This window comes from Halopseudomonas pachastrellae (genome assembly GCF_900114765.1).
Taxonomy (GTDB): domain Bacteria; phylum Pseudomonadota; class Gammaproteobacteria; order Pseudomonadales; family Pseudomonadaceae; genus Halopseudomonas; species Halopseudomonas pachastrellae.
Window position 1 is genome coordinate 112472 of sequence record NZ_FOUD01000007.1, and the last position, 57046, is coordinate 169517.

The 57046-nt window shown below is 60.2% G+C and carries 51 protein-coding genes and 1 riboswitch (1 of these 52 only partly in view); of the genes, 24 read left to right on the forward strand and 27 right to left on the reverse strand.

Annotated features, from left to right (window positions below; all coding sequences use genetic code 11):
• Positions 1 to 112: 112 nt before the first annotated feature.
• Positions 113 to 1030: a GGDEF domain-containing protein gene (locus BM116_RS07220; RefSeq protein WP_083725212.1), complete on the forward strand. Its 918-nt coding sequence runs from the start codon at positions 113 to 115 to the stop codon at positions 1028 to 1030.
• 4 nt (positions 1031 to 1034) lie between these two features.
• Entirely contained in the window at positions 1035 to 2060 is a 1026-nt protein-coding gene (locus BM116_RS07225) for an AraC family transcriptional regulator (protein ID WP_083725210.1), read from the forward strand.
• 23 nt (positions 2061 to 2083) lie between these two features.
• On the opposite strand, the gene ppsR is transcribed toward BM116_RS07225, so the two are convergent.
• Positions 2084 to 2902 (reverse strand): posphoenolpyruvate synthetase regulatory kinase/phosphorylase PpsR, encoded by an 819-nt coding sequence (gene ppsR, locus BM116_RS07230; RefSeq protein WP_083725208.1) that lies wholly within the window; start codon positions 2900 to 2902, stop codon positions 2084 to 2086.
• 155 nt (positions 2903 to 3057) lie between these two features.
• Between ppsR and ppsA the strand changes: the two genes are divergently transcribed.
• The 6 genes from ppsA to BM116_RS07260 all read left to right on the forward strand — a co-directional run bounded on the left by ppsA (position 3058) and on the right by BM116_RS07260 (position 8840).
• Positions 3058 to 5427, forward strand: coding sequence for a phosphoenolpyruvate synthase (ppsA, locus tag BM116_RS07235; RefSeq protein WP_083725297.1), 2370 nt, complete (start codon positions 3058 to 3060; stop codon positions 5425 to 5427).
• 32 nt (positions 5428 to 5459) lie between these two features.
• A complete protein-coding gene (gene rraA, locus BM116_RS07240) occupies positions 5460 to 5945 on the forward strand; it encodes a ribonuclease E activity regulator RraA (protein ID WP_083725206.1) in 486 nt (161 codons plus the stop codon).
• Between the two features lie 101 nt (positions 5946 to 6046).
• Entirely contained in the window at positions 6047 to 6301 is a 255-nt protein-coding gene (locus BM116_RS07245; RefSeq protein WP_083725204.1) for a hypothetical protein, read from the forward strand.
• A gap of 36 nt (positions 6302 to 6337) precedes the next feature.
• Positions 6338 to 7159 (forward strand): mechanosensitive ion channel family protein, encoded by an 822-nt coding sequence (locus BM116_RS07250; protein ID WP_083725202.1) that lies wholly within the window; start codon positions 6338 to 6340, stop codon positions 7157 to 7159.
• A 36-nt stretch (positions 7160 to 7195) separates the two neighbouring features.
• Positions 7196 to 7783, forward strand: coding sequence for an RNA polymerase sigma factor SigX (gene sigX, locus BM116_RS07255; protein ID WP_083725200.1), 588 nt, complete (start codon positions 7196 to 7198; stop codon positions 7781 to 7783).
• Positions 7784 to 7874: 91 nt separating this feature from the next.
• Entirely contained in the window at positions 7875 to 8840 is a 966-nt protein-coding gene (locus tag BM116_RS07260; protein ID WP_083725198.1) for an OmpA family protein, read from the forward strand.
• A gap of 64 nt (positions 8841 to 8904) precedes the next feature.
• On the opposite strand, the gene BM116_RS07265 is transcribed toward BM116_RS07260, so the two are convergent.
• The 10 genes from BM116_RS07265 to BM116_RS07310 all read right to left on the reverse strand — a co-directional run bounded on the left by BM116_RS07265 (position 8905) and on the right by BM116_RS07310 (position 19064).
• Positions 8905 to 9369: an acyl-CoA thioesterase gene (locus BM116_RS07265; protein WP_083725196.1), complete on the reverse strand. Its 465-nt coding sequence runs from the start codon at positions 9367 to 9369 to the stop codon at positions 8905 to 8907.
• A 148-nt stretch (positions 9370 to 9517) separates the two neighbouring features.
• On the reverse strand, positions 9518 to 11113 hold the full coding sequence (locus tag BM116_RS07270; protein ID WP_083725194.1) for an isocitrate lyase: 1596 nt from the start codon (positions 11111 to 11113) through the stop codon (positions 9518 to 9520).
• Positions 11114 to 11531: 418 nt separating this feature from the next.
• Positions 11532 to 12341, reverse strand: a complete 810-nt coding sequence (locus BM116_RS07275; RefSeq protein WP_139056951.1) for a secretin N-terminal domain-containing protein — start codon at positions 12339 to 12341, stop codon at positions 11532 to 11534.
• An 8-nt stretch (positions 12342 to 12349) separates the two neighbouring features.
• On the reverse strand, positions 12350 to 13354 hold the full coding sequence (locus BM116_RS19315; RefSeq protein WP_083725190.1) for a GNAT family N-acetyltransferase: 1005 nt from the start codon (positions 13352 to 13354) through the stop codon (positions 12350 to 12352).
• Positions 13347 to 14519 (reverse strand): ribosomal protein uL16 3-hydroxylase, encoded by a 1173-nt coding sequence (locus BM116_RS07285; RefSeq protein ID WP_083725188.1) that lies wholly within the window; start codon positions 14517 to 14519, stop codon positions 13347 to 13349. The genes BM116_RS19315 and BM116_RS07285 overlap by 8 nt, the downstream gene beginning before the upstream one ends.
• 77 nt (positions 14520 to 14596) lie before the next feature.
• Positions 14597 to 15967, reverse strand: coding sequence for an adenylosuccinate lyase (gene purB / locus BM116_RS07290; protein WP_083725185.1), 1371 nt, complete (start codon positions 15965 to 15967; stop codon positions 14597 to 14599).
• Positions 15968 to 16003: 36 nt separating this feature from the next.
• Positions 16004 to 16894 (reverse strand): DMT family transporter, encoded by an 891-nt coding sequence (locus BM116_RS07295; protein WP_083725183.1) that lies wholly within the window; start codon positions 16892 to 16894, stop codon positions 16004 to 16006.
• Positions 16887 to 17507 (reverse strand): high frequency lysogenization protein HflD, encoded by a 621-nt coding sequence (hflD, locus tag BM116_RS07300; RefSeq protein WP_083725180.1) that lies wholly within the window; start codon positions 17505 to 17507, stop codon positions 16887 to 16889. The genes BM116_RS07295 and hflD overlap by 8 nt, the downstream gene beginning before the upstream one ends.
• On the reverse strand, positions 17504 to 18628 hold the full coding sequence (gene mnmA / locus BM116_RS07305) for a tRNA 2-thiouridine(34) synthase MnmA (protein WP_083725178.1): 1125 nt from the start codon (positions 18626 to 18628) through the stop codon (positions 17504 to 17506). Before mnmA ends, hflD begins: the two co-directional genes overlap by 4 nt.
• Position 18629: 1 nt before the next feature.
• Positions 18630 to 19064 carry an NUDIX hydrolase gene (locus tag BM116_RS07310; protein ID WP_083725176.1) on the reverse strand — a complete coding sequence of 145 codons (435 nt, stop codon included), beginning with the start codon at positions 19062 to 19064 and terminating at the stop codon, positions 18630 to 18632.
• Positions 19065 to 19462: 398 nt separating this feature from the next.
• Here BM116_RS07310 and icd point away from each other — a divergent pair, with 398 nt between their 5' ends.
• Positions 19463 to 20719: an NADP-dependent isocitrate dehydrogenase gene (gene icd, locus BM116_RS07315; protein WP_083725174.1), complete on the forward strand. Its 1257-nt coding sequence runs from the start codon at positions 19463 to 19465 to the stop codon at positions 20717 to 20719.
• A 104-nt stretch (positions 20720 to 20823) separates the two neighbouring features.
• Here icd and cspD read toward each other — a convergent pair whose 3' ends face one another.
• Positions 20824 to 21090 (reverse strand): cold shock domain-containing protein CspD, encoded by a 267-nt coding sequence (gene cspD / locus BM116_RS07320; RefSeq protein ID WP_083725172.1) that lies wholly within the window; start codon positions 21088 to 21090, stop codon positions 20824 to 20826.
• A 232-nt stretch (positions 21091 to 21322) separates the two neighbouring features.
• Between cspD and clpS the strand changes: the two genes are divergently transcribed.
• Complete coding sequence (gene clpS / locus BM116_RS07325) at positions 21323 to 21676, forward strand: ATP-dependent Clp protease adapter ClpS (protein WP_407920307.1); 354 nt, start codon at positions 21323 to 21325, stop codon at positions 21674 to 21676.
• Between the two features lie 33 nt (positions 21677 to 21709).
• A complete protein-coding gene (clpA, locus tag BM116_RS07330; RefSeq protein ID WP_083725167.1) occupies positions 21710 to 23977 on the forward strand; it encodes an ATP-dependent Clp protease ATP-binding subunit ClpA in 2268 nt (755 codons plus the stop codon).
• A gap of 58 nt (positions 23978 to 24035) precedes the next feature.
• Here the strand turns inward: clpA and xthA are convergent, their stop codons facing one another.
• Positions 24036 to 24851, reverse strand: a complete 816-nt coding sequence (xthA, locus tag BM116_RS07335) for an exodeoxyribonuclease III (protein ID WP_083725165.1) — start codon at positions 24849 to 24851, stop codon at positions 24036 to 24038.
• A 133-nt stretch (positions 24852 to 24984) separates the two neighbouring features.
• Here xthA and BM116_RS07340 point away from each other — a divergent pair, with 133 nt between their 5' ends.
• The 3 genes from BM116_RS07340 (at position 24985) to tpx (ending at position 30957) form a co-directional block, all read left to right on the forward strand.
• Entirely contained in the window at positions 24985 to 26691 is a 1707-nt protein-coding gene (locus BM116_RS07340) for an autotransporter assembly complex protein TamA (RefSeq protein ID WP_083725163.1), read from the forward strand.
• Positions 26688 to 30386, forward strand: a complete 3699-nt coding sequence (locus BM116_RS07345; RefSeq protein WP_139056950.1) for a translocation/assembly module TamB domain-containing protein — start codon at positions 26688 to 26690, stop codon at positions 30384 to 30386. The genes BM116_RS07340 and BM116_RS07345 overlap by 4 nt, the downstream gene beginning before the upstream one ends.
• Before the next feature lie 73 nt (positions 30387 to 30459).
• A complete protein-coding gene (gene tpx / locus BM116_RS07350; RefSeq protein WP_083725159.1) occupies positions 30460 to 30957 on the forward strand; it encodes a thiol peroxidase in 498 nt (165 codons plus the stop codon).
• 20 nt (positions 30958 to 30977) lie between these two features.
• On the opposite strand, the gene BM116_RS07355 is transcribed toward tpx, so the two are convergent.
• A complete protein-coding gene (locus BM116_RS07355) occupies positions 30978 to 33560 on the reverse strand; it encodes a hybrid sensor histidine kinase/response regulator (RefSeq protein WP_083725157.1) in 2583 nt (860 codons plus the stop codon).
• A gap of 50 nt (positions 33561 to 33610) precedes the next feature.
• Here BM116_RS07355 and BM116_RS07360 point away from each other — a divergent pair, with 50 nt between their 5' ends.
• Positions 33611 to 34093 (forward strand): EAL domain-containing protein, encoded by a 483-nt coding sequence (locus BM116_RS07360; protein ID WP_083725155.1) that lies wholly within the window; start codon positions 33611 to 33613, stop codon positions 34091 to 34093.
• A gap of 569 nt (positions 34094 to 34662) precedes the next feature.
• Here the strand turns inward: BM116_RS07360 and BM116_RS07365 are convergent.
• Positions 34663 to 35541 carry a LysR family transcriptional regulator gene (locus BM116_RS07365; protein ID WP_083725153.1) on the reverse strand — a complete coding sequence of 293 codons (879 nt, stop codon included), beginning with the start codon at positions 35539 to 35541 and terminating at the stop codon, positions 34663 to 34665.
• 84 nt (positions 35542 to 35625) lie between these two features.
• Between BM116_RS07365 and BM116_RS07370 the strand changes: the two genes are divergently transcribed.
• Positions 35626 to 36084: a PACE efflux transporter gene (locus BM116_RS07370; protein WP_083725151.1), complete on the forward strand. Its 459-nt coding sequence runs from the start codon at positions 35626 to 35628 to the stop codon at positions 36082 to 36084.
• A 240-nt stretch (positions 36085 to 36324) separates the two neighbouring features.
• The gene (locus tag BM116_RS07375) at positions 36325 to 37293 is read left to right on the forward strand and encodes an alpha/beta fold hydrolase (protein WP_083725149.1); all 969 of its coding nucleotides are present in this window, start codon (positions 36325 to 36327) and stop codon (positions 37291 to 37293) included.
• 36 nt (positions 37294 to 37329) lie between these two features.
• Here BM116_RS07375 and cyoE read toward each other — a convergent pair whose 3' ends face one another.
• The 5 genes from cyoE to cyoA are packed head-to-tail and all read right to left on the reverse strand — an operon-like array spanning position 37330 to position 42139.
• Positions 37330 to 38220, reverse strand: a complete 891-nt coding sequence (gene cyoE / locus BM116_RS07380) for a heme o synthase (protein ID WP_083725147.1) — start codon at positions 38218 to 38220, stop codon at positions 37330 to 37332.
• Positions 38217 to 38558 carry a cytochrome o ubiquinol oxidase subunit IV gene (cyoD, locus tag BM116_RS07385; protein ID WP_083725295.1) on the reverse strand — a complete coding sequence of 114 codons (342 nt, stop codon included), beginning with the start codon at positions 38556 to 38558 and terminating at the stop codon, positions 38217 to 38219. The genes cyoE and cyoD overlap by 4 nt, the downstream gene beginning before the upstream one ends.
• A complete protein-coding gene (locus BM116_RS07390; RefSeq protein WP_083725145.1) occupies positions 38555 to 39172 on the reverse strand; it encodes a cytochrome o ubiquinol oxidase subunit III in 618 nt (205 codons plus the stop codon). Before BM116_RS07390 ends, cyoD begins: the two co-directional genes overlap by 4 nt.
• 1 nt (position 39173) lies before the next feature.
• Entirely contained in the window at positions 39174 to 41186 is a 2013-nt protein-coding gene (gene cyoB / locus BM116_RS07395; RefSeq protein WP_083725143.1) for a cytochrome o ubiquinol oxidase subunit I, read from the reverse strand.
• On the reverse strand, positions 41186 to 42139 hold the full coding sequence (gene cyoA / locus BM116_RS07400) for a ubiquinol oxidase subunit II (protein WP_083725141.1): 954 nt from the start codon (positions 42137 to 42139) through the stop codon (positions 41186 to 41188). Before cyoA ends, cyoB begins: the two co-directional genes overlap by 1 nt.
• A gap of 554 nt (positions 42140 to 42693) precedes the next feature.
• On the opposite strand from cyoA, the gene BM116_RS07405 reads away from it, so the two are divergent.
• Positions 42694 to 43125, forward strand: coding sequence for a group II truncated hemoglobin (locus BM116_RS07405; protein ID WP_083725139.1), 432 nt, complete (start codon positions 42694 to 42696; stop codon positions 43123 to 43125).
• A 183-nt stretch (positions 43126 to 43308) separates the two neighbouring features.
• Here BM116_RS07405 and BM116_RS07410 read toward each other — a convergent pair whose 3' ends face one another.
• The 4 genes from BM116_RS07410 to BM116_RS07425 form a co-directional block, all read right to left on the reverse strand.
• Positions 43309 to 43791: a GNAT family N-acetyltransferase gene (locus BM116_RS07410; RefSeq protein WP_083725137.1), complete on the reverse strand. Its 483-nt coding sequence runs from the start codon at positions 43789 to 43791 to the stop codon at positions 43309 to 43311.
• Complete coding sequence (locus BM116_RS07415) at positions 43788 to 46115, reverse strand: ammonia-forming cytochrome c nitrite reductase subunit c552 (protein WP_083725135.1); 2328 nt, start codon at positions 46113 to 46115, stop codon at positions 43788 to 43790. The genes BM116_RS07410 and BM116_RS07415 overlap by 4 nt, the downstream gene beginning before the upstream one ends.
• A 154-nt stretch (positions 46116 to 46269) precedes the next feature.
• On the reverse strand, positions 46270 to 47130 hold the full coding sequence (locus BM116_RS07420) for a D-hexose-6-phosphate mutarotase (RefSeq protein WP_083725133.1): 861 nt from the start codon (positions 47128 to 47130) through the stop codon (positions 46270 to 46272).
• Between the two features lie 2 nt (positions 47131 to 47132).
• Entirely contained in the window at positions 47133 to 48083 is a 951-nt protein-coding gene (locus BM116_RS07425) for a GGDEF domain-containing protein (protein WP_083725131.1), read from the reverse strand.
• A gap of 295 nt (positions 48084 to 48378) precedes the next feature.
• On the opposite strand from BM116_RS07425, the gene BM116_RS07430 reads away from it, so the two are divergent.
• From BM116_RS07430 to BM116_RS07440, 3 genes are all read left to right on the forward strand, one after another.
• Entirely contained in the window at positions 48379 to 49758 is a 1380-nt protein-coding gene (locus tag BM116_RS07430) for a sodium:solute symporter family transporter (RefSeq protein ID WP_083725129.1), read from the forward strand.
• A gap of 180 nt (positions 49759 to 49938) precedes the next feature.
• On the forward strand, positions 49939 to 51447 hold the full coding sequence (locus tag BM116_RS07435; protein ID WP_083725127.1) for a flavin-containing monooxygenase: 1509 nt from the start codon (positions 49939 to 49941) through the stop codon (positions 51445 to 51447).
• Between the two features lie 11 nt (positions 51448 to 51458).
• Positions 51459 to 52415 (forward strand): 3-hydroxyacyl-CoA dehydrogenase, encoded by a 957-nt coding sequence (locus tag BM116_RS07440; protein ID WP_083725125.1) that lies wholly within the window; start codon positions 51459 to 51461, stop codon positions 52413 to 52415.
• Here BM116_RS07440 and BM116_RS07445 read toward each other — a convergent pair.
• Complete coding sequence (locus tag BM116_RS07445) at positions 52412 to 53632, reverse strand: MFS transporter (RefSeq protein WP_090475086.1); 1221 nt, start codon at positions 53630 to 53632, stop codon at positions 52412 to 52414. The two genes, BM116_RS07440 and BM116_RS07445, sit on opposite strands and share 4 nt — an antisense overlap.
• A gap of 102 nt (positions 53633 to 53734) precedes the next feature.
• The gene (locus tag BM116_RS07450) at positions 53735 to 54193 is read right to left on the reverse strand and encodes a hypothetical protein (protein ID WP_139056949.1); all 459 of its coding nucleotides are present in this window, start codon (positions 54191 to 54193) and stop codon (positions 53735 to 53737) included.
• 131 nt (positions 54194 to 54324) lie between these two features.
• A riboswitch (FMN riboswitch) is annotated at positions 54325 to 54483 on the forward strand.
• 91 nt (positions 54484 to 54574) lie between these two features.
• On the opposite strand from BM116_RS07450, the gene BM116_RS07455 reads away from it, so the two are divergent.
• On the forward strand, positions 54575 to 55042 hold the full coding sequence (locus BM116_RS07455; protein ID WP_235846714.1) for a 6,7-dimethyl-8-ribityllumazine synthase: 468 nt from the start codon (positions 54575 to 54577) through the stop codon (positions 55040 to 55042).
• Between the two features lie 71 nt (positions 55043 to 55113).
• Here BM116_RS07455 and BM116_RS07460 read toward each other — a convergent pair whose 3' ends face one another.
• Positions 55114 to 55329 (reverse strand): dodecin, encoded by a 216-nt coding sequence (locus tag BM116_RS07460; RefSeq protein ID WP_083725117.1) that lies wholly within the window; start codon positions 55327 to 55329, stop codon positions 55114 to 55116.
• 155 nt (positions 55330 to 55484) lie between these two features.
• On the opposite strand from BM116_RS07460, the gene BM116_RS07465 reads away from it, so the two are divergent.
• Positions 55485 to 56858 (forward strand): imelysin family protein, encoded by a 1374-nt coding sequence (locus BM116_RS07465; RefSeq protein ID WP_083725115.1) that lies wholly within the window; start codon positions 55485 to 55487, stop codon positions 56856 to 56858.
• 111 nt (positions 56859 to 56969) lie between these two features.
• Positions 56970 to 57046, forward strand: the start of a protein-coding gene (locus BM116_RS07470) for a di-heme oxidoreductase family protein (RefSeq protein ID WP_083725113.1). Its footprint extends 1336 nt past the window's final position; the window shows 77 of its 1413 coding nt (coding positions 1-77); its start codon is at positions 56970 to 56972; the stop codon falls past the right edge of the window.

Genomic DNA, 57046 nt, shown 5'->3' on the forward strand with positions numbered 1-57046 from the left:
CTTTTTTCAGTGCTTGGGCAAAGTCGCTTGAGCCAATTTGACCCGCGGCGCTGACATCGAACCGTCATATTGCTCTGGTCTGCTTGCGCCATTGCCCACGCGCGAGGTCCCGATGAGTTCAATGTTCTTCCTTCACCGCATCAAATGGATTGGTCTGCTGTTGCTTGCCAACGCGGGGATGGTCCTCTATCTGAGCCTGGGGGAGATAAAGCCGACCGCCATATGGGACTGGACCGATATCGCCGGTGAGGGTGGCTCGGCGCTTCTGGTGCTGCTGTGGACGGCGCTGATGTTGAAGAGTCGCCCCGCCGGGCGGGTGACCAACCTGCTGTTTGTCGGGCTGGCGTGTCTGTTTCTGTCGCTGTGGATGGACACGCTGGATGAGTTTGTCGCGCTGCCTGAGGCGTGGGTCTGGGACCACTGGCTTGAGTCCGCGCCCATGCCCATTGGCTTCGTGCTGCTGACTATCGGTATCTATCACTGGCACCGTGAGCAGTTGGCCATCAACGCGCAGATGGTTAACCGGGAGCGGTATTTTCGGGAGCATCGTCACTTCGACAAGGTGACGCCACTGGCCGATGCCGGATATCTGCGCAGCCAGTTGGCCCAGGCCTTGCCGCGATCGGCGGCCGCTCAGGAGCCATTGTCGATGCTCACCATTGATCTGGACGACTTCAATCGGGTTAACGCTCGCTATGGTCATCAGGAGGGCGATCGGGTGCTGCAACTGGTCTGTCAGCTGCTGCTGATGAGCTTGCGCCGGCATGATCTGTTGTGCCGACTGGCGGGCGACCGCTTTGCGGTGGTGCTGCCCAACACGCTGGAGGAGCAAGCCCAGACCATGGCCCGCGAATTAAGCCAGTCGATTGCCCATCTGGCCTGCAGAAGCGCACAGCAGGGCGAGCGTATCGTGTTGAGCGCGACGGTTGTGGCGGTCATGGCACGACAGGACGATGCCGAATCATTGCTGCAACGCAGCAACCTTGCCATGGCGCACGCCAAGCAGGCGTTGCAGTTGAAGAGAGCCTGACGGCATGACGGACTGGTTTGATGCCGATGCAAGGGTAATCAGCGCGGGTTATCAGCCGGCCTGTCTGATCGATCTGGCGCTTTGCCGTGGTCTGGACAGCCACCGACTGATGCGCGGCAGCGGGCTGTTCTACGAAGACCTGCTACTGCCGGATGCGGTGATCAGCGCGCGACAGTATCTGAAGTTGGTCGATAACGCCCGCCAACTGCTGGGCGCTGACGACAGCAGCTTTTTGCTGGGCCAGCGCCTGTTGCCGGGGCACTTCGGTCCATGCAGTAATCTGCTGCTGCTTGCCGACTCCGGTTTGCAGGCCCTGCAGGACCTTGTGCAGTTCCGCGCGATATTGTGTCCGCTGCTGTCCCCAAGATTGGTATTGGACGAACATCACGCCTATCTCTACTGGGTGGATGCGGTCGGGCTGGGGCGAAATCGGCAGTTTCTGTTTGAGGCCAGCATGACAGCGGTTACCGCGCTGCTGCGTACCTTGATGGGCGCCAGCTTGCCCTGGGAATATCGCCTGGCGTGGGGTGAGCCAAGGCACGTGGAGCAGTACTGGGTGCACCTGGGCGAGCGCTTGCGCTTTGATGCGCCGGTCACCTGCATGCGCTTGCCGCGTGAGCTGCTGGTTACTGCGCCGCAGTCGGCCTCGCCGATGCTCGCGCGTATCACCCGGCAGCAGGCTGAGCTGGCGCTGGCGGCTATGCCAGGGCAGGGGACCTTGTCAGAAGTGGTGTTCGCAGCGCTCTATCAGCAGATTCGCAAGCGGGTGGGGCTGGAGCAGTTGGCCGAGCAGCTGGGCATGAGCCCGGCTACCTTCAAGCGTCGCTTGCAGCGCGATGGCGCGGGGTTTCAGGAGTTGCTGGATCGGGCCCACACCCAGCTGGCGATGGAGCTGTATCAGGGGCGTGGCTACAGCCACGAACAAGTGGCTGCCAGCCTGCAGATCAGTGATCGCACCAATTTTCGGCGCTTGCTGAAACGGCTGACCGGGAAGTCACCGGACAGCCTTAGGGTTTGGCTGGAAAGCTGATCTATTTCAAATGCTTGCCGCTGTTACTTCAAGCGGCGCTCAATGCCCATTTGCATCAGAATCTTGGCCGAAATCTCTTCAACAGAGAAATGCGTCGAGTTGATGTAGGGGATGTTCTCCTTGCGGAACAGGTTCTCCACCTCGCGCACCTCAAACTCGCACTGGGCAAAGCTTGAATATCGGCTATTGGGCCGGCGCTCGTTGCGAATGCCCTGCAGACGATCAGGGTCGATAGTCAGGCCAAACAGCTTGTGCTTGTGCTCCTTCAGCGCCTTGGGCAGCTGCAGGCGCTCCATGTCGTCTTCGGTCAGCGGATAGTTGGCGGCACGAATGCCGTATTGCAGGGCCATGTACAGGCAGCTGGGCGTCTTGCCGCAGCGCGATACGCCGACCAGGATGATGTCCGCCTGGGCGTAGTGGTGGGTGCGGGCACCATCGTCGTTGTCCATGGCGTAGTGCACCGCGTCGATCCGATCCTTGTAGTGCGTGTTGTGCTGAATCGAGTGGGTCTTGCCGACCGAGTAGGACGAGCCATCACCCAGTTCCTGCTCCAGCGGGGCCAGGAAGGTCGAGAATATATCGATCATGTAGCCCTGAGACTTGGCCAGCTCGCGGCGAATCTCATCATTGACGACGGTATCGAAAATGATCGGCCGCGCCGCATCTTTCTCGGCAGCGGCATTGATTTGTTGTACCATGTCACGCGCTTTTTCCACGGTATCCACGTAGGGACGCAGCAACTTGCTGAACTGGATGTTCTCGAATTGCGCCAGCAGGCTCTGGCCAAGCGTCTCGGCAGTGATGCCAGTACCATCAGAAATGAAAAAAGCAGTGCGTTTCATTTACGAAGCCTTAATATGTCGTCTCTCGTAGACAGGATGACCCGGACCTATGGCCTGCGTGTCTCCTCGGTGAACGGCATTGTGGCGCATTTGCAGCAGGCAGGCCAGTATGCCGCTGCCGCCAGATTTATTAATTGATTGACGGAGAGATCACCTTGTTAGAGTACGTAGTGTCCTTCGAGCAGCTGGGTGTTGACGACGTCGAGCGTGTAGGCGGCAAGAACGCCTCGCTTGGTGAAATGATCAGCAACCTGGCCAACGCCGGCGTATCGGTTCCCGGTGGCTTTGCAACCACTGCACAGGCCTATCGGGAATTTCTCGAGCAAAGTGGTCTGAACGACCGCATCAATGCTGCGCTGGACAAACTCGACGTCGATGACGTCAATGCCCTGGCTCAGACCGGCGCCCAAATTCGCCAGTGGGTGATGGATGCCGAGTTCCCGCCGGCGCTGGACAAGGCTATTCGCGAAGCCTTTGATGCCCTCTCTGAGGGCAACCCCGAACTGGCGGTAGCCGTGCGCTCTTCTGCTACTGCAGAAGACCTGCCGGACGCCTCCTTTGCCGGCCAGCAAGAGACCTTCCTGAACATTCGCGGCGTGGACAACGTGATCTACGCAGCCAAGGAAGTCTTCGCATCTCTGTTTAACGACCGTGCCATCGCCTACCGCGTGCACCAGGGCTTTGATCACAAGCTGGTCGCCCTGTCTGCCGGTGTGCAGCGCATGGTGCGCTCCGAGACCGGTACCGCCGGCGTCATGTTTACCCTGGACACCGAGTCTGGCTTCCGCGACGTGGTTTTCATCACCGGTGCCTACGGCCTGGGTGAAACCGTGGTTCAGGGCGCGGTCAACCCTGACGAGTTCTATGTACACAAGCCTACGCTGGCCGCTGATCGTCCGTCGATCCTGCGCCGCAACCTGGGCAGCAAGGCGATCAAGATGGTCTACGGCGATGAAGCCAAGGCTGGTCGCTCGGTCAAGACTGTCGACGTTGATCTGGCTGATCGCAGCCGCTTCTGCCTGAGCGAAGAAGAAGTCGTCAGCCTGGCCAAGCAGGCGGTGATCATCGAGCAGCACTACGGTCGTCCGATGGATATCGAGTGGGCCAAAGACGGTGACAGCGGCAAGTTGTACATCGTACAGGCTCGTCCGGAAACCGTTAAAAGCCGCAGCAGCGCCAACGTCATGGAGCGTTACCTGCTGAAAGAAAAGGGCACCGTCCTGGTTGAAGGTCGCGCCATTGGTCAGCGCATTGGCGCCGGCCGCGTGCGTATCGTCAACGACGTTGCCGAGATGGACAAGGTTCAGCCGGGCGATGTTCTTGTCTCTGACATGACTGATCCTGACTGGGAGCCGGTGATGAAGCGCGCCAGCGCCATCGTCACCAACCGTGGCGGCCGTACCTGCCACGCGGCGATTATTGCCCGCGAGCTGGGCATTCCGGCTGTGGTTGGTTGCGGTAACGCTACCAGCGAGCTGAAAGACGGTCAGGAAGTAACTGTGTCCTGTGCCGAAGGTGACACCGGCCTGATCTACTCCGGTCAGCTGTCCTTCGACGTCAAGACCAACAGCGTCGACGCCATGCCGGAGCTGCCGTTCAAGATCATGATGAACGTGGGCAACCCGGATCGCGCGTTCGACTTTGCCAACCTGCCCAACGAAGGTGTGGGTCTGGCGCGTCTGGAGTTCATCATCAACCGTATGATCGGCGTGCACCCCAAGGCACTGCTGAACTTCGACAGCCTGCCGCCGGACGTCAAGGATAACGTGCAGAAGCGCATCGCTGGTTACAGCGCGCCGGTCGACTTCTATGTCGACAAGCTGGTTGAGGGTATCAGCACCCTGGCCGCCGCGTTCTGGCCGAAGAAGGTCATCGTGCGGATGTCTGACTTCAAGTCCAACGAATACGCCAACCTGATCGGCGGCAAGCTGTACGAGCCGGAAGAAGAGAACCCGATGCTGGGCTTCCGCGGTGCATCGCGCTACATCAGCGACTCTTTCCGCGACTGTTTCGAGCTGGAATGCCGCGCGATGAAGCGCGTGCGCGACGAAATGGGCCTGACCAACGTCGAGATCATGATCCCGTTCGTGCGTACCGTTGGCGAAGCCAAGCAGGTTGTTGAGCTGCTGGGTGAGAACGGTCTGAAGCGCGGTGAAAATGGCCTGCGTCTGATCATGATGTGCGAGCTGCCCGCTAACGCGCTGCTGGCCGAAGAGTTCCTGGAACACTTTGACGGCTTCTCCATCGGCTCCAACGACCTGACTCAGCTGACGCTGGGCCTGGACCGTGACTCCGGCATCATCGCCCACCTGTTCGACGAGCGTAATGCCGCGGTCAAGAAGCTGCTGAGCAATGCCATCGCGGCCTGCCGCGCTGCCAACAAGTACATCGGCATTTGCGGTCAGGGCCCTTCGGATCATCCGGACCTGGCACGCTGGCTGATGGAGCAGGGCATTGAAAGCGTATCCCTGAACCCTGATTCGGTCATGGACACTTGGTTCTTCCTCGCCGAGAATGGCAAGTAAGCCGGTTTACCTTCACGTTCAAGGAGAATGCCATGCATTACATAACGCCTGATCTGTGTGACGCCTATCCCGACGTTGCTGTCGTTGAGCCGATGTTCAGCAACTTTGGTGGTCACGACTCCTTTGGTGGTCAGATCGTCACCGTGAAGTGTCACGAGGACAACTCCATCGTCAAGGAGCAGGTCGATCAGGACGGCACGGGCAAAGTCATGGTCGTTGATGGCGGCGGCTCCCTGCGTCGCGCCCTGCTGGGCGACATGCTGGCCGAAAAGGCTGCCAAGAACGGCTGGGAAGGCATCATCGTTTACGGCTGCGTTCGTGACGTGGATGTGCTGGCCCAGACTGCGTTGGGTATCCAGGCGCTGGCCAGTCACCCGATGAAAACCGACAAGCGCGGTATCGGTGACCTTAACGTTGTGGTGACCTTTGGCGGCGTGACCTTCCGCCCGGGTGAGTACGTCTATGCCGATAACAACGGCATTATTGTTTCACCCACGGCGCTCAGCATGCCCGAGTAAAGGTCTGCTGGCACCAGTTGGCGAGGGGGAGAGTAGCAATACCTCCCCCTTGCTGCGTTATAGCTGGTGTTCAAGTGCTGCCAACCCGCCCGGAGACCGCTATGTCAGACGACGATTCCCTGGAGCGCGCACTGCGCGCCATGCTGCAAGACGATACGGACAATCACGCTGGACGCAGTGATGACCAGCGCCTGGATAGCGTATTGCACCGAGCACATTTGCACGGCGCTGCCGGCGACCTGCTGGGGTTGTTCAGTCGCTGGGGCTGGGTGCTGTCTGAGGGCGGTGCGCGTGGCCTCAAGCACGCGCGCCCGACGCGGCGTGATGCCGATAATTCCAAATCGCCTGAGCTCTAACGAGCGGTTCACCTGTCAAATCTGGAGAGTTCTGCCATGGAGTTCGACGTCTGGAGCCAAAGCTTCGTTGCTGCCATGACCACCCTGTGGAGCAAGGTAGCGTCTTTTATTCCTGACCTGATTGCTGCGCTGGTCATCATTGTTCTGGGCCTGATCGTGGCCAAGATAGCGGATGCGGTGCTTGGTAAGGGCCTTGCCAAGCTGGGGCTCGACCGCCTGATGAGCGGCACGGGTGTCAACAAGATGCTCGCGCGCATCGGCATCAACATGTCGGTCTCGGCCATCACGGGCAAGGTGGCCTACTGGTTCATCCTCTTGACCTTTGTGGTGTCCGCGTCTGAGTCGCTGGGCCTGGCCCGGGTCTCGTCTACGCTGGACGCCATCACTCTGTACCTGCCCAAGGTGGTCGGGGCTGCGTTGATTCTGCTCGGCGGTCTGCTGCTGTCGCACCTGGCAAACGGGGTTGTACGTGGTACGGCCGAGAGCGTCGGCGTTGAGTATGCCAATGGCATTGGCCGTTTTGTACAGGGCTTGCTGGTCATCATTACTGTCTCGCTGGCTATCGGGCAGCTGCAGATCGAAACCGCGCTGCTGAATATGGTCATCGCCATCGTGCTGATTACCTTTGGCATGGCGGCAGCTCTGGCGCTGGGTCTTGGCAGTCGCGACCTGGTTGCACAGATTATTGCCGGCATCTATGTGCGCGAGCTGTACCAGCCGGGCGATGATATTGCGGTGGGTGACGTCGAGGGCGTGATAGAGGAAATCGGCACTGTCAAAACCCAGATTCTGAACGCTGACGGGCAACTAATCTCAGTCGCCAACCGTGAGCTGATCGAACAACGGGTGCGGCGCTGAGCGCCGGTTCCGCCGATAACGGAAGATGTTGGTACCTTGACCAAGCAGAGCCGAACAGCGCGCCGCTATAACCCAGCCGATCTTGATGATGACGCGCTGGTTCTCAAGGCAAAAAGTGAACTAATTCACACCACAACTGCCTATGAGGAGCTGATGCGGCGATATCAGCGAACTTTGTTTAACGTCTGTGTTCGTTATTTAGGTAACGAGCGCGACGCAGACGATGTTTGTCAGGAAGTAATGCTTAAAGTGTTGCACGGCCTCAAGCAGTTTGAGGGTAAGGCCAAATTTAAAACGTGGCTTTATAGCATCACTTACAACGAGTGCATTACCCAGTACCGCAAGGACAAGCGAAAGCGTCGGCTGATGGATGCGCTCAGTCTCGATCCTCAGGAAGAGGGCGAGGAGCAGGAAGCGAGCACGTCCGAGGGATCGGAAGGATTGAGTCGTTTGCTGGCTCACGTCAATCCGATCGACAGGGAAATTCTGGTGTTGCGGTTTGTCGCGGAATTGGAGTTCCAGGAAATCGCCGACATCATGCACATGGGCTTGAGCGCAACAAAGATGCGTTACAAGCGTGCGTTGGAAAAGTTGCGAAACCAGATTGACAGTCCTTTCATATAAGGCTTGTATAGTTTTTAGCGATATTCAGCTATACTGTGTCGGAGTTTTGCGAAAGCTAAAACGTCTTAATGGATTTGATGGGGATTCAAAGATGAAATTGAAAAACACTGTGGGTCTCGTTGTTGGTGCCGCGGTTGCTGCCTCCAGCATGTCTGTGCTGGCCCAGGGTAAAGCCGGCTCTGTTGAAGTGGAAGCCTTTGCGGATCGCTACTTCACCGACAGCATGTACAACATGAACGACGGCACCCTGGTTGGTGGCAGCATCGGTTACTTCGTCAACGACGATGTCCTGCTGAGCATCGGCCTGGGTAAGTACAAGAACCTGGAGCACGAGCCGACTGACACTGATGTCGACGGCAAACTGGCTCAGGTTGAAGCTGTTTACCACTTCGGCGCTGGCAACGTTCGTCCGTACGTTTCCGCAGGCCTGGCTCACCAAGAGCTCGAGCCGGACGGAACTACCATCGAAGACCGCACCACTATGGCCATGGCTGGCGTGGGCATCAAAAACTACCTGAACGAAAACTTCTTCGTGAAGGCTGGTGTTGATGCGCTGTACGGGTTTGACCACGGTAACACCGAGTGGCAGGCAGGCGTAGGCCTGGGTATCAACTTCGGTTCGAAGTCCCAGCCAGTTGCTGAGCCCGCTCCGGCTCCGGCACCCGCCCCGGCACCAGCTCCGGAACCCGCTCCGGAAATGCAGTCGGTCCGCGTTGAGCTGGACGTGCTGTTCGATTTCGACAAAGACACCATCCGTCCTGAGTTCCGCCAAGACATCCAGAGCCTGGCTGAATTCATGAAGACCTACCCGTCGGTTACTACTACCGTTGAAGGTCACACTGACTCCGTTGGTAGCGATTCCTACAACCAAAACCTGTCTGAGCGTCGTGCCAATGCGGTACGTGAAGCTCTGATCAGCGAAGGTGTAGACGGCTCCCGTGTTAGCTCCGCCGGTTACGGTGAAGCTCGCCCGATTGCTGACAACGCTACCGATGAAGGCCGCGCGATGAACCGTCGCGTAGAAGCCGAAGTCGAAGCGCAGGTTGAAGTGAAGTAACACTTCTCCCAAGCAGAAAAACCCGGCCATTGGCCGGGTTTTTTTGTGTCCGGAAAACGCGCTTTTAGTCGTCAGCGTTGTCTTCAGGCTCAACTGAGTTGACACCGGGAAAGCGCAGGCGAAAGTCTTCGGGCATGGGGCGAACCTTGCCGGTAGCAAAATGGAAGAACACGAAGCCGGACTTGGCCAGTGCCACAAGCTCGCCATTGCTGGCCTTGCTGATGCGGAAGATGATGTCACCGCCGTACTTGTTCAGATCCATCAGGCCGACTTCAAAGATCAGGGCGTCGCGAGCGAACGCTTCGCGCAGGTAGGTCGTGGCCAGATCGGTCACGATGATGCCGACGCCTTTCTCGCTGACTTCCTCGATACCGAACTGGTACAGAAAGCGTGCACGTGCCTCGGAGATCATTGAGATCATCGAGTCGTTTGCCAGGTGGTTCGCCGAGTTGATGTCGGTAATGCGCACCGTGAGCTGAGTGGTGAAGTAAAACTGGTTCTCGGGAAAGTCGAGTTGCAGGCGTGCCATAACTGAATAATGCCTTGTTGCGTGAACCGGGGTAGGGCAGAAGTGCTGCGCATTCTACCTGAGCAGTTTGATGCTTTACAGAAAAAAGGGGCTGCCAGTGGCAGCCCCTTCTTCACACCTGAGCCTTGCGGCTCTGAATCAGTGGCTATCAGCCGAACTGGTTCATGGTGTTGTCTTTACCGCTAGCTTTCAGAGCAGCTTCGCCAGCGAAGTACTCTTTATGGTTGTCGCCGATGTCGGAGCCAGCCATGTTCTGGTGCTTGACGCAGGCGATACCCTGGCGCAGTTCCTGGCGCTGAACGCCTTTCACGTAAGCCAGCATGCCTTGCTCTGCGAAGTAACCTTTTGCCAGGTTGTCGGTAGACAGTGCGGCAGTGTGGTATGTCGGCAGAGTGATCAGGTGGTGGAAGATGCCAGCGTGAGCCGAACCATCGCGTTGGAAGGTGCGGATGCGCTCGTCAGCTTCAGCAGCCAGTTCGGACTCGTCGTAGTCAACGCTCATCAGGTTGGCACGATCGTAGGCAGAAACGTCTTTGCCAGCTTCAGTCCAGGCATCGAACACTTGCTGACGGAAGTTCAGGGTCCAGTTGAAGGACGGGCTGTTGTTGTAAACCAGCTTGGCGTTCGGGATGACTTCGCGTACGCGGTCAACCATGCCTTTGATCTGGCCAACGTGCGGCTTCTCGGTTTCGATCCACAGCATGTCTGCGCCGTTCTGCAGGGAAGTGATGCAGTCCAGTACGCAGCGGTCTTCACCAGTGCCCTTGCGGAACTGGAACAGGTTGGACGGCAGACGCTTCGGACGCAGCAGCTTGCCATCGCGCTTGATAACAACGTCGCCGTTGCCCAGTTCGGCATCGGAGATTTCGTCGCAATCCAGGAAGCTGTTGTACAGGTCGCCCAGGTCACCCGGCTCAGCGGTAACAGCGATCTGCTTGGTCAGGCCAGCGCCCAGGGAGTCGGTACGAGCAACGATCACGCCGTTGTCGATACCCAGCTCGAGGAACGCGTAGCGAACAGCGTTGATCTTGGCCAGGAAGTCAGCGTGCGGAACGGTAACTTTACCGTCTTGGTGGCCGCACTGCTTCTCGTCGGAAACCTGGTTTTCGATCTGGATGCAGCAGGCACCGGCTTCGATCATTTTCTTGGCCAGCAGGTAGGTCGCTTCAGCGTTACCGAAACCAGCGTCGATGTCAGCGATGATCGGCACAACGTGAGTTTCGTAGTTGTCGATCTGGTTCTGGATGTCAGCAGCCTTGGCTTGGTCGCCAGCTTCGCGAGCAGCGTCCAGAGCGGTGAACAGCAGGTCCAGTTCGCGAGCGTCAGCCTGGCGCAGGAAGGTGTACAGCTCTTCGATCAGAGCGGCAACAGAAGTCTTCTCGTGCATGGACTGGTCAGGCAGCGGACCGAAGTCGGAACGCAGTGCAGCAACCATCCAGCCGGACAGGTACAGGTAGCGCTTGTTGGTGGTTTTCAGGTGCTTCTTGATGGAGATCAGCTTCTGCTGACCGATGAAGCCGTGCCAGCAACCCAGAGACTGAGTGTACACAGAGGAGTCGGCGTCGTACTCAGCCATGTCCTTGCGCATGATGTCTGCGGTGTACTGAGCGACTTCCAGACCGGTCTTGAAGCGGTTCTGAACACGCATACGAGCTACGTATTCCGGGTTGATGGCACTCCAGGAGCTGCCCATTTTCTCTTTCAGAGCGGCAACGGCCTTGATCTCATTTTGGTAAGCTGACATGGTCAATCCTTCACAGTTGGCGTTAGGTTCAGCACGATTTGTCGACCCATTGCTCCGCTGCTGCGGTTACTGCTCGGAAGGATATGAAAAGGGGAGACTGGCGATGCGCCAAAAGGAGAGGAGGTGACAGTCGTGCGAGCGCTAAGCCATCGGTAATGGCGTTTGCTTGCCGGCGTTAACTGTGCAGCTTAAATCGCTTCCCCGTCCCTCAGGACAACTTTCGTTCCAGTCGCCACCTCGTCAATCTGCCTTATGAGCGGTATAGACACATAACGAGCCGTTGGTATTGGCGCCGTTACGGAGGCCTCAGGGCCTCTGGCTAGCGGGAGCGTGGGCAATGATGGGACTTCGATTGGGATAAGTCAATGCCGTATGTAGTGTTTTTTGGCTGGCACTACAACGTGCAGTACGTGACGCATCAGTCAACGCGGTCAACTTTCAGGCGAATCGAGCCGCTGCTGCTGCGCTGTGTGCTGATGCGTCGTCCAACATCGCTATCGCGTCCCGAGGTTGCGTCGTCCAGCCCGCCAACGGTTACCCACTGGCCGAGCGGGGCGGTGACCACGGTGTCGGCCTGCTGTACATCGATGACGCCTTGACGACGGTTGTTCAGGCGGTTGTTGTTGGCACTCAGGGTGATGGTCGCCATGTCGCCGCTCAGCTGCACAGTGGCGTAAAAGCCCTGGGTTACGTCCTGGTATTGGGTTTGCTCAATGACCTGGCCGTAGACATTGGTGGTTCTGGTGGTGATGGGCACGCTTTGCCCACCCTGAATCAGTACCGGGTAGCCTTCGCTAGCCATAACCTGGCGAACGCCATCGTTGCTGCCATAGGTACGCCGGTTGATGATGCGTGCGCTGTTACCGTGATTGTCTGGGTTTCCGATGATGATCTCGGCTGGCCCGGTGTCGATGCTGCCATCAACCCGGTAGCCACCGCTGCTGCCGCTGCTACTGCCGGAGTTGGCAACGCTGATCATCAGCCGGGAAGGCTGAGTGTCCAATTGGCCGACCAGCGCTTTGATTTCGTCAATGCGCTGCGGTTCTGCGCGTATCAGCAGCTGGTTGCCGTAGGCTGACACCCGCTCGTTGGATTGCAACATCGGCTGGATGGCGGGGATGATGTTTTCGGCCATGTTGTAGCCCAGCGGCACAATCTCGGTAGTCGGCGCGGCATTGGCCATCAGGGTGGCGATGGAGAGCGTCATCCAGCACAGTAGTTTGAGCATGCCTGACTTCACAGTAGAAACCTCCTCAGTGTCGGGTCGGTTTGGCTGCTTGCCCAGAGTTCATTGAAGCGATCACCCCAGCGTTTAGCTTGATCGGCGCTGTCGCGCCGCACGAAGCCGTCGCGCTGACGTGCCTTAGGTAGCATAAGAAATCCGCGATCGTCGCTGATGACCTGTACATGGGCCTGGAGTGGCAGGTCAGGGTGCTGACGTCTTACCTGGCACAGGCTGGGAAAGCGATGGGCCAGTGCTAGCGGCGTATGGCCGGAGAGAAACTCCGGGTCAACGCTCTGCAGCAGAATGCGTATCTGGGCTTTCGGATTGCGGGCAATGAGTGCTTCGCAGGCGCCGATGAAATCGCGTCGCTTAAACAGCCATGCCGCCTGCTCCGGGGCGAATACCAGCAGTTGCTGGCGACAAGCGGTTACCAGCTCGTTGAGCAGCGCCTGGGCGTTGCCCTCGTTGAGCGGGGTCAGCGCCGGGTCGTCTTCGGGGTAGCGCGTAGCCTGCTCGGACTCGGTGTCCGGGTTGAGGATGCTGAAGCGCCCGGGGGAGATAAACTCGATGTCGGCGAGCGAATGCTCCACCTGATCGCTGGCTTTCCAGCACATGTCCTGGTGATCAATCCCGGCGTCCAGGTAGACCTCAGAGCAGACGCTGAAGCCAAGACGCTGATAGAACGCAATGGCGTGGGTCTGGGCGCTGAGCAATAGCTCATCCATGCCCTGGGCCTGGGCGTGTTCGATAATGGCGCGCATCAATTGATCGCCCAGCCCGGCACCACGATGCTCTGGCAGGATGGCGATACGCCCTATGTGACCGTCGCTGAGCAACCGGCCGGTGCCGACCGGCTGCTCGGCTCGATACAGGAGAAAGTGGGTGGCTGTTTCATCCAGCGCGTCCCACTCCAGGTCCTCGGGAACCTGTTGTTCGTCAATGAATACCCGCTGACGTATGTCGCGCAGGGCCTTGCCTGTGCGCCAGTCAGCAGTGGTAACAAAGACGTCATTCATCCTGTCTCTCCATCAACAAAAAACCTTTGGCCACCAGTTGCTCCAGCAGTTGCTGGGCGTCTTCTTCCTGCGTCCAGCCAAGCAACAGCTCGGCTGGCAGATAGCGCTGATTACAGATTAGCTGAACCAGCGGCAGCAGGGCCGGACCCACAGCGCAATGCTCGCCATTGGCAAACAACCGCAAGCTACCGTCGGCCGCCTCCCAGTAGGCCAGTCGCACCGCCGGGTTGGTTTCAAGGCCAATGCCGGCACTCAGCGACTCTGCCAAGGGCTCGGGCTCTCCGGCGTAGGCTTGCGCCAGCTCCGGATACTTGGCTTCGGTCATATGGCGGCCGAACCAGGTTGCCAATGCCTCTTTGTCTGAGACCAGGCGCAGAACGCTTTGTTGCAGGCGATCGATCGCTGCGGGATCAATGGCCGCAGGGTCCGACGGACGGTTGAGACCGGCATCGCCGTAACGCTGATCGTCACTCAGGTGATGGGCCAGATAGTCGGTGAAGTGCACCAGAATCTCGGCGTGGCTGGGGGCGCGAAAGCCAATGGAGTAGGTCATGCAGTCGGTCTCGGCGACACCGTCGTGGGCAACGCCCGGTGGGATATACAGCATGTCGCCGGGTTCCAGCACCCATTCATCCTGGCAGTCGAAGTCAGCAAGGATGCGCAGGTCCGGGTTGTCCAGCAGTTGGCTGTCTTCGCTGCACTGCTGGCCGATGCGCCAGCGGCGTTTGCCGTGGCCCTGCAGCAGAAACACATCGTAGTTGTCATAGTGCGGACCAACGCCGCCGCCGGGTGTGGCATAGCTGATCATGACGTCATCCACGCGCCAGCTGGGCAGAAAGCGGAATTGAGCCAGCAGGTCGGCGACTTCCGGTACAAACTGATCGACCGCCTGCACCAGCAGCGTCCAGTCCCGCTCGGGGAGTTGCTGATAGGTGTCGTCCGGAAACGGCCCTTGGCGCAGCTCCCACGGGTGTGAACCCTGTTTGAGGATGATGCGCGACTCGACTTCTTCTTCAAGCGACAGGCCCGCCAGCTCGTTGGGCTCAATCGGGCTTTCGAAGCCGGGAATGGCCTGACGAATCAGCAGCGGCTTGCGCTGCCAGTATTCTGCGAGGAAGCGGTCGACACCGATATCACCAAACAGCGAGTCGAATTCAATGGTCATCTTTCTGGCTCCAGAATGGACAGCGCCCGGTAAATCCGGGCGCTGTGGGGCAGGGTGGCGGCGTTGGTTGGCGCGGATCAGATACGCTCGGCCTGGGCTACTGCGTTACCAATATAGCTGGCCGGGGTCAGGGCCTTGAGTTCGGCCTTGGCATCATCCGGAATCTCCAGGCTGTCAACGAAGGCCAGCAGTGCGTCCGGTGTGATGCCCTTGCCCCGTGTCAGCTCCTTGAGCTTCTCGTACGGGTTGGCCACACCAAAGCGGCGCATAACGGTTTGAATCGGCTCTGCCAGTACTTCCCAGCAGTTGTTCAGATCCTCGGCCAGGCGCGCGGCGTTCAGCTCCAACTTGCCGATGCCCTTGAGCGAGGCTTCGTAGGCGATGACGCTATGGGCAAAGCCAACACCCAGGTTGCGCAACACGGTGGAGTCGGTCAGGTCACGCTGCCAGCGGGAGATCGGCAGTTTGCTGGCCAGGTGCTGCATGATCGCGTTGGCGATGCCCAGGTTGCCTTCGGAGTTTTCAAAGTCGATCGGGTTGACCTTGTGCGGCATGGTCGAGGAGCCGATTTCACCCGCAACGGTCTTCTGCTTGAAGTAGCCGAGGGAGATGTAGGCCCAGATATCGCGATCAAAGTCGATCAGAATGGTGTTGAAGCGCGCGACGGCGTCGAACAGCTCTGCGATGTAGTCGTGCGGCTCGATCTGGGTGGTGTACGGGTTGAACTGCAGGCCCAGGGTCTGCTCGATGAACTGCTTGGCGTTGGCCTCCCAGTCGACTGCCGGGTAGGCGGACAGGTGGGCGTTGTAGTTGCCGACCGCGCCGTTGATCTTGCCCAGCAGCGGGATGCTCTCGACCTGGGCAATCTGGCGCTCCAGGCGGTACACAACGTTGGCCAGTTCCTTGCCGAGCGTGGTCGGGGAGGCCGGTTGGCCGTGGGTGCGCGAGAGCATGGGTACGTTGGCGTACTGCTTGGCGAGCGCACGGATGGCGTTGGCTACCTGGCGCATCAGCGGCAGGATGACCTCATCGCGGCCGCTGCGCAGCATCAGCGCGTGGGACAGGTTGTTGATGTCCTCGGAGGTGCAGGCAAAGTGGATGAACTCGCTGACCTGCTTGAGCTCGTCGAGCTGTTCGGCCTGCTCCTTGAGCAGATATTCGACCGCCTTGACGTCGTGATTGGTGGTGCGCTCGATTTCCTTGATGCGCTCGGCGTGTGCCAGGTCAAAGTCCTCGGCCAGGCGGTCGAGGATGGCGTTGGCAGCGTCGGAGAACGGTGCAACTTCACTGATGCCCGGGTGCGCGGCCAGGCACTGCAGCCAGCGAACCTCTACCTGAACGCGGAAACGGATCAGGCCGTATTCGCTGAAAATAGGGCGCAGAGCGGCGGTTTTGCTGCCATAGCGGCCATCAACCGGGGATACGGCGGTCAGGGAAGTCAGTTGCATAGTTCTCTCGTCACGGGCTGGCGGAAAAGGGCCAAATCATACACCAGCGCGCGGCGTTTTGCCCGGCTTTGCCGGCAGATACAGGCTGAGCAGACTGGCGGTGAAAATCAGCCCGGCGCCCAGCCAGGAAGACCAGCCCGGCAACTCGTCCCACAATATCCAGGCGAAGGCACCGGAAAAGACAATCGCCAGATAGCTTAAGGGGCCGATTTCGCCGGGAGGAGCCAGTGCGTAGGCGCGCGACATGACCAATTGGCTGGTCGTGGCGACAATGCCGATCGCGGTCAGCAGACCGAGTTGTTGCAGGGTCAGCGGCTGATAGGCCCATAGCAGCGGAATGGCCGATAGCAGCGTCGAGAAGCTCGCAAAGTAGAACACGATGCGGGTCGCCGGCTCACTGTCGCTCATGGCGCGAATGGAGACGAAGGCGCAGGCTGCCAGTAGGCTGGCGGCTACCCCGGCAAGGGCTTTCGGGTCAAACAGGGCGCCGGTGGGTTTGGCAACCAGAATAACGCCAACAAAGCCGATGGCGACCGATAGCATCATGCGCCCGGTCAGGCTTTCTTTCAGCCACCACCAAGCCAGCACGGGGGTGAACACGGGCGCGGCGTAGGTAAACACCATGGCATCGGCCAGTGGCAGGTGGGCAATGGCGTAGAAAAAGCAGTACATCGCGCCCAGGCCGTAGAAGGTACGAAGAAAGTGGCTGCCCAGGCGCTGGGTGCGGAACGGGGCAAAGCCGCGAATCAGCATCAGCGGCAGAAAGTAGAAAACACCGATCAGATTGCGGGCAAACACGACGGTCTCGTTATTAACGCCGGTCGAGACCTCGCGAATGAGCACGCCCATGATGGCGAACAGCAGTCCGGAAAGGGCTAGCAGCAGTGCGCCGCGGCGTGGCTGGTCGAGGCGGACGCTCTCAACCACGCAGCACCGCGCGCGTGGCGTCCAGTAGCTTGCGACGCTGCAGCAGTAGTTGCCAGCGATGACCACCCAGCTGTCGCCACAGCGTGGCGGAGCGGATGCCGGCCAGCAGTAGCGTGCGTACCCGATTGGCAACTTCCGGCTGCTGCAGGTAGCGCATGTCGCCATGGACCTGGATACGCAGGCGCAGGGTGCTGATGGTGTCTTGATAGGTGCTACCAAGTGAGGCCATGACGTTGTCGTGCAATAGGCCGAAATGCTCGACTTGATGCTCGGCCTGGGCGATACGTTGGCCTAGTACCTGCAGCATGTCGTCGCGCTTGGCCAGTTGGCGTTGCAGGGTCAGCAGGTTCATAACGTAGCGCAGAGCGTCGCGCTGCAACGCGCCAGTATCACGCTCCAGCATGGCTTCAAGGGCCTGCAGGCCGCGGCGGATCTGGTGATGACTGCCGCCGTAAACGTCCAGCACGCAGTCGGGTGAGCGGTTCAGGATGCTCGCAACCAGACAGCTGGTCGGCCCTTCGCTGAGCTTGCCGCTGCGCGCCAGTTGGTCTACCTGTATGCCGGCTTCAAAGGTAGCGCCCAGGGCGATGACCTGATCGGTAAGCTGGCTCACGCGGCAGCCTCGCTGGCAATGGCTGTTTCAATCACGCCGCCGCCCAGGCACACGTCGCCTTGATACAGCACCAGAGACTGCCCCGGCGTTACCGCGCGCTGCGGTTCGTCAAAACGAACCAGGTAACCAGTGGCGGTCTTTTCCAGGGTGCAAGCCTGGTCCGCCTGACGGTAGCGGACCTTGGCGGTCAGTTGTACGGGCTCGGTTACGTCGAGTTCATTGACCCAGTAGATCGACGAGCAGGTAAGGGCGTCAGAGAACAACCAGGGGTGGTTGTTGCCTTGGCCGACGACCAGCACGTTGCGCGTCAGATCCTTCCTGAGTACGTACCACGGGTCGTCACTGGCGCCTTGCAGGCCGCCGATACCCAGGCCCTGGCGCTGGCCGATGGTGTGATACATCAGGCCAACGTGGCGGCCGATGACGGTGCCGTCGGTGGTTTCGATATCACCGGGTTGGGCTGGCAGATACTGCTTGAGAAAGTCGCTGAAGCGGCGCTCGCCAATAAAGCAGATGCCGGTAGAGTCTTTCTTGCGTGCGGTAGCCAGCTCGTAGCGTTCAGCAATTTTGCGGACTTCCGGTTTCTCCAGCTCGCCGACCGGGAACAGCGTGCGCGCGATCTGCTCGGCGCCAACGGCGTGCAGGAAGTAGCTCTGATCCTTGTTATTGTCGATGCCGCGCAGCAGCACGGTTTGCCCCTCGCGCTCGGCACGGCGAACATAATGACCAGTGGCGATCAGGTCTGCGCCCAGGCTCAGGGCATAGTCCAGAAAGGCTTTGAACTTGATTTCGCGGTTACAGAGGATGTCGGGGTTGGGCGTGCGCCCAGCCTTGTATTCTTCGAGAAAGTGCTCGAAGACATTGTCCCAGTATTCGGCGGCAAAATTGGCTGTGTGCAGCTTGATGCCCAGTCGGTCACTCACGGCCTGCGCGTCGGCCAGGTCTTCCTTGGCGGTGCAGTATTCGGTGCCGTCGTCCTCATCCCAGTTCTTCATGAACAGGCCTTCAACCTGATAGCCCTGTTCCAGCAGCAGGGCTGCAGAGACAGAGGAGTCGACGCCGCCGGACATGCCGACGATGACGCGAATTTCGGAGTTGGGCGTGGTGGTCTGGGTAGACATGTCAGCGAATCAGATCCAGTGAGTAGTGCGGTTTGTTCAGGTGGTCTCGAATGCAATCGGCAACCAGGTAGCTGCGCAGTTGAGCGCTATTGTCGACAATCTCGTCCAGGCTCATCCAGCGGGCGCGAATAATACCTTCGTCCAGCGGTCTGTCGGCGTCATGGCTGGTAGGCTTGGCGCTAAAGCAGACGCGTTGATAGGTCTCACCGTTGGCAGCCTGAAACAGGTAGATGCCGATGACCGTCTGCAGCTCGACGTGCCAGCCGGTTTCCTCGAGGGTTTCCCGTGTGGCTGCCTGCAGCAGCGTCTCATTGGCTTCGAGATGGCCGGCCGGTTGATTTAGCACAATACGTCCGTCACGTTTTTCTTCGACCATCAGAAAGCGTGACTGATGCTCGACGATGGTGGCGACGGTGACGTGGGGTAGAAAGCGCATCGCGGTTCCTCGGCAGGTGCAATAGGGTAGCGCAAACGGCCTGGTGGGTGAACTCCTGCCGTCGCCTTTGGTAAAGCGGCAGAAAGCGACTAGGATTCTAGTGGGTTGCTGCTGTTTGCTGCGCTTGGCGCAAACGCGCGTCATGCCAAAACAGCTTGGTAAAGGTTGCGTGTGTAGTGATGGTTGTAGTGTTACTACATATTTTTTGTGAATCACCCTTAATTCCCTAATGAAATAGGGGGTTCAATAGCAGGTCGGTGATGTTGTAGACAAAAGTGCGTGACAATCTGTAGGAAAACTACAACAATATCGGCGCTGAAAATCCGTATTCAATGGCGCGCCGAGGGTTATCCTCCCTCGTCGCTGTCAGTGCAACGACAACACAAACGGAGTCAAAGATGGGATACCAAAAGATCCAGGTGCCGGCCAGCGGCGACAAAATTACCGTTAATGCCGACCTTTCCCTGAACGTTCCTGATAACCCGATCATTCCCTTTATCGAGGGTGACGGCATCGGTTACGACATTTCCCCGGTCATGATCAAAGTCGTCGACGCGGCTGTTGAGAAGGCCTACGCCGGTAAGCGCAAGATTTCCTGGATGGAAGTCTATGCCGGTGAGAAAGCCACCCAGGTTTACGATCAGGACACCTGGCTGCCGGCTGAAACGCTGGACGCCGTTAAAGAGTATGTTGTTTCCATCAAGGGCCCGCTGACTACTCCCGTAGGCGGTGGCATCCGCTCTCTGAACGTTGCTCTGCGCCAAGAGCTGGACCTGTACGTATGTCAGCGTCCGGTTCGCTGGTTTGAAGGCGTGCCGAGCCCGGTCAAGAAGCCGGGTGATGTCGACATGGTCATCTTCCGCGAGAACTCCGAAGACATCTACGCTGGTGTCGAGTGGAAAGCCGGTACCCCGGAAGCCGAGAAGGTCATCAAGTTCCTGACCGAAGAAATGGGCGTCAAGAAGATCCGTTTCACCGACATGTGCGGTATCGGTATCAAGCCGGTTTCCGAAGCTGGCACCAAGCGCCTGGTCCGCCAGGCCCTGCAATACACTGTCGACAACGACCGTGACTCCCTGACCCTGGTTCACAAGGGCAATATCATGAAGTTCACCGAAGGTGCCTTCAAAGATTGGGGTTACGAAGTAGCGCGCGACGAGTTTGGTGCCGAGCTGCTGGACGGTGGTCCGTGGATGCAGTTCAAGAACCCGAACACCGGCAAGAACGTTGTAGTCAAGGACGTCATCGCTGACGCCATGCTGCAACAGATCCTGCTGCGTCCGGCCGAGTACGACGTCATCGCTACCCTGAACCTGAACGGTGACTACCTGTCAGACGCCCTGGCTGCTGAAGTCGGTGGTATCGGTATCGCTCCGGGCGCCAACCTGTCCGACTCGGTTGCCATGTTCGAAGCGACCCACGGTACTGCGCCGAAGTACGCCGGTCAGGACAAGGTCAACCCGGGTTCTGTGATCCTGTCTGCTGAAATGATGCTCCGCCACATGGGCTGGGTTGAAGCGGCTGACCTGATCATCAAGGGTGTTAACGGTGCTATCGCCAACAAGACGGTCACCTATGACTTTGAGCGTCTGATGGACGGTGCCACCCTGCGCAAGTGCTCCGAGTTTGGCGACGACGTTATCGGCGCCATGTAAGCTCAGGCGGGCCGCCACGCGGCCCGTTTTGCACTGCATACAACAAAGCCGGCGAGAGCCGGCTTTGTTGTATCTGCGTACGCCCTGAAGTGGCGGTGCTGGTGCTATTGGTGAGCGTAGCTGGCAGTAACGCCTTCAATTTCGTCCGCTTTCTTGCTAGCGTGTTCCGCTTGCGATTGAATGTTGATGGCGTGCAGCCCCTTGGGGCCCTGGATGATGTCGAATTGAACCGGTTGCCCGGCCTTGAGCGTTTTGTATCCGTCCATCTGAATGGTGGAATAATGCGCAAAGAGGTCCTCGTCCCGGCCGTCGGCTACGATAAATCCATAACCCTTGGCGTTGTTGAACCATTTGACCTTACCGTTCTCCATACTGCATCCCTCTGATAGCCTGTCACTTCATGTGAATGTGTCGCGCTTCGGACTGACCGTCAGGTCATTGTGCATGTATTTGATGACTGGTCAGTCGCGCACCTTTACACTTTTATCAGTGATTCAGAGCAAGTCAAGCCAGGTCCGAAAATCCTGTGTCCCAGTACGCAGTTTTGCGATAAGCGGTGCAGATCGTCGGCTCTTCCAACCAGTGAATTTGCAGATGTTTTCAATGACGGATTTTCAACTAACCTTACAGCAAGGGCCGGCAGAGCCTGAGCAAGGTGATGATCACGGCCTTGCGGTCGAGACCAGCAAACCCCAGCTCAAGCCACCGTCACGCTATAAGGTCATCATGCTCAACGATGACTACACTCCGATGGACTTTGTTGTGGAGGTGCTTGAGCGATTTTTTTCACACAACCGTGAAAGTGCCACACAGATCATGCTGAGGGTGCATACTGAGGGCAGGGCGGTTTGCGGTATCTATACCCGTGACATTGCCGAGACCAAGGCGGCAGAGGTAAATGAATACGCGAGGGAATGCCAGCACCCGTTGATGTGTCAGATTGAACGGGAAGCGTAACAAGGCGATTTGCATCGCATACGAGGTGGCAATATGCTCAACAGAGATCTCGAGATCACCCTGAATCTGGCGTTCAAGGAAGCGCGCAACAAGCGTCATGAGTTCATGACCGTCGAACATCTGCTGCTGGCTCTGCTGGACAACCAGGCGGCGGTGGATGTGCTCAACGCCTGCGGCGCTGACCTGGAGCGCCTGCGCCGCGAACTGACCGAATTTATCGATTCCACCACGCCGCTGATTCCCAAGCAGGATCAGGAGCGTGAAACCCAGCCGACGCTGGGCTTTCAGCGCGTACTGCAGCGCGCTGTGTTCCACGTACAAAGCTCGGGCAAGGGCGAAGTCAGCGGCGCCAATGTCCTGGTCGCCATTTTCAGCGAGCAGGAAAGTCAGGCGGTCTTTTTCCTCAAGCAGCAGCAGATTGCCCGTATCGACATCGTCAACTTCATCTCCCATGGCATCTCCAAGGTGCAGAGTGATGCCGAGCAGATGGGCGAAGAGCAGGACAGCATCGAGGAAGAGGGCGGCGAAGGCGCTACCGCCAGCAACCCGCTCGAAAGTTACGCCAGCAACCTGAATGAACAGGCGCGCAAGGGGCGTATTGATCCGCTGGTTGGGCGCGCCTCTGAAGTTGAGCGTGTGGCGCAGATCCTGATGCGTCGGCGCAAGAACAACCCGCTGCTGGTCGGTGAGGCCGGCGTGGGTAAAACGGCCATTGCCGAGGGCCTGGCCAAGCGCATTGTTGACGGTGAGGTGCCGGATACGCTGTCCGAGGCGGTGGTGTATTCGCTTGATCTGGGCGCGCTGCTGGCCGGTACCAAGTACCGCGGCGACTTCGAGAAGCGCTTCAAGGCGCTGCTCAAGGCGCTGAAAAAGCGCCCGCAGGCCATCCTGTTTATCGACGAAATTCACACCATCATTGGTGCGGGTGCAGCCTCCGGCGGGGTGATGGACGCCTCCAACCTGCTCAAACCGCTGCTGTCTTCCGGCGAGATCCGTTGTATCGGCTCCACGACCTTTCAGGAATTTCGCGGTATTTTCGAGAAGGATCGCGCTCTGGCACGTCGCTTCCAGAAGGTTGATGTGGTTGAGCCGTCGGTCAGCGATACCATCCAGATTCTCAAAGGGCTGAAGAGCCGCTTTGAGGAGCACCATGGCATTCGCTACACCGACGAGGCGCTCAAGGTGGCAGCGGAGCTGGCGAGCCGCTACATCAATGACCGGCACATGCCTGACAAGGCGATTGATGTGATTGATGAGGCTGGCGCCTATCAGCGGCTGCAGCTGCCGGAGAATCGTCCGGAATTCATTGATGTGGCCGAGGTGGAAGCGATTGTCGCCAAGATCGCGCGCATCCCGCCCAAGCATGTTTCCTCCAGCGACAAGGAGCTGCTGAAGAATCTGGAGCGCGACCTCAAGCTGGTGGTCTTTGGCCAGGATGGAGCCATCGAGGCGCTGTCAACGGCGATCAAGCTGTCGCGCGCCGGGCTCAAGTCGGCTGACAAGCCCGTTGGTTCTTTCCTGTTCGCCGGCCCCACCGGTGTGGGTAAGACCGAGGTTACGCGGCAGTTGGCCAAGAGCCTGGGTGTTGAGCTGCTGCGCTTTGACATGTCCGAGTACATGGAGCGGCATACGGTGTCTCGCCTGATTGGCGCACCTCCCGGGTATGTTGGTTTTGACCAGGGTGGTCTGCTGACCGAGGCCGTGACCAAGAGCCCGCACTGTGTGCTGCTGCTGGATGAAATCGAGAAGGCGCATCCGGAAGTATTCAACCTGCTGCTACAGGTCATGGATCACGGCACGCTGACCGACAACAACGGCCGCAAGGCGGATTTCCGCAACGTGATCATCGTGATGACCACCAATGCGGGTGCCGAAACCATGACGCGTGCTTCCATCGGCTTCACTCAGCAGGACCACAGCACCGATGGCATGGAGATCATCAAGAAGGCCTTTACGCCGGAGTTCCGCAACCGCTTGGACGCTATCATTCAGTTTGGCCGTCTGACTCACGAAAGCATCAAGTTCGTGGTCGACAAGTTCCTCACCGAACTGCAGGCCCAGCTGGAAGACAAGCATGTGCTGCTGGATGTAGACGAGGAGGCGCGTAACTGGCTGGCCGAACACGGCTACGACCCGATGATGGGAGCCCGCCCGATGGCGCGGCTGATCCAGGACAAGATCAAGCGGCCGCTGGCCGAACAGATCCTGTTTGGGGAGTTGGCGGAGCAGGGCGGTACCGTCCATGTGACGCTGCGTGACGGTGAGCTGGAAATCGAGGTGCCGGAAGCCGAGATGGCTTGATTGCACCTCTCGCGTAACGCAACGGCGCATCCTTTCTGGGATGCGCCGTTTTTTGTTTTTAGAGGTCGAAGCGGGTCCAGATGGGCGCGTGGTCTGAGGGCTTTTCCATGCTGCGGATATCGTAGTCGATTCCGCTTTCCAGGCATCGCTCGGCCAGTGCCTTGCTCGCCAGGATAAGATCAATACGCAGACCGCGCTTGGGGTCGTCTTCAAAGCCGCGACTGCGATAGTCAAACCAGCTGAAGCGGTCGGCCGTGTCCGGGTGCAGGTGGCGGAAGCTGTCGATCAGACCCCAGTCTTTCAGGCGTTGCAGCCAGGCGCGCTCCTCCGGTAGGAAGCTGCATTTGCCGGTGCGCAGCCAGCGCTTGGCGTTATCCGGCCCGATGCCGATATCGGCGTCAGTATCGGAGATGTTCATGTCGCCGATAATGGCAATGCGCTGCTCAGGGCTGAAGTCGGCCTCCAGGTGCGCTTGCAGGTCGGCGTAGAACTTCTCCTTGGCGGGGAATTTGACGGGGTGGTCGCGGCTTTCACCCTGAGGAAAGTAGCCATTGAAGACAATCAGTGGTTCGCCGTCGGCGCAGGGCACCGCGGCACTGATCATGCGGCGCTGGGCATCGTCGGCGTCGCCCGGGAAGCCCTTGCGCACCCACAGCGGTTGCTGACGTGTCAGCAGTGCCACACCGTAGTGTCCTTTTTGGCCGTGAAAGGCAACGTGATAACCGAGCGCCTCAAGGTCGGCCAGTGGGAACTGAGGATCGTCGACCTTGGTCTCTTGCAGACCGATGACCTCGGGCAAGTGCCGGTCCACCACCTCTTTCAGTTGGTGAGGGCGTGCGCGCAGGCCGTTGATATTAAAGGATACGATCTTCATGGTTAGGTCCGTTCTTAAGTGACGTTCTAGCGACTGAGAGCGGCAAGAGTACCGCAAAAGCCTGCCCTTGAGCACGGCGATGCCAATGGGAACGTGTTAGCATTCGCCTGATGATTTTGCCGGGAAGGAGCTCATGGGGCGCGCAATAGTTTTGATCTGTCTGCTGCTGGTTGCTGCGGGCGCGCAGGCCAGTCTGAAGGTCACGGTAGTGCCGGCAAAGAAATCTGTGCGCGAGAACATTGAAGCCTATGTCGGCGTTGTTGAAGGCGACAGCCCGCAGGCGCTGGAGCGCCAGTTTCGGCACATTGATCAGCAGGCAACGCTGGCGGCCCAGGCCCTTGGCTATTACCACTCACGCAACGAGCTGAGTATCAGTGGTGACGGCGATGACTCCGTTCTGATGCTAAGAGTCGAGCTGGGTGAGCCGGTCCGTTTGGGCGAGGTGAATATCGAGATTCTGGGCGCAGGGCGTGGTACCGATGCCTTTTTGCTGCCCAGCGCGGCCATGCTGCAGCCGGGCGCGGTGCTGCATCACGGACGCTACGAAACGGTCAAATCGCAGATCAACAATCAGGCGCTACGTTACGGCTACTTTGAGGGGCAGTACCTCAAGCGTGAGCTGCGGGTTGATCCTGAACGCAATATCGCCGATATCCATATCCAGTACGACACCGGCCCGCGCTACCGTCTCGGGCAGGTGAATTTCTCCGAGACCATTTTTGACCCCGAGCTTCTGGCGCGTATGGTGCCGTTTGAGCCGGGCGTGCCCTATGACGCTGACCTGGTTGGCCAACTGAATCAGGACCTGCTGTCCAGTGGCTATTTCAACGGCGTGCTGGTGACTGCGCCAGCCGAGCGGGCAAGCGGCCAGGAAGTACCGGTGCAAGTTGAGATCACCGAACGCGACCCGCACTCGCTGGGGTTGGGTGGCGGTTATTCCACGGATGTCGGGGTGCGCGGCAAGCTCACCTGGGACCAGCACTGGGTGAACCCGCAGGGCCATACCCGCGGTGCCAGCATGGAGCTGTCGATACCACGTCAGAACGTGACCGCGTTCTATCAGGTGCCGCTGGATCCGCCGCTGGACAACAACCTGCGCTATTTTGTCGGCTGGCAGCATGAGGATATCGACGACGTCGAGACCCGCAGCCTGGCGCTCGGTGCCGAGCTAAACACCCGTCTGGAGAGCGGCTGGCAGCGCACTATTGGCCTGCGCCTGCAGCATGAGATTTTCTCGCTGGGCGATGACTCCGGCAACGCCACGCTGCTTATTCCCAGCCTGGTGCTGCAACGCACCCAGGCCACCGGCGGCGTAGATCCGAGCCGCGGCTACAGCATGCTGCTGGACGTGCAAGGCGCCAAGGAAGGTGTTTTGTCGACCGTCGACTTTGCTCGGGTGATGGGGCAGGTCAAGGGGCTCTACACCGCCTTTGACAATCACCGCCTGTTTGGCCGCCTGGCGCTGGGCGCGGTCGCCACCAACGATTTTTCCAGCATACCGCCTTCGCTACGCTTCTTTGCCGGTGGGGACCAGAGCATCCGTGGTTATGACTACCAGACCCTGTCGCCGGTCGATAGCACCGGCGACACGGTGGGCGGGCGCTACCTGATTGCGAGTACGGCGGAATACCAGTACGAATTTATCGACAAGTGGCGGGCAGCAACCTTTGTCGACTACGGCAACGCCATTGATTCACTGACCGACCCCTTGAAGACCAGCGTGGGTATCGGCGTGCGCTGGGTTTCGCCAATCGGGCCGATACGGGTAGATCTGGCCAGGTCGCTGTCCGACCCTGATGAGGGGTTCAAGATTCACTTTTCCATGGGGCCTGAGCTGTGACCCGCTTTCTGGTTCGGGCGCTAGTCCGTGGCGTATTCATGCTGGCGATGATTCCGGTCTTGCTGGGCTTTTTGCTGGCCAGCGAGAGCGTCAACCGTTGGCTGTTTGCCAAGGCCGAAGCGCTGGAGCCACGCCTGGAGCTGGGCTTTGAAGGCGGCGATTTCTGGCACGGCTTGGACTTCTCCCGTATTGCCTGGCGCGATACCGCGCTGGACCTGCAGGTTGATACGGCCTCGCTGCGCTGGAGCCCGTCGTGCCTGTTCGGCAAGACACTGTGCATCGATCGGCTGACGGTGGAGCGCATCGTGGTGGTCAGCCAGCCGGGCGAAGAGGCGCAAAGCAGCGAACCGCTGAGCCTGCCGGCAGTTCAACTGCCCTTGGGTCTGGAGCTTGGTGAGGTGCGTTTGGGTGAGCTGTCGCTTGACGGCGAAACCGTCCTGCTCAGCGATGTTGATCTGGTTGCGCGCGGCAGTGGTGATCAACTGGTCATCGAGCGTTTTTCCGGCGTCGGACCGCAACTGGATTGGCAGCTTTACGGCAGTGTGCAGACGCGCGATGACTGGCCGCTGGAGCTGACGGCCGACCTGAACCTGCCACCGGTAGATGGTCGTGATTGGGCCTTGCAGGCGCGGGCCAGCGGCACCTTGCGTGAGCTGGAGCTGCGCGCCAGCAGCCGAGGCTATCTGCCGGGTAAGCTCAAAGCCAGCGCCAATCTGTTTGAGCCGGGTATTCCGGTTGATCTGCGCTGGCAGGGCGAGCCGTTTCTGGCCCTCGGCAGTTTGCCCGCCTCCCTGACGCTCAATAACTGGCAGCTGCAGTTGCTGGGTAACCTGGAGGAGGGCTACTTGTTGCAGTCCACCGCCAGCCTGCCCGGTGAGGGTGGCACTGTGCTGCTTGAAGTTGACGGTGAGGTGACCACCACGGGTGTGCCGCTACTGGCCGTGCAGATGCACGTTGCCGAGGCGCCCGCGCGCCGTCTTGCGCTGCAGGCCGATGCCAGCTGGCAGCAGACACTGGAGGCCAATGCAGAGCTGGCACTGGATGCGTTTCCATGGCAATGGTTGTACCCCGTTGATACCGGCGAGGTAGTGCTGCAGCAGTTGGCCATGGCCGCGCATTTGCGTGGCGAGGAGATTAATGCGGACCTGCAGGCACGCCTGGCCGGTGTCGCGGACCAGCAGGTGAACCTCAAGGCTGGCGTGGCCGGTACCCAGCGGCAGCTTCGTGTCACGCCGCTGGAGATACTGACCGCCGCCGGTCAGGCCAATGGCGAGGTGGACCTGACGCTGGAGCCGGCAGTGCTCTGGGACGGGCGTTTCCAGCTGCAGGGCATTGACCCTGCCGTCTTTGTTGCGGCGCTGCCGGGCGATCTCAATGGCCAGGTGAACAGCCGAGGCCAGGTCCAGGGCGAGCAACTGCGCCTGGAAGCCGACTGGGATATCAGCGGCAGCCTGCGCCAGCAGCCACTGGCGTTGTCCGGGCGGTTGGAGAAACCGCAAAACGACTGGTTACTGCAGCAGTTGCGGGTGCGTCAGGGCGCCAACAGCATTGATGGCCGGGCGCGCTGGGGCGAGCGGGTTGACGGTCGCTTTGATCTGCAGCTGGATAACCTCGCTACCCTTTGGCCGGGCCTCAAGGGCAGCCTTGACGGTTATCTGCAGCTTGGTGGTGATAGTGCTGCGCCGCAGCTGGCCAGCGTGCTGCGCGGCGCAGGCGTCGGCCTGGATGGCCTGCAGGTGGAAAGCCTTAACCTAGACGCCAACACCACGCTGAACGAGCAGTTGCCGCTGAACCTGGCGGTTACTGGTCAGGGTATACGCAGCGACGAGACGCAGCTGGGTGACCTGCAGCTGACCCTGCGGGGCCGCCGCGCCGCACACGAGTTGCTGTTGTCGCTGCAAAACGGGGTAGCTGACGCCGACCTGGCGTTGGGAGGCGCTCTGGACGATACGGCCTGGCGCGGTACCCTGACGCGCGGCGAGCTTGGCTACGAGCAGTTCCAGCTGGTGCTTCAGCAGAGCGCTGATATCGACTATCGCCTGGGCGATGGGCTGCTGCAGTTGTCCGGTCATTGCTGGCAGCAAGCCTCTGCCAGCCTGTGTTTCAACGGCCAGCAAACCCTGATGCCCGAGCGCAAGGTAGACCTCAGTTTGAATGACTTTGATCTGGTCGAGTTGCAACCCTGGTTGCCGGATGACTTGCGTTGGCAGGGGCTGCTCAACGGCCAGGTGGAACTGACTCAGACGCCAGGTCGCGCGCCAGTGGGTCAGGTAACGGTGAGCAGTGAAAACGGTGTCATCCAGGTGCGTGATGATCAGGAGCTGCTCGATTTTCCCTACCAGCAGCTCTCTGTTGATACCCGTCTGCAGGACCGTACAGCGCAGGCTGAAGTTCGCCTGAGCAGCGAGATCATTGGTCAGTTGGCGGTAAACGCCGATATCGCCGACCCTGCTGGGGCGCAGACACTCTCGGGTGATTATCAGCTGAGCGATCTTAAGCTGGATTTTCTGCGTCCCATGCTGCCGGATGTGGATGAATTGCAGCTGACGCTGAACGGCTCTGGCAGCTTGTCTGGTGTATTGAGCCAGCCGGTCGTCAGTGGTGTTCTGAGCCTGCGTGACGGGCTGGTGGCCGGCCGTAACTTGCCCATCAGTCTGGAGCAACTGCAGGCCGACATTCGTATCGACGGCACTAATGCTCAGGTGGATAGTCGCTGGACCAGTGGCGAGCAGGGGCAGGGTACGCTGTCGGGGCTGGTTGGCTGGGCGCCGCTGGATGTGGATCTGCAGCTGCGCGGCAGCGCCTTGCCGGTGAACGTAGAGCCCTACGCCCAGCTGCAGGTTGCACCTGATCTGGCAATTACCCTGCGTGACAACAACCTGCATGTGGGTGGTGAGCTGGCGATTCCCGAAGGGGATATCCGCGTGCGAGAACTGCCGGCAAGCGCGGTAACCGTGTCGCCGGACGTGGTGATTGTCGGCCAGGAAGCAGCAGAACAAGACGCGGCGCTGGGGATCACTGCCCGGGTCAAGCTGAACATCGGCGATCAGTTGCGCCTGAGCGCCTTTGGTTTACGCGGGCGTTTGAAAGGCCAGTTGGAGGTACAGGAGAACCTCACCGCCAATGGCGATTTGCAGATCCTGGATGGCAAGTTCCGCCGGCTGGGGCAGGAGCTGGAGCTGCGTCGCGCGCTGCTGCTGTTCTCCGGGCCGATCAGTCAGCCGTACCTCAATGTCGAGGCCATTCGCCGGGTGGATGACGTCATCGCCGGGCTGCGGATCACCGGCAATGCCGCCAGCCCGACGTCAGAGGTGTTCTCGGAGCCCGGCATGTCACAGCAAGAGGCCATGTCCTACCTGGTGCTCGGGCGGCCACTGGGCGAGGAAGGTGATAACAACCTGCTGGCTCAAGCGGCGCTCGGGCTTGGGCTGGCTGGTGGCGCGCCCATCACCCGTGGCATCGGTAATGCGCTGGGGCTTGAGGACTTTGCCGTCGAGGCCGAGGGCAGTGGTAACGAAACCCAGGTGGTCGCCAGCGGCAGCATTACCGACAAGCTGAGCGTGCGCTACGGTGTGGGTGTGTTTGAGCCGGCCAACCAACTGGCGCTGCGCTATGAGCTTACACGCCGGCTATACCTGGAGGCGGTAAGCGGCTTTGCCAGCTCGCTGGATTTCTTCTATCGTATCGACTTTTAGCCCAGCCCATTTCGGGGCTGCAGGCACCAGCACCAACACCCATCTCGTGCCAAGGCACGTTCAAGGAGTCATCATGTCTAGCGTCACTTTGCGCGGTAATCCTATTTCTGTTGGCGGCCAGTTTCCTGCCAAGGGCGACAGCGCTCCGGCCTTCACTCTGGTTGCCAAGGATCTGTCCGACGTCAGCCTCGCGAGCCTGGCCGGCAAGCGCAAGATTCTGAACATCTTCCCCAGCGTTGATACGCCAACCTGCGCCACCTCGGTACGTACCTTCAACAGCAAGGCGAGTGCACTGAACAACACCGTTGTTCTTTGCATCTCGGCGGATCTGCCTTTTGCCCAGACACGTTTCTGCGGTGCCGAGGGCCTGGAGAACGTGGTTAACCTGTCCACCATGCGTGGCCGCGAGTTTGTACGTGATTACGGTGTGGATATCGAGAATGGCCCGCTGGCCGGTCTGACCGCCCGCGCGGTGGTTGTGCTGGATGAGGATGATAAGGTTCTGCACAGCGAGCTGGTCAGCGAGATTGGCCAAGAGCCGAACTACGAGGCGGCGCTGGCTGCTCTTTGAGCCTGCCGAGCGGCCATGCCTTAGCGCGTGGCCGCTGTTCTTGCCCGCTGCAGTAGCTCCTCCAGAATACCGACCAGTTTTTTCTCATCTACCGGCTTGTCTAGCCAGGCGATAGCCGAGTCCTCCGCGGCTCCGTTGTGTAGCAGCCGCTGACCCTCCTCACAGTAAGCCGACACCACCAGAATAGGCAGCGCAGCCGTTGTTTGGTCTGCACGCAGGTCGCGTATCAGGGTCAGGCCGTGGCCGTCCTGTAGTCGCAGGTCGGTTAACAGTGCGGCGTAGGTATGCTCCTTGAGATAGCCGCGCGCTTCCAGAACGCTGTTGGCGGTTGTCGGCTCATAGCCCGACTTGCGTGCGATCAGGGCGATAAAGTCGGCGATCATCGGGTCGTCATCCAGCACCAGGACCGCGCCAGGGGTGTCTGAGGCGTCACGCGTGGCGGCTTCGCTATCTTCCGCTTCAATCGGCAGGCGTACCCAGAAGGTAGCGCCATGCTCTGGCAGTGAACTGAACCCAACGTCACCGTTCATTTGCTGAGCTAGCTCGCGAGTAATCGCCAGACCCAGGCCTGTGCCGGCCTGCTGGCGACGATCCGAGCCATCCGCTTGGGCGAACTTATTGAATATCTGCGACTGGAAGGCCAGCGGGATGCCCTCACCCTGGTCGATGACATTGATCTGCACCTGCTCGCCCAGCCGCTGCATGGTCACGGTAACTACGCTACCCGCTGGCGAGAACTTGATGGCATTGGAGAGATAGTTGTTGAGTATCTGATGCAGGCGCATGCTGTCCACCCGTACCCAGCAATGACAGTCCCCCTCGCGTTTCAGCGTGATGTCGCGGCTGGTGGCAAACGCCTGGTTGGCGTTCAGTGCTTCGTCTATCAGCTCGGTCAGGGCATAGGGGCGCATGTCGAATTTCATCTTGCCTGCGGCCAGTTTCTCCATGTCGAGCAGGTCGTTGATCAGCAAATTCAGGCGCTGGCTATTGCTCTCGGCAATTTCTAGCATGCGCGCCATCGCTTCTGGCACCTCTCCGAGGGTGCCGCTATTGACGATAGCGAGGGCGCCGGAAATGGAGGTGAGGGGAGTGCGCAGCTCGTGACTGACCGTGGAGACAAACTGGCTCTTGAGCTGCTCCACGCGCTTTGCCTCGGTCAGGTCAAGCATGGTGCCGCTGACGCGCAGGGCTTTGCCCTTTTCGTCACGCTGAATAATGCCGCGCAGCAGCACCGGGATGCTTTGTCCGCCCTGGTGGGTCAGGCGGGTCTCTACCGAGAAGGTGTCTTGCTCGGATTGCATGACCTCGCGCAAGGTGCTCAGCAGTTCATGGCGAGCCTGCGGCGCGAGCACCGATTGCCAGCGGTGAAGCGAGTGCGCCTCCTCTTGGGGAGGGTAGCCGATCAATTCCCAGGCCCGGTCTGAGGCCATGAATTGCCAGCTCTGCATGTCGACGTCCCACCAGCCGTCGCTACTGCCCTGCAACGCGAGCCGTTTGCGCTCTTCGCTTTGCCTAAGCGCTTCGTTACTGGCGCGCAGCTTGCGCGTCATTTGATGGGCAATACGCTCGGCCTGCTCGCGGCGTAGTACCAGCAAAGAGGCGAGGGCGAACAGCAGCAGGGCTGCGGCCAGGCCCAATAGCAATATCCAGGGACTGGCGACAGAGCCACGTTCAAAGCTGGGGGTGCTGGCAAAGTCCAGTCGCCAGTCGCGGCCATAAAAATGCAAGTCCAGACTGCGCTGGTACAGGGCCTTCCCGCTGTCTGGGGTCAGGTCACTGTAGAGCTGGGGAAACTCCAGTCCGGCAGCGGTATCGGTGATGCGATAGCGCACGCCCGGGGTGCGTGAGCCGAGGATGCCATCGAGCAGGTCGCCCATGCGATAGGGGCTGTAGACGAATCCGCGTAGCGCGCGTTGACGTTGCTCCGGGGTATCCACCGAGGCACCGCGATGATAGATGGGCGTGTACATGAGAATCCCAGCCTGCACCTCGCCATGGGTTTCTTGCAGCAACCGCACCGGCCCGGTAACCCGTGTCTCGCCGCTCTCGGCCGCAGCCTGCATGGCTTCACGGCGCACCGGTTCGGAAAACATGTCGTAGCCAAAGGCGGCGAGATTCCGACCTTTGAAAGGCTCCAGGTAGAGAATGGCGGTATAGAAGGGCCTAGGGCCTGGTGGATGCACCGCAAAATCGGCAAAGCCTTCAGCGCGTACGGCGTTCTCAAAGGCGTCCAGCGTCAGCGGCGGCACCACCTGCGCATAACCCACACCGAGAATGCCGGGGTAGTTCTCGGCCAGCCGCAGGCGCTCCACCATGATGCGCCACTCGTCGCGCGATACTCGTCCGCTGGCATCCATCAGGCCGGCGGCGCCCAGCAGTATCTGCTCGTGGTGGATCATGCGCTTGCGGATCGCTAGGGCAATGTCGTTGGTCAGCAGGGTGAACTCGCGGTCGGCAGCGTCGTGCTCGCGTTTATTCTGATACTGCCAGACCAGCACGGTGGCAAGCAGCACGATCGCGGCAACACACCAGGCAATGGTGTTCTTGCGGCTGATAATGGCGCGTCCTGGGGTGAGCGAGTAGGGGGAAGAGGGCGATGGCATCGGTATAGCGGCGTCTTTGGCTGGCTGGCAGAGTCTAGTCCCTATGATAGTTGCCTGTCGCGCCCTGTGCAGTAGATTCTTCTCAAGGTTGTTTGGTTGGTGCCGAGGCGTTGCTGCGCTGGGATCATCCCACACGAGGACTGCTGGGACCTGACGTCTTTATCGAAGTGGCAGAGCAATCAGGGTTAATTACCAGCATCGGCGAGTGGGTGCTGATACAGGCATGCCAACAGGCTGCGGCCTGGCCGGGGCTGCGCGTATCGATGAATCTGTCCGTGGTGCAGTTTCATCTGGAAGACTCAGAGCGGTTTATGCAGCGCCTGCAAAACCTCAAGGGGCTCGGAGTGCAGTTGGCGATAGATGACTTTGGCACTGGCTACTCAAACCTGGCATATCTGCAGCGTTTCCAGGTCGACAAGCTCAAGATCGACAAATTCTTTGTCACCGACTTGAGCAGCAACGACCAGAACCTGGCCATCGTTGTGGTACGTAAGATGGTCTGCATCGAGCGGTATCGGTATGGGTTCGCATAATATATATTATGTTAAATAAGGTGTATTGCGATTATGCAGGTCTGCCAAGCGCCGCCCCCTGTCTGTTTCTTCGCACACAACTCGTCACGCCACGCCTGACTCTGCTTTGCGCCTTGTCGGTTTCAACCGTCCGCCTTTGTCGGCATTGGCTGTTCTGCTGGATGGTTGCAGCTGCGCCGTTATGTCCTGGTCAACCAGAGCCAGGGTTTCTCCGCTCCGTCTCGGCGAACCTGCCAAAGGCCCTGACCCGCACCTAGCGTTGCGTGCCGCTTTGAAATGGTCGATTCCCGGCCCAATATATCGCACTGGGCCAGCATGCTGCGCAGGTACTGAATGGCGTTGCCGCTGTTGTTCATGCTGGAACTGGAGTTCGGCTCCCACTCCAGCGAGGTGATCTTCAGGTGGTCTGTTGCGCATTACTGTAGCTGCTCAGGCTACACAGCAAGGTGGATGCAAGGAGGATGGTCGGCAGTGGCTGGTAATGTGGCTTCATGGCAGTCCTGCTTGCGGTCGAACGTTTGACTCAATTGCAGCATAGCAGCCCGCAGCCTTGTTATTGGCAGGCGTGCTCAGTCATGCCCCAGCAGCGCCTGGCGGAGCCAACTGGCTGCCGGCCCAAGGGGCTGATGTCTGGACCAGATGACCTCCAGGGCTTGCTGGCGTGGCCAGCCGGGCACCTGAAGTTCGCTCAACCGGCCCGCGCCATAATTGTCCACCAGCCAGCGCGGCAGGCTGGCCCAGCCAAAGCCGAGCACGGCCAGATCCAGCAAAATCAGGTAGTTGGGCGCGATCCAGCTGCGTTCGGTGGCGTCTGGCAAGTCGTCTGTCGGCTGGCGTTTGCCCTTCAGTGTATTGAGGCGCAGGGCGCGGTGCTGTACGAGCTGGTCCAGCTCTACCCTCTCCCGCCCAGCCAGTGGATGACTATTGCCGACAAAAACCGCAAACTCGGCGCGCTCCGCTACGGTGGCGCGGCCGATTTCCGGTGGGTGCGCGCCGGCAACAGGCAGCAACCCCAAGGTGCCTCGTCCGCTGCTGATCAGGTCGATGATGTCGTCATGCTCGGCGAAGATGCACTCGAATTCCAGCTCCGGAAAGCGCGTTGCCAGCTCATTCAGACGCGCACTGTAATGGGCTGATTGATAGGCGTCGGACAGCACCAGGGTAACCCGTGGTTCCAGGCCAGCCGATAGCGCATACGCCGCTTGCTGCAGTTGCTCTGTGGCGCCCAGTACGGCATTGGCGTGGTGTAGCAACCCCTGCCCTGCTTCGCTCAATACCGGTGATTTGGCGCTGCGGTCAAACAGCGTAACGCCGAGATCAATTTCCAGCCGCGCGATGGCTTCGCTTATGGTGGACTGGCTTTTACCCAGGCGCCGAGCGGCGGCGCTGAAACTGCCGAGACTGGCGGCCTGGGCAAAGGCTTCCAGGGATTCGGGTGAGATTCTCATATCGGTTTAGCCGATGGTTGTTAATTTCTATCTGCAGGATAGACCGTAGAAAATACGCCTGTCGATTGGATCGGAGTAATTTTCATGAGTACGGCTGTGGTGGTGCCTCGCAAATCCTTGTTTGAGCGTGTGCTGCATGCGTTGTTGTTCGAGGGGCTGGCGGTGCTGCTGTTCTCTCCCTTGGTGGCGCTGGTCAGCGGCAAGTCGCTGGCGCACAGCGGGGCGTTGACACTGATGATGTCCTTTGTCGCGGTGCTTTGGAATATGGCATTCAGTGCCGGATTTGAGTCGCTGGAACGCAGACGCGGCTGGCGCCGCACGCTGCGTCTGCGGCTGGCACACGCCTGCCTGTTTGAGCTCGGCCTGATTGCCGCGCTGGTGCCGATGATCGCCTGGTGGATGCAGGTTGATCTGTTGCAGGCGTTGCTGCTGGATATCGGGCTGGTGCTGTTGTTTCTGCCCTACACCCTGATGTTCAACTGGCTGTATGACCGGTATCGCCCACAAGTGGTGGCGTGCTGGCGGGCGCGCCCGGCCAACTAAGCCGGGCGGTTACCAGATTAGATCATTGTGCTGCCTCGAGCGCCTGCAGAGCCTGCTGGCTGAGCCCTAGCGGCATAGCGCACAGGGTGGCACTGACTACTAACGGGCATTTGCCAAGCATGGATCGACCCGGATTGATGGCGTTGCTGTGCGTATCATTCACTGTACCAATCACGGTTGACGCTTGCCCTGCAGGTTGACGTTAATGCGTCATTGATCGCACAACAACAAGGATTACCCATGTACAGCGTTGACGACATTCAGCTGGAGCATCGCCTGATTGACGGCGTAAACACGCGTATTGCCAGTGTTGGCGAGGGGCCGGTGGCGCTGCTTATTCATGGCTGGCCCGAGTGCTGGTACTCATGGCGCCCGCAGATGGTGGCGTTGGCCAACGCCGGGTTTCGCGCTGTAGCCCCAGATATGCCGGGGTTTGGCGAAACAGATGCCCTACCCCAGATTGGGGACTACAACGCCAAACGTATCGCCGCTTTTATGCAGGCGTTGGTGGGGCATACCAACAAGGGCAAACCGGTACTGTTGATCGGCCATGACTGGGGCGCGATCAACTGCTGGCAGTTTGTACAGCTGCACCCGGAGCTGGTTGAGCGTCTGGTGATCATGAGTGTGCCACTGCGCCCGGTTGCTGATGTTCCGCCCATCGAGTTTCTGCGTGGCTACTTTGCCGACAACTTCTTCTATCAGGTCTATTTTCAGGAGCCGGGTGTGGCGGAGGCAGAGTTTGATGCAGACCCCGAGGGGATCTTGCGCGCACTCTACTGCTCACCGGACACGCCGCGTCATCCGCCCGTGCTGGGCAAGGCGCTATCTGAGGGTGGCGGTTGGATCGGGCGCCTGGGTGTGCCCAAGGTACAGCCAGGCTGGTTGAGCAACGAGATGCTGGCCTATTACCTGGATGCCTATCGGCACAGCGGATTTGCCGGGGGGATCAATTACTACCGGAATCTGGATGAGAACTGGCGGCAACTTTTGCCACTGCGCGATACCGTCATCCAATGCCCAGTGCTGTTTTTAGCCGGCAGCGATGACAGCGTCATCCAGGGCGCCGGGGAGGCGACCTTACGCAAGATGATGGGGGCTCGTGTGCCCCAGCTACAGATCGCGTTATACCCAGGAATCGGTCACTGGCTGCAGAACGAGGCGGCCGAGCAGGTCAACGTTGACCTGCTGGCCTTTGGCACGGCCTGACTCGAATAGCCTTAGCCCCGGGCCGGGGCTAGGGCATTAAAGACCGGTAAACAGCAGTGGCGTGGATACCGTTTGAAAGTCGATCGACATCATCAGGCTCAGCGCTGTAATGGCGATGATCGAGAAGCCAAACAGTTTGCGTGCCCAAACGCGGTCGTCTACTTCCTCGCGGTAGCCGGACAGCGCAATCAAGAGCCACCAGATACTGACCAGCAGCGCGATGACCAGATAGCCGTAACCGGCAAAGCCCGACAACGTCAGCATCAGCGCCGCGGCCGCAAAGGCCAGGATGTACCAGACGATGTGCTGTTTGGTCACCCGAATGCCCTCTTTCACCGGCAGCACCGGAATACCGGCTGCGCTGTAATCATCAAAGCGGAAGATCGCAATCGCGTACGAGTGCGGCATCTGCCACAGACAGAAGATCAGCAGCAACAGCGCGGCGCCGGTATCGAACTGTCCGGTCACGGCGCAGTAGCCCACCACCGGAGGCATGGCGCCTGACAGGCTGCCGACCAGCGTGCCGTAGACCGAACGGCGCTTCATCCAGAGGCTGTACACGCCCACGTAGATAAAGAAGCCGAAGGCCGCCAGCGCCGTGGCCACCGGCGTGGTGTACCACCACAGCAGGCCAAAGCCTGCCAGGCCAAGTACCACACCGTGCGCCAATGCCGCCAGTAGCGAAATCTGCCCGGTGACCAGCACCCTGCCCCGCGTGCGCTCCATATGACGATCAATGTCGCGGTCGATGCAGTTGTTCATCACGCAGCCGCTGGCAACCACCAGCGACAACCCGGTCACGGTAGCCAGCAGCAGACCGAGATCGATCTGCCCCTGGGCGGCGAGGAAATATCCCCCCGCCACCGCAATCAAGTTGCCGAAGATGATGCCGGGCTTGGTGACCAGCAGGTAGCGTTTGAGTTTCACTGGAACATCCAGGGCATCATCAGCATGTCGGCGTTGACCATGATCCAGATGGCCAGACCAACCAGCATGACGATGATCAGTACGGTGAACAGGAAGGCCACCAGATTCCAGCGGCCCTCAGACGAGGTGTTCATGTGCAGGAAGCACACCAGATGCACCACGACCTGAATCACACCCATGGTCAGCATGCTGATCAGGTTGACGCTCTGGCTGAACTGCCCGCTCATCACCATCCCGAACGGGATGGCAGTGAGGATCACTGACAGGATGAAACCGATAGCGTAAGAGCCGTAGCTGCCGTGGCCGGCGCCGGCGTCGGAATGCGCATGACTCATCAGATAGTCCCCATCAGATAGACAATGGTGAACACGCAGATCCAGACGATGTCCAGGAAGTGCCAGAACAGGCTCAGGCACATCAGGCGTGTGTTGTTACGATCGGTCAGACCGCGTTTGCTGACCTGCAGCATCATGATGACCATCCACACCAGGCCAGCCGTCACGTGTAGACCGTGCATGCCGACCAGGGTGAAGAAGGACGACAGGAAGGCGCTCTTGTCCGGGCCAAAGCCTTCAGCGATCAGGTGATGGAACTCGTTGAGTTCCATCCCGATAAAGCCTGCGCCCAGCACAAAGGTCGCGGCCAGCCAGGCCAGTGTCTGGCCCTTGAAGCCGCGGTGCGCCGCGATCATGGCAAAGCCGTAGGTGCAGCTACTGACCAGCAGCAGCGCGGTTTCACCCAGCACATAGGGCAGCTCGAAGATGTCCTTGCCGCTGGGGCCGCCGGCCGTGTGGTTGACCAGCACGGCGTAGGTGGCGAACACGCAGGCGAACAAAATGCAGTCGGTCATCAGGTACAGCCAGAAGCCGAATACGGTGTTGCCGCCAGTGTCGTGGTGCTCGTGGTCGTCATGCGCCACGGCGTGGTTGGAGTGCATTACAGTACTCGACATGTCAGATCTGCTCCGCAACGGGTTGAGTGTTCAGCGCCTGACGCGGCGCCTCAAAGTTGGCGTGATGCAGGTTCTCGATGCGCTCTACTTCGTCAGGCTGCACGTAGTAGTCGACGTCTTCGTTGTAGCTGCGCGCGATGAAGGTAGCGATCATGCCGATGAAGCTGACCGCGCCCAGCCACCAGATGTGCCACACCAGCGCAAAACCGAATACCGCACCCAGCAGACCGATAATCAGGCCGGCCGAGGTGTTCTTCGGCATGTGGATCGGCGCGTAATGATCAGGGCGCAGGTAGGCTTCGCCACGTTCTTTCATGTCCTGGAAGGCATCCAGCGCACGTACGGTCGGCGTAACGGCGAAGTTGTAGAACGGCGGCGGCGAACTGGTCGACCATTCCAGGGTACGACCACCCCAGGGGTCACCGGTCACGTCACGCAGCGACTCACGGTTACGCAGGCTGACCACCAACTGAGCCAGCTGGAACAGAATCCCGCAAAGAATCAGCGCTGCGCCGAAGAAGGCCACGATCAGGTATGGCTGCCACATCGGGTTGTCGTAGTGGTTCAGACGGCGCGTCATGCCCATGAAGCCCAGCACATAGAGCGGCATGAAGGCGACGAAGAAGCCGGTGATCCAGCACCAGAAGGCGCCCTTGCCCAGACGCTCGTCCAGCTTGAAGCCGAAGGCTTTCGGGAACCAGAAGGTGAAGCCAGCCAGATAGCCGAACACTGCGCCACCGATGATGGTGTTGTGGAAGTGAGCAATCAGGAACAGGCTGTTGTGCAGCACGTAGTCCGCACCCGGTACGGCCAGCAGAACGCCGGTCATGCCGCCCACGGTGAAGGTCACCATAAAGCCCAGGGTCCACAGCACCGGTGTGGTGAACTGCACGCGGCCGCGGAACATGGTGAACAGCCAGCTGAACAGTTTTACCCCGGTCGGCACCGCGATAACCATGGTCGCTACACCGAAGAAGGCATTGACGTTGGCACCCGAGCCCATAGTGAAGAAGTGGTGCAGCCAGACCACAAAGCCGAGCACGGTGATCGCCCCGCTGGCCCAGATCATTGAGGTGTAGCCGAACAGCTTCTTGCCGGAGAAGGTCGAGATCACTTCAGAGAAGATACCGAACGCCGGCAGAATGAGGATGTACACCTCGGGGTGACCCCAGGCCCAGAACAGGTTGATGTACATCATGGCGTTGCCGCCAAGCTCGTTAGTGAAAAAGTGCATGTCCAGATAGCGGTCCAGACTCAGCAGGCCCAGCGTGGCGGTCAGAATCGGGAAGGACGCGACAATCAGTACGTTGGTGAAGGTACAGGCCCAGGTGAAGACCGGTATTTTCATCCAGCTCATGCCAGGTGCGCGCATCTTGAACACGGTCACCAGGAAGTTCACGCCGGTCAGCAGCGTCCCTAGCCCCGATAACTGCAACGCCCAGATGTAATAGTCGACCCCCACGCCCGGGCTGTAGCCCAGCTCTGCCAGCGGCGGGTAAGCAACCCAACCGGTCCGTGCGAACTCCCCTACCCCCAGCGATACGTTGACCAGAATCGCACCGGCCACAAACAGCCAGAAGCTGAGCGAGTTAAGGAACGGGAAGGCAACGTCACGGGCGCCAATCTGCAGCGGCACCGCGATGTTCATCAGGCCAACCATAAACGGCATGGCCATGAAGATGATCATGATCACACCGTGCGCGGTGAAGATCTGGTCATAGTGCTCGGGCGGCAGGTAGCCCTGCGAAGCGCCTTCGGCAATGGCCAGCTGGCCGCGCATCATGATGGCGTCGGCAAAGCCGCGCAGCAGCATGATCAGGGCAACCAGAATGTACATCACACCGATTTTCTTGTGGTCAACCGAAGTCAGCCACTCGGTCCACAGGTAGCCCCACTTGCGGCAGTAGGTGATGGCGCCAAAGATCCCCAGACCGGCAAGCGCAACGACCGCCAGGGTGATCATGATAATGGGCTCGTGGAACGGCACGGCCTCGAGTGTCAGCTTGCCAAACATCAGTGGGTCTCCTCGGCAGCGTTCATGGGCATGCCAGCCATTTCGGCGCCTGCATGGGCCTCGTGGCCTGCGTGACCGGCGTGGTCTTCGTGGCCGGGCGCGTGCTTACCGCCGTTGTGGTATTGCATGAGGATGTAGTCGTACAGCGTCGGGCTGACGCTGCCGTAGTAACGGACCGGGTCGGCCTTGCTCGGCGCAGCCAGCGTCGGATAGCTGTTCAGATCCAGCGTGTCGGTATTGGCTTTGACTTGGCTGACCCAGTTGTTGAAGCCCTGCTCATCGGTGGCGATGGCCTGAAACTTCATGTCGGAGAAGCCTTCACCGCTGAGATTGGCGGAGAAGCCGTCGTAGCTGCCTTCATGATTGGCGATCAGGTGCAGCTTGGTCTGCATGCCGGCCATGGAGTAGATCTGGCTGCCCAGCGCCGGGATGAAGAAAGAGTTCATCGCCGATTGGGAGGTGATCTTGAAGTTGACGGGGGTGTCGACCGGGAAGGCCAGTTCGTTGACGGTGGCGATGCCCTGCTCTGGGTAGATGAACAGCCATTTCCAGTCCAGCGATACCACTTGCACTTCGATCGGCTTTACGTCCGAGTCGAGCGGGCGGTACGGGTCCAGCTCGTGGGTGGTCTTCCAGGTGATGGTGCCGAGGATGGCAACGATCACACAGGGAATGATCCAGACCACCAGTTCAATCGCGGTGGAGTGGGACCAGTTGGGTCGGTAGGTCGCCTTGGTGTTGCTTGCACGGTACTTCCAGGCAAACACCAGGGTCATCACGATGACCGGAATTACCACGATCAGCATCAGCAGCGTGGCGGTGATGATCAGCGACTTTTCGTCGACGCCGACCTGCCCTTTCGGGTCCAGCAACACCATCTTGCAGCCACTGAGCATCAGCAGCGGCAGCCAGGCGAGCCGTTTCAGGAGTGAAGTTATCTGCTTCGGGTTCATGTTGCAGCCTTAGTCGTTGAACAGGCCCTCGCGCCCGACAGGGAACGAGGTGCAACAGGCCCCAGTGATGTGCACCCACCAGCTGACCAATAGCCCACACAACAGCACCCCGTGACGCTCCCGCATGAGCGTGTCAGGTGCTGCCGGGTGGTTTTTATGGGTCAGCGTAATGTCTTTGTGCAGACTGAGACGGCGTACAGCATTAATCGCCAAACTGGCCGCGGGAGCGGCGCCTTCCGTGGGGAACCAGAACGACGCCTGGAACCTGTTGCGGAAAGTATTACAAAGTATTTCATGATGCTGCGCAATTGTAACAACTCATGACATAGATCAATGCGCAGGTGTGTATCGGGTGTTACCTCGGCTCGGCTGAGCGTGTCAGCAATGGTTGTAGCCTGCGGTGTTGGCGGGCTGTAGCGCGATATCGTGGTAGCAGACATGGCTGCGCGGGGGGTGCGACCTTATGTCGCGACGCGGGGTGCGGCGCCAGGTCGCTTGAGCAGCAGGTGTTTCCCTCCTACCATGCGTCTGGTCCCACTTGAGGTAAAACCGGCATGACAGACAACTCCCCAACTTACGGCCAGGCCGATGCGTCCTATCAGGCAGTAGGTGGGCTTGAGGGTATTCGTCAACTGGTAACGGATTTTTATCAGGAGATGGACAGCTGGGAAGGCGCGCGCGAACTGCGCGCGCTGCACGCAGAAGATCTCACGCTGGCGCGGGAGAAACTGACGGCCTTTCTGTCTGGCTGGCTGGGCGGCCCCCGTCTGTTTCAGCAGCAATTTGGCAGCATCAGTATTCCCGCCTTTCATGCGCGCTGGGCGGTCGGCCCCGAGCTGCGTGATCAGTGGCTCGACTGCATGGCGCGCGCCATCGCTCGCCAAGCGTTTCACCCGGCCTTTGCCAGCTATCTGCTGGAGCAGCTCCGGGTGCCGGCCAACCGTGTGGTTCAAGCCAGCCAGGCGATGCGTCAGGCGCAGCAGTAGAGACACGGCATGCGTGTCCGTGGGCTCTCCGCCAGCGCACACAGCAAAACAGGTCGCAGCACCGACCCTCGAGGACGCGACATGTCGCGTCCCTACGCATGGAGTAACAGACTTCGCCGCAGGGGCACGACATGTCGTGCCCGCGAGGCCGCTACCGCTGGGCAAGCGAAACGTCAGCAGCCTCTAGAGCGGTTTTTCCCAGAACATGGCTCGGCCCATGACCGGGTCCAGCTCGTAGCCCTTGAAGCCAACTGCGCGATAGCTGTTTTGCGCCGGCTGGTTACCCTCCAGCACTTCCAGTGTCAGCTTGCAGCAGCCGCGCTCGCGTGCGATAGCTTCTACCTGCTGCAGCATCAACCGGGCCACTCCCCTGCCCCGTGCACGCATCGATACGATGACATCGTGAATGTTGATCAGCGGCTTGCCCTTAAATGTCGAGAACCCTTCAAAGCAGTTGACCAAACCGACAAACCCGGATGCATCCCTGGCCAGCACAAGGTGGTAATCCGTGCGCTCGGCCAGGCGTTGCACCAGCACTTGCTGAACCTCGGCAGGTAGCGCCTTGCCGCCACCCATCGGGTCCAGCGCATATTCGCTGAGTATATGAACTAGCGCCTGCGCGTGGGCTGGATTGGCCAAGTCGCCGTTGATGATCTCGATACTCATGGTTGTCCTGTTTGCAGCTGCTGGCGCAGGGTCAGCAGGGTTTGACTGTTGGGGTTACGCTGCAGGCCCTTTTCCAGCTCAGCCAGGGCGTCGGCTCGCTGACCGGCGCTGTCGAGGGCCACGGCAAGCACATAGCGATAGCGGCTGGTGTCCGGGTCCAACGAGACAGCCTGGCGCAGGGCTGTGAGAGCCTGGTCCATCTGCTTGCAGCGCACTTTCAGCAAGCCGAGGCTGAAGTGCAGCGGCGCGGCCTCGGGCAGCTGTTGTAGCCCGGTCTGCAGCAGGCGCTCGGCGTCCGGGTCGCGGAACGAGGCGCGGTACAGATCAGCCAGGTTTACGTAGGCGGCGATAAAATACGGGTCCAGCTCGATGGCGCGTCGGTAGGCGTCCTCGGCCAAGGCCAGCTGTCCTCGGGTTTGGTAAAAAACGCCGATGTTGAGCTGCGCGGAGGTATCGTCGGCGTTGGCCTGTTGGGCTGCCAGATAGGCGTCCTGGGCATCTTGCAGGCGCTTGATATCATCGCCGCGCATCTGCTCTGGCGGAATGTCCAGCAACTGGGCCGCGGCCTGCAGACGCACCACCCGCTCGGGGGCGTCCAACAGGTGGTTAACCAGTTGCCAGCGCGTGATCGGAGGGTAGCTGGATACGGCCTGCAAGGCGCCCAGGCGAATCTGTGGGTCGTCTGCACGCAGCGCAACGAACAGCGATTGCGCAACTTCCGGCCCTGGCCAGGATTGCAGCATGCTGGCCGCGGTGGCGCGGGCGATGGCGGGCTGCGGCTCGTTCGCCAGCAGCTCGAGTAAGCCCTGCTCTGCGCCGGCAGCACCCGCGCGGGCCTGGGCGAAGACCTCGGCATACTGCTGCAGCCCCTGTGGCGTGTGGCCGTACCACTGCTCCACATGCTCCGCCGCCCACTCGGCGCTTTGATCGCTGTGGCACTGGGTGCAGGCATTGGGTGTACCCAGAGTCACGCTGAGGTCCGGGCGCGGCACGCGCAGGCTGTGGTCACGTCTGGGGTCCACTTCCATGTAGGTGGTCGTGGGCATGTGGCAGTCAACGCAGGCGCTGCCGGCAGCCGTGCTGTGAAAGTGGTGCTTGGGCGTCTGGTACTGGTCAGCCTGGTGGCACTGCAGACACACGCGGTCTCCGGGCAGGCGCAACTCCAGCGAGTGCGGGTTGTGGCAGTCACTGCAGGTAACCCCGGCCTGGTACATCTTGCTCTGCAGGAAGGAACCATGCACAAAGACTTCGTCCTGAATCTGCCCGTCCGGGTGATAAAGGCCTTGATCCAGGGTGGACAGCAGATAGTTCTCGACCAGCAGGCCGGCGTCCTGCCGATCATCGAATAGCTGGGCGCGACGTGAATGGCAGGCGGCGCAGGCTTGGATTTCCTTCTCGCTGGTGCGCGGCGCTGTGCGCTCGGGGTGGCCGCTGGCGTTGGGCAACCAGTTGACGCCTTGGCGTTCGTCAAAGCGCACGGTCAGGCCAAGGGTGTCGGCCATAGCGGGATGATTGTCGGGTTGTGCAGCCCATTGCAGGTGATTGGATGCCGGGCCATGGCAAGCTTCGCAGGAGACATCAATCTCGCTCCAGCCGGTGTTGTAGCTGTTGCTGACGCTGTCGAAGTTACGTTCCAGGTTGGTTGAGTGACATTTGGCGCACATCAGGTTCCAGTTGAACTGGCGGCCGGTCCAGTGCAGCGCCTTGACCGGGTCTTCGCCGTTGACATCCGGGTTGAGCTGAAACCAGCGCTGCCCGCCCTGCTCGCTCGGTCTGGCGTCCCAGGCCACACTGAAGGCTTGATAGCGCCCGCCCGGCAATGCCAGCAGGTATTGTTGCAGCGGGTAGACGCCAAAGGTGTAGTCCACGCGGTAGTCACTGTACTCACCCTCGGCGTTGGCGGTGTTGACCCAAAACTGCTCGTCGCGCTGGAAGAAGCGGCTGGTAACGCCGCCGAAATTGAAGGTCTGGTCGGCGAAGTCACCCAAGATGGTTTGCGCGTTGGCTTCTTGCATCGCCTGGTCGTGGTGCGAGCCATTGAATTGTTCGGTTTGCTCGGCATGGCAGCTGGCGCAGGTTTGGCGGCCAACATACTCGGGGCCTGCAGGCTTGCTGCTGGTGACGCTAGGTACTGGCACCGACGCAATCGGCTCTTGCGGCGCTGCGGCGTGTTGCGGCGCGGGATCGGGTGCGCTGGGGGCTGGTTCGGCGCGCGTAAGCCACCAGATGCAGACTGCTGCGAGGATGAGCAGTGCCGGCAGAATCAGACGCCAGAGCGGTGGTGAGACGGTTGAATCCTGCTTGTTTTTGCTCTCTTGCCGCATCCGGAGTGCGTCCTTATCACGGGGGGGTAGTGCTTCCTCGACTACACAGCCGCGTGGCCTTCTCTTGCCCAGCTGCGCATGGTGCAGCTCGGGTGGGCCTCGTTCTCCTTGTGCATGCTAGCGGACCGTGATGCCTGCGGGCTACCTCCGGCAACTATATTTGCCTGATGCTGCAGCTCAAGGTGTGCTCCTCGCCCGGTTGCAACGTGCGGGCATCTGCAGCAGCGTTGGCTGCTTCTATGCAGAGCATGGTACGGTAGCCATCGGCTGGAAAGTTATCCAGCTTGCGTGCTTTGTCCTGCCAGGGATTCCATAGCACCACAGAGGCACTGCCGCTGCGGCAGATTTCCAGCGTGCGTTGTCCGTCGCTCAGCTGAATGGGTTGGCTGTGCTGCAGATAGATGCGGTCCACTTCGCGCTCAATCGTCAGGTCGCCTTGCTGCACCTGGTGGCTGCTGGTCAGCTGGTCCAGGTAGGTTGCGCCATCGAGCCCGGTAACACGAACTTTGGTGATCTCCGCGACGGGTAGATAACTGTGCAGCGCCTGACTCAGGAGTTGCGGCCCCTGGCCGGTATTGCGGCTGGTCAGGGTCATCTGCAGGCTGGCACCAAGACGCAGTTCCAGGCTGAGTGCCCAGGACGCTTCGGGCAAGGCAGCTTTCTGCGTAGCTGCGGGCAGTTCCAGCTTTAGCCGCACCGACTGCTCGTCGCGCTCGGCGCCCGTGAGCTGCCAGAGGCTGCGCCTGGCGATGCCATGGGCAGGGCCGGTGCGGGTATTTCCAAACCAGGGCCAGCACAGCGGCACCCCGCCGCGCAGCACGCCACCTGGCGCTTGGGGATCAGAGGGGCTCATCCACAGCAGGTCGGCTTGTCCGCTCGGAATACAGGACACCAGGTGTGCGCCCTCCAGCGCAATGCGGGCGGTGACGCTGGGGTGCTCAACCTGCACAAAGGCTTTGCCGGCGGTGTTGTGAATCAGGGAAATGCCTTCGGGCAACGCTGGGACGCTGGTCATGCTTACTCCGTTTGTTTGACCGCAATGATGTGTTCGACTTCCACTCTGTTTCGGCCCAAGTGTTTGGCGCGGTAGGTGGCTATATCGGCGATGTTGAGCAGTTGCTCAAGGCTCGCCGCGCCTTGTTCGCTGGCGGTCACACCAAAGCTGCAGGTAATCAGCAACTGCTCGCCCTGATACTCCACCCGCAGGTCGGCTATCGCCTGACGCAGGCGTTCGGCAAGCTCAGTGGCGCCGGCCAGGTCAGTACCTGGCGACAGGACGGTGAACTCCTCACCGCCCAGCCTGGCGCAGACATCGGACGCTCGGGTCACGCTGCGCAAGGTCGCTGCCAGTGCTTTAAGCACGGCGTCTCCGGCGGCGTGCCCGTGCTGATCATTGACCCGTTTGAAGTGATCAGCGTCAAGACCGATCAGCGCAATCGGATGCCCCAGACGACGCGCCTGCTCAATGGCGCTCTGACCAAGCGCAAAGAGCGCCCGGCGATTGGCCAGGCCGGTCAGCGCATCCTCATGGGCTAGCTGCTCGGCGCGGTGCTGCGCGCTGCGCAGTTGCGCTTGAAGGCGCTTGATGTCGGAAATATCGGTCGCGATCTCCAGCCGCACCAGGCGGCCGTCCGGCCAGCGGATGGCCTGATCTCGGCATTGATACCAGCGCTGGTTGTGGGTGTTGCGAAACTCCCACACCTGCACCGCAGCGGGCTGCCCTTGATCGTCGATCAGTTGATGGTTATTGCAGAAGCTGCACGGGCCGTCCTGACCCTGCTGCAAGGTTTCCCAGCAGGTGCGGTTATTTACCTGGCCCCATCTGGCGCGGCCGTAGGCGTTCAGGAAAAGCAGCTCATGGGTCTGCATGTCGGCGACGTAAACCAGCGCGTCCAGGCTGTCGAGCACTGTTTCCAGTGCGGCCTGGCTGGCGCCTGTCTGGAGCAGAGGCTGATTGGTTTCGTCCATGATACAAGCTCGGATCTATTGGCTGAGCGCAATGCGCGCCGGCTACCCTGCTGGAAAACCGGCGATGCTACTTGAAGTCAGATTACGCGAGTTGATGCAGATGTGACATCATGTTGCGCGCAAACGGCCCACTGATTCTGTGCAGGGGCCTGCGAGCGGCGGGTTGTTCTGCCGCGCCCTTTCATCAACGTCGCCAGGGGTGTCCGCGTGTTGTGTCGCGCGGGCTGAGAATACGCTGATCGTCAGCCGAAACCCTGGAACCTGATCCGGATCATACCGGCGGAGGAAGTGCGACATGCTGTACCTGTCTATGGCAGCCCTGGCTGCCGTATTGCTGTTGTTTGCCTGGATTGGCCTGCGTGCCCGCTCTGCCGAGGCGGGCCTGGATGACTTTGTCACCGCGCGCAACTCGCAAAATGCCCGCGCCATCGGGCTCTCCTTTCTCGCCTCCGGCATGGGCGGCTGGATCCTGTTTGCTCCGCCGGAAGTGGGCGCTCTGGTCGGCCCGCTGGCGTTGGCCGGTTATGCCCTGGGCGCCGCCCTGCCCTTTGCGCTGTTTGCCGCTCTCGGGCCAGCCATTCGCCGGGCGCTGCCGCAGGGGCGCAGTATCGGCGAGTTTGCCGAGCACTTTTACGGACCCGCCGTGCGTCGTTGGGTGGGGTTGATCTCGCTGCTGTATATGAGCTGTTTTTTGATCGCCGAGCTGACGGCGATTGGCGCCATCACCAGCATGCTGTCGGACATCAATGGCAACCTGGTGGTGGTGGGCGTTGCCCTGACGACCCTGCTCTACACCGCCTGGGGTGGCCTGCGCGCGAGCATGACGACTGATCGTTGGCAGGCGTGGTTGCTGCTGGCCCTGCTGGCGCTGGTCGGCGCGGTGGCGGTGCAGCGCCTGCCCGAGGTGAGTGCCTCCGGCGCGATGCCCGGCATACCTGCCGGCGCGGCGCTAGGGGTTGCCTTGACGCTGGTGCTGGCGGTAACCGCAGCCAATCTGTTTCACCAGGGTTACTGGCAACGCGTGTGGGCGGCTGAAAGTGATGCAGCGCTGGGGCGCGGCGCGGTGCTCGGCGGCGTAGCGACCATTGCCGTGGTAGCGGTGATCGGCGGCCTCGGCATTGTCACGGTAATGAGCGGCGCTGACGTGGGTTCGCCGCCCATTCCCTTCTTTGCCATGCTGCGAGAAGCGCCGGGCTGGCTGACGCTGCCGGCATTGTTGCTGGCGCTGACGTTGGTTGCCTCATCGGTGGATACTCTGCAAAACGCCATCGCGTCGTTGCTGGTGACAGAGAAACGCGGCTTGTCGCTAACGTCGGCACGCTGGTTGACGGTGGCGCTGATGGTGCCGGTGGTGTGGGTCGCACTGCAGGGCAACTCTGTACTAAGGCTATTTTTGATTGCCGACCTGTTGTGCGCTACTGCAGTGGTGCCCGTGCTACTTGGGCTGTGGTCGCGCATGAGCGCAGTGGCGGCCATCGCGGGGGCGCTGGCTGGCCTGCTCGGTGCGGTGTTGCCGGGCTGGCTTGCCACCGGCAGTGTGTATCAGGGGGTTGTGCTGGCCAGCTTCCCCGATACCGTCCCCACCCTGGCGCCCTTTGCCGGCGCGCTGCTGGCCTCGACGTTGGTCAGCATCATAGTGGCCATGCTGCTGCCGCGTCGCGCCTCCGAGAGCTGATCTCTCCTTCTGTTCTTTCCCGGGGCGTCGCCACCTGGCGGCGCCGACTCTTGTTGATCTTACGTGCCGCAAGTTGGCGGCAAATGCCGAGCAATTGTCGTGATTCGACCAGTCGGCTGCGACGGCATGCAGGCAGTCTATAGTGACCTTGCACAGCGTCAGACAACAAGAGAAACAATCATGACGAATGAGCACGTCGATGTATTGATCATCGGTGCCGGCCTGTCCGGCATCGGCACCGCCGTTCACCTCAGCCAGAACTGCCCGGACAAGCGCATCGCCATTCTGGAGCGCCGCCAACAGGTGGGCGGCACCTGGGACCTGTTCCGCTATCCCGGCATCCGCTCGGATTCCGACATGTTCAGTTTCGGCTTTGCCTTTCGGCCCTGGAATGAGCTGAAAACCCTGGCTGACGGCGAGTCCATTCGTCGTTATATCAGTGATACTGCGCGCGAGTATGGCGTTGAGGAAAAGATCCGCTTCGGTATCGAGACCGAGCAGGTGCAGTGGTGCTCCGAGCAGCAGCAGTGGGTGGTCAGTGCTCGTGATCTGCAGAGCGGCCAGGCCCGCCACTACAGCTGTGATTTTCTGATCAGCTGCACCGGCTACTACGATCACAAGGCCGGCTACCTGCCCGAGTTTCCGGGTGCCGAGCGTTTTCAGGGGCAATGTATTCACCCGCAGCACTGGCCGCAGGATCTGGACTACAGCGGCAAAAAGGTGGTGGTCATTGGCAGCGGTGCGACGGCGGTCACGCTGGTGCCGGCAATGGCGGCGCAGGCTGGGCATATCACCATGCTGCAGCGCTCGCCCTCCTACATCATGACGGTGCCGGCACAGGATCGGATTACCGAGGTGCTCTGCAAGGTGTTGCCCAATGACTGGGTGTATGGCCTGGCGCGCAAGCGCAACATCGCGATCCAGCGCTGGATATTCAAGGCCGCCAAGCGCTGGCCCGAGGGCACCCGCCGATTTTTGCTGAAGAAGGTAGCCGAGCAGCTTGACGACCCCGCGCAGATGAAACACTTTACTCCGGCCTACATGCCCTGGGATCAGCGCCTGTGTGCGGTACCGGACGGCGACCTGTTCAAGGCGATCAACAGTGGCAAGGCCTCTGTGGTGACCGATGAGATCGAGTGCTTTACCGAGACAGGTATTCGCCTCAAATCCGGCGCACAGCTGGACGCGGACATCATCATCACGGCGACCGGCCTGAACTTGCAGGTGCTGGGCGGCACGCGAATACTGATCGACGGTCAGCCCTTCGATATCAACCAGCGCATGACCTACAAGGGCGTCATGTTGCAGGACGTGCCGAACATGGCCTGGATCTTCGGCTATACCAACGCGCCCTGGACGCTCAAATCAGACATTGCTGCCCAGTGGGTCTGCCGTTTGCTCAACCACATGCGTGCCAGTGGCGTGCAGGTTGCCACACCGCGTGATCACGATGACAACCTGGTCGCCGCTGAGTCCATGATGGGGGCCTTGCAGTCCGGCTATGTGCAACGTGGTAACCGCATTCTGCCGCGCCAGGGTCGCAGCGCGCCCTGGCGGCTGCTGAACGCCTACGAGCGAGACCGCGAGATGCTGCTTGATGAGCCGGTCGAGGACGCGCTGCTGGAGCTGACCGAAAATAACCGTGCTGCACAGCCCGGAACAAAATCGCGCGATGTGCGCGCAGCCTGAAGGACGCCCAAATGAGTAGTGATCTGAATAAGCTGATGGTGCTCGGTGCTGGCGTTCTGGGCGGGCAGATTGCCTGGCACAGTGCGTACATGGGTAAGGATGTGGTGGTGTATGACCTGTTCGATGAGGCGCTTGGGCGTTGCAGAGTGGCTCACGAGCAGTATGCCGAAATATATAGCGCCGACCTGGGCGCCAGTGAAGAGGAACTGAACCAGACGCGCCAGCGCCTGCGCTACAGCACCGATCTGGCGGATGCGGTGGCATTGGCGGATCTGGTAATCGAAGCTGTACCGGAGATCCCTGAGGTCAAGACAGAGGTGTATCGCCAGTTGGCGCCGCTGCTGCAGCCCAAGTGCCTGATCGCGACCAACTCCTCCACACTCTTGCCCAGCCAGTTTGCCGAGGACACTGGGCGGCCAGCCCAGTACTGCGCCCTGCACTTCGCCAACCTGATCTGGTCGATGAATATCGCCGAAGTCATGGCCCATGCCGGCACGGCTGAAGCGACGCTGCGCGCTATTGCTGCCTTTGCCATCGAAATTGGCATGGTGCCCATCCCCATCCGGAAACCTCAGAACGGGTATGTCCTCAACTCGCTGCTGGTGCCGTTGCTCGGCGCTGCGCAAACGCTGGTAACCAATGGTGTCTCGACCCCGGAGATGGTCGATCGCACCTACATGATCACCAACCGGGGAGTGGCGCTCGGGCCCTTTGGCATCATGGATGTCATCGGCATGAAGACCTGCTACGACGTGTTGAGCTACTGGGGCCACCAGAATAATGACCCGCAGACGCTGCGCAATGCCGCCTATATCAAGGAACAGCTGATTGATCAGGGCAAGATGGGGCTGCAGACCGGCACCGGCTACTATCAGTATCCGAACCCTGCTTACTCTGCGCCAGGCTTCCTTGCGGTACCGGGCCTGGAGGCGGTTGATGAGATTGTGCGACTGACGCGGCCGAGCTAGCCCGTCTCTGCTTCCCGTGAGCCGGGCGCTGGTGCCGGGTCTGCAAGCCAGAGCACCAGCAGCGCGCAGGCCGGCATCAGGCTGCCAAGCAGCGAGGCCGCGAGCCAACCACCGCTGACGTAAGCCCAGGCGCCGAGGGCCGAGCCCAACGCACCGCCGACAAAAAAGGTTGCCATGTAGATGGCGTTCAGGCGGCTGCGCTCGGCTTCTCCCAGGGCATAGATCAGGCGTTGCCCGAGCACGACGTTACCGGACACGCCCAGGTCGAGCAGCACCGCCGCCAGCACCAGCAGTGCCAGCGCGAGGTGCGAGCCCGGCGCGCTTACGTGGGTAATGGCAAAGGCGCTGATCACTGACAGCATGGCGCCGATGGTTGCGGGGCGCGTGAGGCCCCGGTCGGCCAGTTGGCCGGCAACCGGCGCGGCGATGGCGCCCGCAACCCCGGCCAGCGCAAACAGCGCGATGCCCGATTGCGACAGCAGATAGTCCGGGCCGGCAAGCAGCAGCGGAGTCGTTGTCCAGAACAGGCTGAAGGCACCGAACATCATTGCTTGATAGAAGGCTCGGCGTTGCAGCACCGGTGTTTCGACAGCCAGCCTGCCCATTGAGCGCAGCAGTGCAAAGTAGCCCATGCTGGCTGCAGGTGCCCGGCGTGGCAAAACCCGTTGCATCACCAGTACCAGCAGCACCATGAGCACGGCGGAAAACACGAACACCCAGCGCCAGGAGCCCAGCATGTCGGTGATCATGCTGGAAACCGGACGGGCCAGCATGATGCCGAACATCAGGCCGCCCATGACATTGCCAACCACCCTGCCCCGATACGCCGGACTCGCTAGGTGCGCTGATAGCGGAACGATGATCTGCACCGCTACCGCGCCAATGCCGATGACCAGTGAGCAAAGCAGGAACGTCAGCGCTGAGTCTGATAGCGCCGTGCCCAGCAGTGCCAGGGCCAGCAGCAAGACAATCGCGCTGATCAGCTTGCGGTTCTCCAGGCGGTCAGCAAGCGGTACAACCAGCACCAGCCCGATGACGTAGCCGATCTGGGTCAAGGTGACAATCAGGCCGCTGGCTTGCGGGTTCAGACCCAGCGACGCACTGACGGGGCCCACCAGCGGCTGGGCGTAATACAGGTTGGCCACAATCACGCCGCAGCACGCGGCGAGAAAGAACATCAATCCTGTGGCAATACCGCGGTGCTCGGGTACCGGCATGTGGCCTCCTGTTGGAAAGGAGGCCATGTTACGCACTTTTGTTCGACTTATCTCGAACCTTGTCGGCGGGGCCATGGCAAAACACTGTTGCGTACATTGCCCTTATGCGTTCATCAGTTTCAGCACGCTGGTGCGCTGCTCGTCAGTCAGATCCTGTTGCTTCATGGCCTTTGCCAGCGCGCTGTAGGCACTGGTCAGTGCGCTGGACAGGCTGGTCAGTTCGGTACGCAGGGCGTCCAGACGGGTGGCGCGCTCCTCGGCGGTCAATCCCTGCTGCCGGGCCAGTTCGGCCATCTGCTGCTGCAGCTCGGCTATCTGCTGCTTCAACTCGCGGATCTGCTTGAGCAGTTGCTTGATCAACTCCGGCAGATCAGTGTCGTCGATGTCTTTGGTGTTGCGGCTTTGCTGGGCCCGCTCCGCGCGCTCGGACAGGGATACCTTGACGCTCTCGGCAATCTCGCGGTTGCTGGTCAACGGCGCATTAGTCTGCGCTTCTGACGCCGCTGTTTCGTCAGACGAGCGGGCCGTCGGGTTAGACCAGGTCAAGTCGCCAATTCGCATGGAGGTGCCCTGTAAAGAGAGGTGGATACCTGTCTATATCGGTCGGTGATGCAGAGGCTTTAGCGCTATTGGGCTTTGACCCCGGGTAAGCTGTTCCCTATATTGGGCGCCGCCGCGTCGACCTGATGCGGCATCGTTCTCGGGGCGGGGTGCAACTCCCCACCGGCGGTGATGGAGTTTCTGGGCCCTGCCCGTGCTCCCAGCCCGCGAGCGCTCTGCGTTAGCAGAGGTCAGCAGATCCGGTGTGATTCCGGAGCCGACGGTGATAGTCCGGATAAGAGAGAGCGTGTTGGATGCTGCGTGGCCATCAGGCTCGCGTAGCCCTGCCCGTTCGCCCTGATTCACTAGCAACCAGACGTACTCATGAATCAGAGCAAGACGATGACTCAATTTGATCCTGCGCAACAGCGCATTGCCTTTATCCACGCTTCCTGGCACGCCGAGATCGTGCTGCGCTGCCTGGATGGCTTCCGTGAAGAAATCAGCCAGCGCGGTTACGATGCCGACAAGATCGACGTGATTGCCGTACCCGGCGCATACGAGATTCCCCTGCAAGCCAAGTTGCTGGCCAAGAGCGGTCGCTACGCAGCAATCGCCTGTTCAGGGCTGGTGGTGGATGGTGGCATCTATCGCCATGACTTTGTTGCCAACGCCGTTATCAGCGGCATGATGCAGGTGCAGTTGGAAACCGAAATCCCGGTACTCACCGCCGTGCTCACCCCGCACCACTTCCATGAGCACAGCGAGCATCAAAACTACTACCGCACCCACTTCGTGACTAAAGGCCGCGAGCTGGCCTGCGCCGCTGATGCCGCCATGCAGTTGAGCTGGCAGGCACGGCAGGGCTAAAGGCTTAGCCCGCCACTGCCTCCGTGTGGCACGACAACCAGTGGAGGCAGTTTGGGCTTTATCAGCTGACTTCAGCTGCCGGCGATACGAAAGCCGATCTGCAGTACCACCTGAAAATGCGCGACCTTGTCATCTATTATGTGACCGCGTGTTTCCTTGACCTCAAACCACTCCATATGGCGGACCGTCTTGCCGCACTCGGCAATGGCGACCTGGATCGCATCATCAATACTCTCGGCGGACGAGCCGACAACCTCGACCTTTTTGTAGACGTGGTGGTTGGACATCGTTGCACTCCTTTTTTGCGTAGAGGGAGTCTTGAGTATGGCAAATACCCTCCCCCGGGCCCGGTCCTTGATTGCAATATGTGAGCGGAAGCATATAATCTCGAATGCTAATCACTATCATTGATTAATCTTTTAACGCCAACAGGGAGTTTTATATGGCTGCGCGTTTTCCTTTGCAGGCGCTTGCGCTGGCAATTTCCACCTCTTTTCTGCTGACCGCCTGCTCTGACAGCGACGAATCCAAAGCCCCTGAGGCTGCTGCACCCGCTGCTGAAAGCGCACCGGCTGCAACCGCCTCCGAGGCCTCGACAGAGGCTGCCAGCACTGCCGCTGCGGTTGCTCCAGAAGCCGTTGTTGCGCACTACTCCGATATGGCTCTGGCGGTTTTTGAAGATGCGCTGACCACCGCGCAGGCGCTTGATGAAGCGACTGATGCGTTGATTGCCAACCCCAGCGAAGAAACCCTGGCCGCTGCCAAGGAAGCCTGGCTGCAAGCCCGCGTGCCCTATCAGCAGTCCGAGGTTTTCCGCTTCGGCAACGCGGTTGTTGACGACTGGGAAGGTCAGCTCAATGCCTGGCCGCTGGATGAAGGTCTGATCGACTACGTTAAGAGCGACGACTACCAGCATGCGCTGGGTAACGACGGCGCCAACGCCAACATCATCGCCAATACCGAGCTGAATATCGGTGGCGAGACCATGGACCTGACCACACTGACTCCCGAGCTGCTGGCCAGCCTCAACGAAGTGGGCGGCTCTGAGGCCAACGTTGCCACCGGCTACCACGCTATCGAGTTTCTGCTCTGGGGCCAGGACCTGAACGGGTTTGAAGCCGGCGCCGGCGACCGCAAGGCCACCGACTACGCTGCTGGTGATGCCTGCACAAACGGTAACTGCGAGCGCCGCGGTCAGTATCTGGACGCGGTAACCGATCTGCTGGTTTCCGACCTGCAGTGGATGGTTGACCAGTGGAAGCCGGACGTGGACGACAACTACCGCGCTGAGCTGACTGCCATGGCACCGTCGGCTGCCTACCAGAAAATGCTGTTCGGCATGGGCTCGCTGTCGCTGGGTGAGCTAGCGGGTGAGCGCATGAAAGTTGCGCTGGAAGCCAACTCCTATGAGGACGAGCACGATTGCTTCAGCGACAACACGCACAACTCGCATTACTACAATGCGCTGGGTATCCAGAACGTCTACACCGGTTCCTATAAGCGTGTTGACGGTACCGAGCTGAGCGGCGCCTCGCTGGCTGATCTGGTGGCTGACGCCAAGCCGGAACTGAACGAGCAACTGAACGCACAGCTGGACGCCAGCGTTGCGGCATTGGGTCACATGAAACAGACCGCCGAGCGGACAGAAAACCCGGTTGCCTTTGATATGATGATTGCCCCCGACAACGCCGAGGGAGCCAAGGTCATCAACGATGCGATCGCGGCCCTGGTCGAGCAAACCGGCTCTATCGAGCAGGTTGCTGCTGTGGTGGGTGTCGAGTCCCTTGAACCGGACGATGCTGGTCATCAGTTCTGAGTTGATGGCTTGAACCAGAGCGGCGGACAGGGTTGAGAGCCCTGTCCGCCGCTTTCGTTGAGCAGGATTGATCTCGCTGGTACCAGTACCGCGCACAGTGATACAGGCTTTATGCTCTACACAAAATTCGTTTCGGCTGCCTCCTTTGCGGCTCTGTTTTTTTCTGCCTTCTGCCACGCGGCAGAGAC

What these genes read in the sequence shown, in the direction of transcription:
- rraA (WP_083725206.1), top strand. Translation starts at nt 5,460, where the DNA reads ATGCATTACATAACGCCTGATCTGTGTGACGCCTATCCCGACGTTGCT.
- icd (WP_083725174.1), top strand. Translation starts at nt 19,463, where the DNA reads ATGGGATACCAAAAGATCCAGGTGCCGGCCAGCGGCGACAAAATTACC.
- BM116_RS07415 (WP_083725135.1), bottom strand. Translation starts at nt 46,115, where the DNA reads ATGCGGCAAGAGAGCAAAAACAAGCAGGATTCAACCGTCTCACCACCG.
- BM116_RS07285 (WP_083725188.1), bottom strand. Translation starts at nt 14,519, where the DNA reads ATGACCATTGAATTCGACTCGCTGTTTGGTGATATCGGTGTCGACCGC.
- BM116_RS07275 (WP_139056951.1), bottom strand. Translation starts at nt 12,341, where the DNA reads ATGCTCAAACTACTGTGCTGGATGACGCTCTCCATCGCCACCCTGATG.
- mnmA (WP_083725178.1), bottom strand. Translation starts at nt 18,628, where the DNA reads ATGTCTACCCAGACCACCACGCCCAACTCCGAAATTCGCGTCATCGTC.
- BM116_RS07455 (WP_235846714.1), top strand. Translation starts at nt 54,575, where the DNA reads ATGACTCAATTTGATCCTGCGCAACAGCGCATTGCCTTTATCCACGCT.
- BM116_RS07220 (WP_083725212.1), top strand. Translation starts at nt 113, where the DNA reads ATGAGTTCAATGTTCTTCCTTCACCGCATCAAATGGATTGGTCTGCTG.
- ppsR (WP_083725208.1), bottom strand. Translation starts at nt 2,902, where the DNA reads ATGAAACGCACTGCTTTTTTCATTTCTGATGGTACTGGCATCACTGCC.
- cyoB (WP_083725143.1), bottom strand. Translation starts at nt 41,186, where the DNA reads ATGTTTGGCAAGCTGACACTCGAGGCCGTGCCGTTCCACGAGCCCATT.
- BM116_RS07310 (WP_083725176.1), bottom strand. Translation starts at nt 19,064, where the DNA reads ATGCGCTTTCTACCCCACGTCACCGTCGCCACCATCGTCGAGCATCAG.
- BM116_RS07260 (WP_083725198.1), top strand. Translation starts at nt 7,875, where the DNA reads ATGAAATTGAAAAACACTGTGGGTCTCGTTGTTGGTGCCGCGGTTGCT.
- BM116_RS07440 (WP_083725125.1), top strand. Translation starts at nt 51,459, where the DNA reads ATGAGTAGTGATCTGAATAAGCTGATGGTGCTCGGTGCTGGCGTTCTG.
- BM116_RS07410 (WP_083725137.1), bottom strand. Translation starts at nt 43,791, where the DNA reads ATGAGTATCGAGATCATCAACGGCGACTTGGCCAATCCAGCCCACGCG.
- BM116_RS07435 (WP_083725127.1), top strand. Translation starts at nt 49,939, where the DNA reads ATGACGAATGAGCACGTCGATGTATTGATCATCGGTGCCGGCCTGTCC.
- BM116_RS07465 (WP_083725115.1), top strand. Translation starts at nt 55,485, where the DNA reads ATGGCTGCGCGTTTTCCTTTGCAGGCGCTTGCGCTGGCAATTTCCACC.
- purB (WP_083725185.1), bottom strand. Translation starts at nt 15,967, where the DNA reads ATGCAACTGACTTCCCTGACCGCCGTATCCCCGGTTGATGGCCGCTAT.
- BM116_RS07270 (WP_083725194.1), bottom strand. Translation starts at nt 11,113, where the DNA reads ATGTCAGCTTACCAAAATGAGATCAAGGCCGTTGCCGCTCTGAAAGAG.
- BM116_RS07245 (WP_083725204.1), top strand. Translation starts at nt 6,047, where the DNA reads ATGTCAGACGACGATTCCCTGGAGCGCGCACTGCGCGCCATGCTGCAA.
- clpA (WP_083725167.1), top strand. Translation starts at nt 21,710, where the DNA reads ATGCTCAACAGAGATCTCGAGATCACCCTGAATCTGGCGTTCAAGGAA.
- BM116_RS07225 (WP_083725210.1), top strand. Translation starts at nt 1,035, where the DNA reads ATGACGGACTGGTTTGATGCCGATGCAAGGGTAATCAGCGCGGGTTAT.
- BM116_RS07390 (WP_083725145.1), bottom strand. Translation starts at nt 39,172, where the DNA reads ATGTCGAGTACTGTAATGCACTCCAACCACGCCGTGGCGCATGACGAC.
- BM116_RS07375 (WP_083725149.1), top strand. Translation starts at nt 36,325, where the DNA reads ATGTACAGCGTTGACGACATTCAGCTGGAGCATCGCCTGATTGACGGC.
- tpx (WP_083725159.1), top strand. Translation starts at nt 30,460, where the DNA reads ATGTCTAGCGTCACTTTGCGCGGTAATCCTATTTCTGTTGGCGGCCAG.
- cyoA (WP_083725141.1), bottom strand. Translation starts at nt 42,139, where the DNA reads ATGAACCCGAAGCAGATAACTTCACTCCTGAAACGGCTCGCCTGGCTG.
- BM116_RS07450 (WP_139056949.1), bottom strand. Translation starts at nt 54,193, where the DNA reads ATGCGAATTGGCGACTTGACCTGGTCTAACCCGACGGCCCGCTCGTCT.
- BM116_RS07355 (WP_083725157.1), bottom strand. Translation starts at nt 33,560, where the DNA reads ATGCCATCGCCCTCTTCCCCCTACTCGCTCACCCCAGGACGCGCCATT.
- BM116_RS07425 (WP_083725131.1), bottom strand. Translation starts at nt 48,083, where the DNA reads ATGGACGAAACCAATCAGCCTCTGCTCCAGACAGGCGCCAGCCAGGCC.
- BM116_RS07370 (WP_083725151.1), top strand. Translation starts at nt 35,626, where the DNA reads ATGAGTACGGCTGTGGTGGTGCCTCGCAAATCCTTGTTTGAGCGTGTG.
- BM116_RS07405 (WP_083725139.1), top strand. Translation starts at nt 42,694, where the DNA reads ATGACAGACAACTCCCCAACTTACGGCCAGGCCGATGCGTCCTATCAG.
- BM116_RS07430 (WP_083725129.1), top strand. Translation starts at nt 48,379, where the DNA reads ATGCTGTACCTGTCTATGGCAGCCCTGGCTGCCGTATTGCTGTTGTTT.
- BM116_RS07445 (WP_090475086.1), bottom strand. Translation starts at nt 53,632, where the DNA reads ATGCCGGTACCCGAGCACCGCGGTATTGCCACAGGATTGATGTTCTTT.
- BM116_RS07250 (WP_083725202.1), top strand. Translation starts at nt 6,338, where the DNA reads ATGGAGTTCGACGTCTGGAGCCAAAGCTTCGTTGCTGCCATGACCACC.
- cspD (WP_083725172.1), bottom strand. Translation starts at nt 21,090, where the DNA reads ATGGAGAACGGTAAGGTCAAATGGTTCAACAACGCCAAGGGTTATGGA.
- BM116_RS07265 (WP_083725196.1), bottom strand. Translation starts at nt 9,369, where the DNA reads ATGGCACGCCTGCAACTCGACTTTCCCGAGAACCAGTTTTACTTCACC.
- BM116_RS07460 (WP_083725117.1), bottom strand. Translation starts at nt 55,329, where the DNA reads ATGTCCAACCACCACGTCTACAAAAAGGTCGAGGTTGTCGGCTCGTCC.
- BM116_RS07420 (WP_083725133.1), bottom strand. Translation starts at nt 47,130, where the DNA reads ATGACCAGCGTCCCAGCGTTGCCCGAAGGCATTTCCCTGATTCACAAC.
- BM116_RS19315 (WP_083725190.1), bottom strand. Translation starts at nt 13,354, where the DNA reads ATGAATGACGTCTTTGTTACCACTGCTGACTGGCGCACAGGCAAGGCC.
- xthA (WP_083725165.1), bottom strand. Translation starts at nt 24,851, where the DNA reads ATGAAGATCGTATCCTTTAATATCAACGGCCTGCGCGCACGCCCTCAC.
- clpS (WP_407920307.1), top strand. Translation starts at nt 21,323, where the DNA reads ATGACGGATTTTCAACTAACCTTACAGCAAGGGCCGGCAGAGCCTGAG.
- BM116_RS07365 (WP_083725153.1), bottom strand. Translation starts at nt 35,541, where the DNA reads ATGAGAATCTCACCCGAATCCCTGGAAGCCTTTGCCCAGGCCGCCAGT.
- BM116_RS07340 (WP_083725163.1), top strand. Translation starts at nt 24,985, where the DNA reads ATGGGGCGCGCAATAGTTTTGATCTGTCTGCTGCTGGTTGCTGCGGGC.